Annotated in this window: 47 protein-coding genes, 1 tRNA gene, 1 other RNA gene and 1 pseudogene (2 of these 50 only partly in view); 7 read left to right on the top strand and 43 right to left on the bottom strand. The window is 63.8% G+C overall.

What is annotated here, in order from left to right:
• The 22 genes from TVD_RS06330 to purL all read right to left on the bottom strand — a co-directional run.
• Nucleotides 1–731 carry the 5' portion of a MinD/ParA family protein gene (locus TVD_RS06330; RefSeq protein WP_018937629.1) on the bottom strand. The gene continues 94 nt to the left of window position 1, outside the view, so the window shows 731 of its 825 coding nt (coding positions 1–731); the start codon lies at nt 729–731; the stop codon falls past the left edge of the window.
• Nucleotides 718–1,962, bottom strand: coding sequence for a flagellar biosynthesis GTPase FlhF (gene flhF / locus TVD_RS06325; RefSeq protein ID WP_019628219.1), 1,245 nt, complete (start codon nt 1,960–1,962; stop codon nt 718–720). The genes TVD_RS06330 and flhF overlap by 14 nt, the downstream gene beginning before the upstream one ends.
• Before the next feature lie 73 nt (nt 1,963–2,035).
• Nucleotides 2,036–4,138 carry a flagellar biosynthesis protein FlhA gene (flhA, locus tag TVD_RS06320; RefSeq protein ID WP_018951414.1) on the bottom strand — a complete coding sequence of 701 codons (2,103 nt, stop codon included), beginning with the start codon at nt 4,136–4,138 and terminating at the stop codon, nt 2,036–2,038.
• Nucleotides 4,138–5,289, bottom strand: a complete 1,152-nt coding sequence (gene flhB, locus TVD_RS06315; protein WP_047251122.1) for a flagellar biosynthesis protein FlhB — start codon at nt 5,287–5,289, stop codon at nt 4,138–4,140. The genes flhA and flhB overlap by 1 nt, the downstream gene beginning before the upstream one ends.
• Before the next feature lies 1 nt (nt 5,290).
• Nucleotides 5,291–6,064, bottom strand: a complete 774-nt coding sequence (gene fliR, locus TVD_RS06310; protein WP_047251121.1) for a flagellar biosynthetic protein FliR — start codon at nt 6,062–6,064, stop codon at nt 5,291–5,293.
• A gap of 4 nt (nt 6,065–6,068) precedes the next feature.
• A complete protein-coding gene (fliQ, locus tag TVD_RS06305) occupies nt 6,069–6,338 on the bottom strand; it encodes a flagellar biosynthesis protein FliQ (protein WP_019593099.1) in 270 nt (89 codons plus the stop codon).
• Nucleotides 6,339–6,347: 9 nt separating this feature from the next.
• Nucleotides 6,348–7,100: a flagellar type III secretion system pore protein FliP gene (gene fliP / locus TVD_RS06300; RefSeq protein WP_018145749.1), complete on the bottom strand. Its 753-nt coding sequence runs from the start codon at nt 7,098–7,100 to the stop codon at nt 6,348–6,350.
• Nucleotides 7,100–7,546, bottom strand: coding sequence for a flagellar biosynthetic protein FliO (gene fliO, locus TVD_RS06295; protein WP_018145750.1), 447 nt, complete (start codon nt 7,544–7,546; stop codon nt 7,100–7,102). The genes fliP and fliO overlap by 1 nt, the downstream gene beginning before the upstream one ends.
• 2 nt (nt 7,547–7,548) lie before the next feature.
• Nucleotides 7,549–8,157, bottom strand: coding sequence for a flagellar motor switch protein FliN (gene fliN, locus TVD_RS06290; protein WP_019562463.1), 609 nt, complete (start codon nt 8,155–8,157; stop codon nt 7,549–7,551).
• Between the two features lie 10 nt (nt 8,158–8,167).
• Nucleotides 8,168–9,142, bottom strand: a complete 975-nt coding sequence (fliM, locus tag TVD_RS06285; protein WP_018145752.1) for a flagellar motor switch protein FliM — start codon at nt 9,140–9,142, stop codon at nt 8,168–8,170.
• A gap of 10 nt (nt 9,143–9,152) precedes the next feature.
• On the bottom strand, nt 9,153–9,650 hold the full coding sequence (locus tag TVD_RS06280; protein ID WP_018937636.1) for a flagellar basal body-associated FliL family protein: 498 nt from the start codon (nt 9,648–9,650) through the stop codon (nt 9,153–9,155).
• 310 nt (nt 9,651–9,960) lie between these two features.
• Nucleotides 9,961–11,046, bottom strand: a complete 1,086-nt coding sequence (locus TVD_RS06275; protein ID WP_047251120.1) for a flagellar hook-length control protein FliK — start codon at nt 11,044–11,046, stop codon at nt 9,961–9,963.
• A gap of 65 nt (nt 11,047–11,111) precedes the next feature.
• Nucleotides 11,112–11,558 carry a flagellar export protein FliJ gene (gene fliJ / locus TVD_RS06270; protein WP_018169719.1) on the bottom strand — a complete coding sequence of 149 codons (447 nt, stop codon included), beginning with the start codon at nt 11,556–11,558 and terminating at the stop codon, nt 11,112–11,114.
• Nucleotides 11,555–12,934 (bottom strand): FliI/YscN family ATPase, encoded by a 1,380-nt coding sequence (locus tag TVD_RS06265; protein ID WP_047251119.1) that lies wholly within the window; start codon nt 12,932–12,934, stop codon nt 11,555–11,557. Before TVD_RS06265 ends, fliJ begins: the two co-directional genes overlap by 4 nt.
• A complete protein-coding gene (locus TVD_RS06260; protein ID WP_018951410.1) occupies nt 12,931–13,653 on the bottom strand; it encodes a FliH/SctL family protein in 723 nt (240 codons plus the stop codon). Before TVD_RS06260 ends, TVD_RS06265 begins: the two co-directional genes overlap by 4 nt.
• Nucleotides 13,650–14,660 carry a flagellar motor switch protein FliG gene (fliG, locus tag TVD_RS06255; protein ID WP_018145758.1) on the bottom strand — a complete coding sequence of 337 codons (1,011 nt, stop codon included), beginning with the start codon at nt 14,658–14,660 and terminating at the stop codon, nt 13,650–13,652. The genes TVD_RS06260 and fliG overlap by 4 nt, the downstream gene beginning before the upstream one ends.
• Complete coding sequence (gene fliF, locus TVD_RS06250; RefSeq protein WP_047251118.1) at nt 14,650–16,323, bottom strand: flagellar basal-body MS-ring/collar protein FliF; 1,674 nt, start codon at nt 16,321–16,323, stop codon at nt 14,650–14,652. The genes fliG and fliF overlap by 11 nt, the downstream gene beginning before the upstream one ends.
• 32 nt (nt 16,324–16,355) lie before the next feature.
• On the bottom strand, nt 16,356–16,694 hold the full coding sequence (fliE, locus tag TVD_RS06245; protein ID WP_018937642.1) for a flagellar hook-basal body complex protein FliE: 339 nt from the start codon (nt 16,692–16,694) through the stop codon (nt 16,356–16,358).
• Between the two features lie 113 nt (nt 16,695–16,807).
• The gene (locus TVD_RS06240) at nt 16,808–18,166 is read right to left on the bottom strand and encodes a sigma-54 interaction domain-containing protein (protein WP_047251117.1); all 1,359 of its coding nucleotides are present in this window, start codon (nt 18,164–18,166) and stop codon (nt 16,808–16,810) included.
• Between the two features lie 211 nt (nt 18,167–18,377).
• A complete protein-coding gene (locus TVD_RS06235; RefSeq protein ID WP_047251116.1) occupies nt 18,378–19,757 on the bottom strand; it encodes a sigma-54 interaction domain-containing protein in 1,380 nt (459 codons plus the stop codon).
• Nucleotides 19,758–19,850: 93 nt separating this feature from the next.
• Complete coding sequence (locus tag TVD_RS06230) at nt 19,851–20,387, bottom strand: PilZ domain-containing protein (RefSeq protein ID WP_047251115.1); 537 nt, start codon at nt 20,385–20,387, stop codon at nt 19,851–19,853.
• A gap of 60 nt (nt 20,388–20,447) precedes the next feature.
• Nucleotides 20,448–24,323, bottom strand: coding sequence for a phosphoribosylformylglycinamidine synthase (gene purL, locus TVD_RS06225; RefSeq protein WP_047251114.1), 3,876 nt, complete (start codon nt 24,321–24,323; stop codon nt 20,448–20,450).
• Nucleotides 24,324–24,456: 133 nt separating this feature from the next.
• Here purL and ssrA point away from each other — a divergent pair.
• Together ssrA and TVD_RS06220 are read left to right on the top strand one after the other, a co-directional pair.
• Nucleotides 24,457–24,817, top strand: a transfer-messenger RNA (tmRNA) gene (gene ssrA / locus TVD_RS14115).
• A 59-nt stretch (nt 24,818–24,876) separates the two neighbouring features.
• On the top strand, nt 24,877–25,296 hold the full coding sequence (locus TVD_RS06220; RefSeq protein ID WP_018176843.1) for a secondary thiamine-phosphate synthase enzyme YjbQ: 420 nt from the start codon (nt 24,877–24,879) through the stop codon (nt 25,294–25,296).
• Between the two features lie 8 nt (nt 25,297–25,304).
• Here the strand turns inward: TVD_RS06220 and rlmM are convergent, their stop codons facing one another.
• The 8 genes from rlmM to TVD_RS06180 all read right to left on the bottom strand — a co-directional run bounded on the left by rlmM (nt 25,305) and on the right by TVD_RS06180 (nt 33,907).
• Entirely contained in the window at nt 25,305–26,381 is a 1,077-nt protein-coding gene (rlmM, locus tag TVD_RS06215) for a 23S rRNA (cytidine(2498)-2'-O)-methyltransferase RlmM (RefSeq protein WP_047251113.1), read from the bottom strand.
• 103 nt (nt 26,382–26,484) lie between these two features.
• Nucleotides 26,485–28,218 (bottom strand): thiosulfohydrolase SoxB, encoded by a 1,734-nt coding sequence (gene soxB / locus TVD_RS06210; RefSeq protein ID WP_047251112.1) that lies wholly within the window; start codon nt 28,216–28,218, stop codon nt 26,485–26,487.
• Nucleotides 28,219–28,674: 456 nt separating this feature from the next.
• Nucleotides 28,675–29,679, bottom strand: coding sequence for a class I fructose-bisphosphate aldolase (locus tag TVD_RS06205; RefSeq protein ID WP_047251111.1), 1,005 nt, complete (start codon nt 29,677–29,679; stop codon nt 28,675–28,677).
• A gap of 139 nt (nt 29,680–29,818) precedes the next feature.
• Nucleotides 29,819–31,006, bottom strand: a complete 1,188-nt coding sequence (locus tag TVD_RS06200; RefSeq protein WP_018169682.1) for a BaiN/RdsA family NAD(P)/FAD-dependent oxidoreductase — start codon at nt 31,004–31,006, stop codon at nt 29,819–29,821.
• A gap of 49 nt (nt 31,007–31,055) precedes the next feature.
• A complete protein-coding gene (locus tag TVD_RS06195) occupies nt 31,056–31,604 on the bottom strand; it encodes an RDD family protein (protein ID WP_018145771.1) in 549 nt (182 codons plus the stop codon).
• A 49-nt stretch (nt 31,605–31,653) separates the two neighbouring features.
• On the bottom strand, nt 31,654–33,216 hold the full coding sequence (locus TVD_RS06190) for a phospholipase D family protein (protein WP_047251110.1): 1,563 nt from the start codon (nt 33,214–33,216) through the stop codon (nt 31,654–31,656).
• Between the two features lie 149 nt (nt 33,217–33,365).
• Nucleotides 33,366–33,442 (bottom strand) — tRNA-Val (locus TVD_RS06185).
• 267 nt (nt 33,443–33,709) lie between these two features.
• Complete coding sequence (locus TVD_RS06180; RefSeq protein ID WP_047251109.1) at nt 33,710–33,907, bottom strand: ribbon-helix-helix domain-containing protein; 198 nt, start codon at nt 33,905–33,907, stop codon at nt 33,710–33,712.
• Between the two features lie 145 nt (nt 33,908–34,052).
• On the opposite strand from TVD_RS06180, the gene TVD_RS06175 reads away from it, so the two are divergent.
• From TVD_RS06175 to TVD_RS06160, 4 genes are read left to right on the top strand one after another with little or no spacing between them, the layout of a single operon-like run.
• A complete protein-coding gene (locus TVD_RS06175) occupies nt 34,053–34,274 on the top strand; it encodes a hypothetical protein (protein ID WP_047251108.1) in 222 nt (73 codons plus the stop codon).
• The gene (locus tag TVD_RS06170) at nt 34,267–35,505 is read left to right on the top strand and encodes a site-specific integrase (RefSeq protein ID WP_047251107.1); all 1,239 of its coding nucleotides are present in this window, start codon (nt 34,267–34,269) and stop codon (nt 35,503–35,505) included. Before TVD_RS06175 ends, TVD_RS06170 begins: the two co-directional genes overlap by 8 nt.
• Nucleotides 35,498–35,785: a hypothetical protein gene (locus tag TVD_RS06165; protein ID WP_052772674.1), complete on the top strand. Its 288-nt coding sequence runs from the start codon at nt 35,498–35,500 to the stop codon at nt 35,783–35,785. The genes TVD_RS06170 and TVD_RS06165 overlap by 8 nt, the downstream gene beginning before the upstream one ends.
• Nucleotides 35,778–36,746 carry a metal-dependent phosphohydrolase gene (locus TVD_RS06160; protein ID WP_047251105.1) on the top strand — a complete coding sequence of 323 codons (969 nt, stop codon included), beginning with the start codon at nt 35,778–35,780 and terminating at the stop codon, nt 36,744–36,746. The genes TVD_RS06165 and TVD_RS06160 overlap by 8 nt, the downstream gene beginning before the upstream one ends.
• 218 nt (nt 36,747–36,964) lie before the next feature.
• On the opposite strand, the gene TVD_RS06155 is transcribed toward TVD_RS06160, so the two are convergent.
• The 4 genes from TVD_RS06155 to TVD_RS06140 form a co-directional block, all read right to left on the bottom strand.
• A complete protein-coding gene (locus TVD_RS06155) occupies nt 36,965–39,130 on the bottom strand; it encodes a UvrD-helicase domain-containing protein (protein WP_047251104.1) in 2,166 nt (721 codons plus the stop codon).
• A 38-nt stretch (nt 39,131–39,168) separates the two neighbouring features.
• Nucleotides 39,169–39,468: a hypothetical protein gene (locus TVD_RS06150; RefSeq protein ID WP_047251103.1), complete on the bottom strand. Its 300-nt coding sequence runs from the start codon at nt 39,466–39,468 to the stop codon at nt 39,169–39,171.
• Between the two features lie 62 nt (nt 39,469–39,530).
• Nucleotides 39,531–40,484 (bottom strand): IS1595 family transposase, encoded by a 954-nt coding sequence (locus TVD_RS06145; RefSeq protein WP_047250584.1) that lies wholly within the window; start codon nt 40,482–40,484, stop codon nt 39,531–39,533.
• A gap of 28 nt (nt 40,485–40,512) precedes the next feature.
• The gene (locus TVD_RS06140; protein WP_205622090.1) at nt 40,513–41,343 is read right to left on the bottom strand and encodes a hypothetical protein; all 831 of its coding nucleotides are present in this window, start codon (nt 41,341–41,343) and stop codon (nt 40,513–40,515) included.
• Nucleotides 41,344–41,426: 83 nt separating this feature from the next.
• Here TVD_RS06140 and TVD_RS06135 point away from each other — a divergent pair.
• A pseudogene (locus TVD_RS06135) lies at nt 41,427–42,577 on the top strand (IS3 family transposase); the annotation flags it as partial.
• 36 nt (nt 42,578–42,613) lie between these two features.
• On the opposite strand, the gene TVD_RS06130 reads toward TVD_RS06135, so the two are convergent.
• The 9 genes from TVD_RS06130 to TVD_RS06095 form a co-directional block, all read right to left on the bottom strand.
• Entirely contained in the window at nt 42,614–43,228 is a 615-nt protein-coding gene (locus TVD_RS06130) for a TFIIB-type zinc ribbon-containing protein (RefSeq protein ID WP_156167520.1), read from the bottom strand.
• The gene (locus tag TVD_RS15105; protein ID WP_082119093.1) at nt 43,173–43,613 is read right to left on the bottom strand and encodes an Ltp family lipoprotein; all 441 of its coding nucleotides are present in this window, start codon (nt 43,611–43,613) and stop codon (nt 43,173–43,175) included. The genes TVD_RS06130 and TVD_RS15105 overlap by 56 nt, the downstream gene beginning before the upstream one ends.
• 135 nt (nt 43,614–43,748) lie before the next feature.
• Nucleotides 43,749–44,312 carry a hypothetical protein gene (locus TVD_RS06125; RefSeq protein ID WP_047251100.1) on the bottom strand — a complete coding sequence of 188 codons (564 nt, stop codon included), beginning with the start codon at nt 44,310–44,312 and terminating at the stop codon, nt 43,749–43,751.
• The gene (locus TVD_RS06120) at nt 44,312–44,920 is read right to left on the bottom strand and encodes a hypothetical protein (protein ID WP_047251099.1); all 609 of its coding nucleotides are present in this window, start codon (nt 44,918–44,920) and stop codon (nt 44,312–44,314) included. The genes TVD_RS06125 and TVD_RS06120 overlap by 1 nt, the downstream gene beginning before the upstream one ends.
• Before the next feature lie 212 nt (nt 44,921–45,132).
• Nucleotides 45,133–50,760 (bottom strand): DEAD/DEAH box helicase, encoded by a 5,628-nt coding sequence (locus tag TVD_RS06115; RefSeq protein ID WP_240472301.1) that lies wholly within the window; start codon nt 50,758–50,760, stop codon nt 45,133–45,135.
• A 21-nt stretch (nt 50,761–50,781) separates the two neighbouring features.
• Complete coding sequence (locus TVD_RS06110; RefSeq protein WP_047251925.1) at nt 50,782–54,066, bottom strand: STY4851/ECs_5259 family protein; 3,285 nt, start codon at nt 54,064–54,066, stop codon at nt 50,782–50,784.
• A gap of 184 nt (nt 54,067–54,250) precedes the next feature.
• Nucleotides 54,251–56,524: a hypothetical protein gene (locus TVD_RS06105; protein ID WP_047251098.1), complete on the bottom strand. Its 2,274-nt coding sequence runs from the start codon at nt 56,522–56,524 to the stop codon at nt 54,251–54,253.
• 17 nt (nt 56,525–56,541) lie between these two features.
• The gene (locus tag TVD_RS06100; RefSeq protein ID WP_047251097.1) at nt 56,542–56,901 is read right to left on the bottom strand and encodes a hypothetical protein; all 360 of its coding nucleotides are present in this window, start codon (nt 56,899–56,901) and stop codon (nt 56,542–56,544) included.
• A 194-nt stretch (nt 56,902–57,095) separates the two neighbouring features.
• Nucleotides 57,096–57,671: the 3' portion of an HTH domain-containing protein gene (locus TVD_RS06095; protein WP_047251096.1), read on the bottom strand. It continues 213 nt past the right edge of the window; 576 of the gene's 789 nt are visible here — the last part of the coding sequence; the start codon falls outside the window, past its right edge; it ends in the stop codon at nt 57,096–57,098.

The following is a 57,671-nucleotide window of genomic DNA, read 5'->3' as shown; positions in this document are numbered from 1 at the left end:
GCAAACGCCTTGCCGGCCGGACTGCCGGGATACTGCTGAACCACCGGTGCCCTTTTCTGCACGGACTTGCGCAGATGTTCGTCCATCGGGATATAGCCGGCCAGATCCAGGACCACCTCCGGCAGGTAATTGCCACAGACGGTATTGAGTTTCTGCATCAGCCGCTCCGCACCCTCGCGTCCGCTGACCATGTTGGTGACCATGCGGAAACGCCGCAGCCCGTGGTCACGATGCAGCACCTTGATCAGGGCATAGGCATCGGTAATCGAAGCCGGCTCGTCGCAGACCACCACAAGGGTCTCCTGTACCGCCCGGCAGAACGAAGTCACCGACTCCTGCAGGCCTGCAGCAGTGTCCACGATCAGGACATCCAGCGGCTTGCGGTAGGCGCTGAAGGCATGGATCAGCCCCGCGTGCTCGGCCGGCGTAAGATTCGCCATCGCCGCGATACCGGAGGCCGACGGGACCACCTTCACCCCGTCCGGCCCCTGAACCAGGACATCGTCCAGGCTGTCCACGGCGCCGGTCACCAGGTCGTGCAGGGTGCGCTCCGGGCGCATCCCGAGCAACAGGTCCACGTTGGCCAGGCCCAGATCCGCATCGAACAGCATCACCTCGCGGCCCAACCGGGCCAGGCCGACCGCCAGATTGACCGACACGTTGGTCTTGCCCACGCCGCCCTTGCCCGAGGCGACCGCAATGACCTTCAACGGCTTGTTAGTGCGTGGCATAACGCCCCTTTCCAACCGGCTGAATCAGTTCCAGTGTGGCCGGCTCGGCCCCCTGCGCCGGGCGCAGCGGCGAGCGCGAGCGTCGCGGCGCTTCCATTTCGGCCAGCCGTTCGGCGGCCCAGGTCTCGCGGGCATTGCCACCCGCCTGCGCACCCTCGGCATCGTCGTCCAGTGCCAGGCGGGTCAGATACCCCGTATCGACCCGGTGAAAATCCTCGGCGATGCGCTGGCCATCGCTTACAAACCCAAGCCCCAGGTGCTGGTCCAGCAGGACCGACAGGACCTCGCCCAGCTGTTCTGCCTCGTCCAGTTTGGTCAGCACCAGCGCCGAGGGATCCGCCTTGCGAAACGCGTCCAGCACCCGCCGCAAGGTACTGCCCTGGGTCGTGGCCGACACAACCAACCAGCTCTCGGCACGGATATCCGGCGGCAGATGCGCGAACAGCGACTCCTCCTCCACCGCGCGCGGCGCCTGCCCGGCGGTATCCACCAGGATCAGGTGGCCATCGTCCACGCGCCGCGCCAGATCGCGCAGTTCGCGCGCATTCTGCAGCACGCGCACCGAGATCCCCGCCATCTGTGCAAAGGCTTGCAGCTGCCGTGTGGCACCGATGCGCTGGCTGTCCAGGGTCACCAGCGTAACCGAATCCGGTCCCATCCGACGGATCTGGCGCAACGCGATCCGTGCCAGCGTGGTGGTCTTGCCGACACCGGTCGGCCCCACCATCGCCAGCAGCCCGCCCTCGTCCAGGATCGCCGGGCGATGCGTGGCAATCGCACCCGAAAGCCGCGCGCGGAGACGCTCCCAAGCCTGCTCGGGGGAGCTGTCATCGAGGATGCTGCCCGCCAGGCTGCGGGCCAGCGATTCACTGAAGCCGCGGTCGATCAGGCGGACCTTGCATTCGGCCGCCAGGGGGTGACGGGCCGCCCAGCGAGCCTCGTCACTCTCCGCATACTGACGCGTCATCAAGCTGCGCAGGTCACGCAACTCCTGGCGCATCGCGGTGAGCTCGGGATCGGCCGGCCACGAAGGGGCCGCCGAATTCGGGGCGCGGTCGGCGGTTCGCGCCTCGCGGGCCGGCTTTGCGGCCTCCGGCTCGCGCACCGGCTCCGAGGACTCGCCATCCTCCAGGGCGGCGACCACCTCCAACCAGCCATCCACCCGGCGACTGGAGAGGATCACGGCATCCTCTCCCTGTTGTTCGCGCACCTGACGCATGGCGTCGCGCATGTCCCGGGCCCGATATCGTCTGACATTCATGCTTTGATCTCCTGCGCCGCTCACGCGGCGGAACCCCTATGTCTCATGCGGACTGCTTCGCCGTTTCTTCCTGACCGACCGTGGCCACTACCCGAATCCGCCGGTTGTCGGGGATCTCGGTAAACGCCAGGACGGTCAGGCTGCGAACCGCGCCGCGCAACCAGCCGGCAATCCAGGAACGGATCTCCGGTGCCACCACCAGGATCGCCGCTTGGCCGGCCGTCTCCTGGCGGCGCGCCGCGTCCGCAACCGAACGCTGCAACCGTTCCGCCAGCCCGGGCTCCAGTCCAACCGTGCCACCCGAGCTGCCCTGCAGGGACTTATGCAAGAGCTGTTCCAGCGATGGGTCCAGGGCAATCAATGGCAGCTCATCCTCCGGTCCCACAAGGTCCTGGACGATGGAACGCGACAGCGCGACGCGCACCGCTGCGGTCAAAGTGCCGGGATCCTGACTCTTCACCCCGTCGTCTGCCAGGGTTTCGGCGATCGTGCGCAGGTCGCGGATCGAGACCTGCTCGGCCAGCAGGTTCTGCAACACCTTCAGCACGATCGAAAGCGACAGGGTCTTGGGCACGAGGTTCTCCACCAGCTTCGGCGAATGCCGCGCCAGCTGATCCAGCAGGTGCTGTGCCTCCTCGTGCCCGATCAGGCGGTGGGCGTTCTCGCGGAACACCTGCGACAGATGCGTCGCAATCACCGTGGAACAGTCGACCACGGTATAGCCGGCGCCCTGGGCCTGGTCGCGATCCGACGGGTCGATCCACAGGGCATCCAGGTTGAAGGTCGGGTCCTTGGTCGGGGTGCCCGGCACGGTGCCGAAGACCTCGCCCGGATTGATCGCCAGTTCGCGGTCGGGGAACACCTCGGCTTCGGCCACGGTGACCCCCAGCAGGCTGATCCGATAGGCGTTCGGACTGAGCTCCAGGTTGTCGCGGATGTGCACAGGCTGCAGCAGGAAACCGAGCTCCTGCGACAGCTTGCGCCGCACGCCCTTGATCCGGCCCATCAACTGACCGTCCTGGGTACGGTCCACCAAGGGGATCAGGCGGTAGCCGACCTCGAGGGAGACCAGGTCCACCGGCGGGACGTCTTCCCAGGTCAGGTCGCGATCCTCCGAACGAGCCCCGCCTTCGTCTTCCTGCGGGATGCGTTCCACTTCCACCTCGGCCTCGCGGCTCCGCCGCTTGAGCAGGTAGGCCCAGCCAAAGATCAACGCCGCCAGCCCCAGGAACACGGCGTTCGGCATGCCCGGCACGACGCCCAGCGCGCCGATCACGCCACCGGCGACGTACAGGACCCGCGGGTTGGAGAACATCTGCCCGTACACCTGCTGGCCCATGTCCTGGCTGCTGGTCACGCGGGTCACGATGATCGCGGTGGCGGAGGACAGCACCAGCGACGGGATCTGGGCAACGATGCCGTCGCCGATGGTCAGCAACACGTAGTTGGTCGCGGCATCGCCGATCGACATGCCGTGCTGCACCGCACCGATGGTGAGCCCGCCGATGATGTTTACGAACAGGATCAGGATCCCCGCGATGGCATCGCCGCGGACGAACTTGGAGGCACCGTCCATGGAGCCGTAGAAGTCCGCCTCGCTGGCAATCTCCTCGCGGCGCTTGCGCGCCTCTTCCTGAGTCAGGATGCCGGCGTTCAGGTCGGCGTCGATCGCCATCTGCTTGCCGGGCATGGAATCCAGGGTAAAGCGGGCGCTGACCTCGGACACACGCCCGGCCCCCTTGGTCACCACCACGAAGTTGATGATGATCAGGATCGCGAACACCACCAGCCCCACGGTGTAGTTGCCGCCGACCACGAAGTCGCCGAAGGCCTGGATGACCTTGCCGGCGGCATCCGTGCCGGTGTGGCCTTCCAGCAGGATCACGCGGGTGGAGGCGATGTTCAGCGCCAGGCGCAGCAGCGTGGCGACCAGCAACACGGTCGGGAAGACCGCGAATTCCAGCGGCCGCGGGGTGTACACCGCAACCATGATCACCACCAGCGACAGCGCGATATTGAAGGTGAACAGCACATCCAGCGCCAGCGGCGGCAGCGGCAGCACCATCATCGAGAGCATCGCGATCAGCAGGATCGGCGCCCCCAGCCCCCACTTGCCCACGTTACCCAGACGGTCAAAGAAGGCCATTAGCGATCCCTCCGCGGGCCGCGTTGCTTGTCAGGATCGAGATAGTCCTCGGGTACTGGAAGGTCATCCGGCATCTGCGCGTCGGCATCGGCCCGCTTGAGCTGGTAGACGTACGCCAGGATGCGGGCCACGGCCACGAACAGACCGTTGGGCACTTCCTGGTTCAGATCGGTGGTGAAGTAGATGGCGCGGGCCACGCGCGGGGCCTCGACGCGGATGATCGCGTGTTCGTCCCCGACTGCACGGATCGAGGCGGCCACCTCGTCGACGCCCTTGGCCACCACCTTCGGTGCCGCCATGCGCGAGGCCTCGTAGACGATAGCCACGGCGTAGTGGGTCGGGTTGGTGATGATCACGTCGGCCTTGGGGACCTCTTCCATCATTCGCCGCTGCGCCATCTCCTGCTGCAACTGACGGATCTTTTGCTTGACCTCCGGCTTGCCGTCGGTCTCCTTGTACTCGTCCTTGACCTCCTGGCGGGTCATGCGCAGTTGCTTCTGGTGATTCCACATCTGGAACGGCGCATCAATGGCGGCGACCACGATCAGGGCCGCCGAGACCGCGATGAAGGTTCCCATAACCAGCTGGGCGGCATGGATGATGCCCTGATGAACAGGCTCGTAACCGAGCATCAGCAGCCGGTCGGAGAAGGTGGCCAGCACGGCGACCGCAACACTGCTGATCAGTACGAACTTGGCGAAGGTCTTGCCAAACTCCATCAGTCCCTGCCAGGAGAAGATCCGCTTCAGACCCTTCCCGGGATTCAGCTTGGAAGGCTTGGGTGCGGCGGCCTTCCAGGAGAAATTGGCGCCACCGATCACGATCGGCGCGAGCATCGCGGCCACGACCAGAACGCCGAACAAAGGGAACAGAGTCCGCAGGGTGCGGAAGATCTCATCGGCCAGATACGGCAATAACAGCGACGAGTCGTAAGCCATTTCGCGTTCGAAATCCAGGCGACTGCTCATCTGTTCCGCGAGTTGTGCCCCCATGCTTGACCCGTACATCAGCATGAAGGCGCCCGCCGTCATCAGCACCAGGAACGTACTCAGCTCGCGCGAGCGCGGGACCTGCCCCTTCTCCTTCGCCTCGCGCAGGCGTTTCGGGGTGGGCTCTTCGCTTTTTTCCTGTCCGCTTTCGTTCTCGGCCATTTCAGAAGCCCATCCGGGTCTGCATCAGGTTGAAGGCCTCGAACATCAGTTCGCCAAAACGTTCCGGCAGGCCCGGCAGGATCAACATCATCAGCACGAACCCGATCAGGATCATCATCGGGAACCCCACCGCGAAGATGTTGAGCTGCGGGGACGCGCGGGTGATGACCCCCATGGAGATATTCACCAACAGGAGCGACGCAACCGCCGGCAATGCCACCAGCACCGCGCCCACAAACATCGTGGAGCCGAAGGCCACCAGGGCGTAGAAGGCCTCCGCGTTCAGACCGGTCGGGGCGATCGGCATGGTCTCGAAGCTGGTCAACATCAGCTCCAGGGCAATCAGATGGCCGTTCATCGCCAGGAACAGGAGGGTCGAAAAAATCACAAAGATGGTCGAGACCACCGGGACCTGAACGCCCTGAGCCGGATCCATGATGGAGGCAAAACCCAGGCCCATGCCCAGTGCGATCACCTCGCCCGCCTGAGTCACGGCCGAGAACACCATCTGCAGAATGAAGCCCATGAACACGCCAATCGCGACCTGGTGCAGGGTGACCAGCACGCCCTCAAGACTCAACGGATCGATATCCGGCAGGACCGGGCCCTGCATGGCCACAAAGATCGCCAGCAACAGCGCCAGCCCCATGCGCACCCGCGCATTGACCGTATCCGCGCCGAAGATCGGCATGGCGACGAGCATGGCGCCAATGCGGGCGAACGGCCACAGGACCGCCCCCACCCACAGCACCAGCTGTTCCGCCGCCAGCGTCATGTGCCTACCCCACCATCCCCGGCGCACCCTCGTAGAGGCGCTCGGTGTAGTCGATCAGTAGCTGCAACATCCAGTGGCCGCTGAACAACAGGGCCGCGAACATCGCCAGCAGCTTGGGGATGAACGACAGGGTCATTTCCTGAATCTGCGTAGCCGCTTGCAGCATCCCGATCGTGAGGCCGACCGCGAGGGCTGTTAACAACGGGGGTGCAGACAGGAGGATCACTACCATGAGCGTTTCCTGCCCCACATCCACGACGAGTTCGGGTGTCATTCTCGACTCCTACACGAAAAAGCTGGTGGCGAGTGTGTTCATCATCAGCGCCCAGCCGTCCACCAGCACGAACAGCATCACCTTGAACGGCAGCGAGATAATCAGCGGGGAGAGCATCACCATCCCCATCGACATCAGGACCGAGGCCACCACCAGGTCGATGATCAGGAACGGGATCAGGATCAGGAAGCCAATCTGGAATGCGGTCTTGAGCTCGCTGGTAATGAACGCCGGCACCAGCAGGTTCAACGGGATGTCATCCGCCTCCTCGAATCCGTCGATCCCATTGATCTCGGCAAACATCGCGATATCGCTCTCGCGGGTATGCATCAGCATGAACTCGCGCAACGGCTGCACCCCCGCCTCGATCACCTCCTCCGTCCCGATCTCCTCGTTCACGTAGGGCACAAACGCGGTCTCGTAGATCTCGTCGAGCACCGGGGCCATCACGAACAGGGTCAGGAAGAAGGCCAGGCCAATCAGAATCTGGTTGGAAGGTGTCTGGGTTGTGCCCAGGCCCTGGCGCAGGATCGCCAGCACCACAATGATCCGGGTGAAGGACGTCATCATGATCAGGATCGACGGCAGCAGGGTCAGCAGCGTCATCAACAGGATGATCTGCAGGGTGACCGAGTAGGTCTCGCCCCCGTCTCCGTTGGTGGTCACAGTCAGGGCCTCGATGCCCTGCGCCACCTGAGCCCCGGCGAGGCCCGGCAGGAGCAGCAGGCCCAGTGCCAGCGCGAACCGCAGGAACAGCGCCATCACGACTGCCCCCGCTCGCTGCTACCGGGCGGAGCCCGGCGGGTCACGGCGCGCTTGAGTGCGCTGGAGAAATCCGGCGTCTCCCCGGCCGGCGCCACCACCGGCTCGCGCATCGTGTGTAGGGTGCGCATGCCGGAGGGGGCCACGCCCACCAGCACCTGTTCATCGCCCACCTGAACCAGCACCAGACGCTCGCGCGTGCCCACCGAGCGTGCCGCGACGATCTCGATCACCTGCGAGCCGCGGTTCAGTCCGCCCTGGGTCCGGCGCAGGATCCAGCCCAGCACCACAATGGCACCGATCACCAGTACCAGACCGCCGATTAGCTGGGTCAGATAGGCCGCGGCCCCGCCACTGCCACCCTCCGCAAGGGCAGTCAAAGGCCAGAGGGTCCCCGTGACGGCCGCCAGGACGAGGGCCGAACTGCGCGTATTACGTGGATTCATGGCTATTTGAGCTTGCGGATGCGCTCACTGGGGCTGATCACATCGGTCAGCCGGATCCCGAACTTCTCGTTGACAACCACGACCTCGCCATGCGCGATCAGCGTGCCATTCACCAGCACGTCCAGCGGCTCCCCCGCCAGACGGTCCAGTTCCACCACCGAGCCCTGGTTCAGCTGCAGCAGGTTGCGGATCGGGATGCGCGTGCGGCCGATCTCCATGGCGATCGTCACTGGAACGTCCAGCACCATCTCCAGATTCATCTCCTCGCCGTCGCCCTGCACCACCCCCGATAGTTGTTCGGGCTGCAGGGCCTCCGCGGACGAATCGGGCTGGTGCTTGCGCTCCTTTTTCTCGGACTTCGGCGTCGGCTTCGCGGCGGTCGCGTCATCACCTCCCCCCGCAGCAGCCCCGCCTTGCGCGGCGTTCAGCAACTCATCGGGATCAGCCGCGTCTTCGCCGTCGTCATCCTTCTGCTCGGCCAGGGCTGCCGCCCACTCATCCGCCAGCGCCTGGTCATCGCTGCCGCCTTCGGTGTCGGCCATGGTTTCAGCGCCCGCGGTATCTTCATCCACGGCCGGGGTGTCCTGTTTGGGATCGTCGGTGTCAGCCATGCTGCGCCCTCTATCGTTTGATAATGCGTTCCGAAACCTGGATCGCATTCATGCCATTGGATACGCCGAACTTCCCGCGGAACATCGGGATGTCTTCGACCTGCAAGGTGATCTTCTCGGGGAGGTCCACCGGGATGATGTCGCCCGGCTGGATATCCAGCAGCTCGCGCACGGTGACCTCGGTCTCCGCCAGCATGGAGCTGATCTCGACCTCAGCGGTCTGGATCTCCTCCTGCAGCGCGTGCATCCAGCGCTGGTCCACATCGGAGCGATCCGACTGGATGCCGGTATCCAGCTGTTCGCGGATCGGCTCGATCATCGAGTACGGCAGGGTCACGTGCAGATTGCCGCCGCCCCCGTCGAGCTCGATGTGGAACTCGCTGATAACCACGATTTCGGTCGGCGAGACGATGTTCGCGAACTGTGGGTTGACCTCGGAGTTCAGGAACTCGAACTTGAGCTCCATCACCGGCTGCCAGGCCTTCTGCATATCCTCGAAGGCCCCCTCCAGCACGCCGTGGACGACCTTCATCTCCATCGGGGTGAAGTCTCGTCCCTCGATGCGGGTGTAGTAGCGTCCGTCGCCACCGAAAAAGTTGTCGACCAGGATGAACACCAGCTTGGGATCGAACACGAACAAGCCGGTGCCATGCAGCGGATGCGCCCGCACCAGATTGAGGCTGGTGGGGACAAACAGCGAGTGCATGTACTCGGAGAACTTGGTGATACGGGTGCCGACCACCGAGATCTCGGCCGAGCGGCGCAGTACATTGAACAGACGGACCCGGAGCTGACGCGCAAAGCGCTCGTTGATCATCTCCAGCGTGGGCATGCGCCCACGGACGATGCGATCCTGCGTGGCAAAGTTGAATTCCCGCGCCTCACCGTCACTCGGATACGGGTCTTCGGTCTCGACGTCGCCCTCGTCCACACCATGCAGGAGGGCATCGATCTCGTCCTGGCTGAGGATATCCGTCTGCGCCATAACGGGGCTCCTACTGCATCACCAGTTCGTTGAACAACACGGCCTCGACCGCGTCCGGCGCATCCCGCGAGCGCAGAATCTCGCGGATTGCTTCCTTCAGCTCCTCCGCCAGCGATTCCTTGCCATCACGCGTATTCAGATCCTCGTAACGCTGTTCCGCCAGGATGCCCAGGATGTCGTTGCGGATCGCCGGCATATGCCGCTCGAACGCCTCGATCACCGGCGCCTCGTGGGTCACCAGGCTCACCTCGGCACGCAGATACCGGATGCGGCCCGGCGCTTCGATGTTGACAGTCATCGGCTCCAGGCTGGTGTAGAAGCGCTCGGGCGGGCCTTCCTCGACCTGTTCGGCGTCATCGTCGCCCGCAACCAGGAAGAACCAGGCCGCAGCGGCACCACCACCCACCAGCAGGATCACGATCAGCAACAGCAGAATCAGCTTGCCCATGCCGCCCTTCTTGGGGGCGCCGCCTTCGTCGTCGTCCAGATTGACTTCTTTATCCGCCATGTCGCACTCGCTGTCCGGTAAACCGAGGATTTGCTCTCGGCAAAGACCTTAGCAAGGCGGATGCCAGCATTGGCTTTCTATCGCATTATCCGATAGTTAGAAGCCAATACTGGAGGGGGCGGAAGGACACTTCGGGGAAAGGCACGGCCGATAACGTCAAGAATCGGCCGCCCTCCGCGTAGGAAAGACGGATTCTTGGCGGCACTCATGGAAGATCGCTACGACAGAGAAAGGGGCCCGATGGGGCAGGTCACGGATACCGCCGGCCGCCCATCGGATAGCGCAAGACCAAGCCCGCGCCGGGCTCGACTCAGGCAAACAGATCCAGGCGCCGGTTCAGCATCGAGAGCGTGCTGCCCCCATTCTCGTGGTCTTCGGTCTCGTCCAGCTCCGAAGCAGTCCCGGCGGCGGCCTGGCGCTCATCCTGCTCGGCCTGCTCCTCGGCCGCCTGGTCGGAGACGGTCGCGTCCTCGAGCATCAGCCCGCTCTCGGCGAGGCTGTCGCGCAAGCGCGGCATGGCCGCCTCCAGCACCTCGCGGGTCACCGGATTGGCACTGATGAACTGGATGCTTGTGCGGTCACCCTCGACCAGCACCCGAATATCCAGACTGCCCAGCTGTGGGGGATGCAGCTTGAGCTCGGTTCGTCCACCCTGTGCCTGGGCGAGCATGCGCACCTGATCGGCCAGCTCGCGGGCCCCGTTGGGCTGCTGCAGGAGCCGGGTCAGGTCCAGTCGCGGCAACGCGCGTGCAGCGTCCGCCCCCTCGACCTGGCCACCGGCGAGAGCCGGCAAGACGCCCCCCAGGGGATCGGTACGCCCCCGACGCGACTCGTCCCCGCCCTGGGTCATCCACTGGGCGAGGACATCGAGCACACCGTCCCGCGACAGCCCGCCCTGCGCGCCCAGCAGTTCGGGCTTCAATGCGGCCAGGCCATCGCGCCCGCCCGCCGCCTGGCTGGCCTCGACAAACAGGCGCATGACGGCTGCAGGCAGGGGCTTGACCGGCAACGCCTGGCCCTCGGCACCCCCGCGGCCAGAGACGCCCGCCTCCCCACGGGCGGCGTCCATGCGCCCCGGTTCGTGCACTCCCGCCATCAGGCTGGCGACCGGCAAGCCCTTGCCACCCGCCTCGTCGCCCGCGGCGAAACCCTGCCCGTCGAGTAGATCCTGCAGCCGCGCCAGCATGGCTTCCAGATCGAGCCCTTCCAGCTCGTCCCCGGGCACGCCCAGGTTCGCCAGCAAGGCCTCCATCTGCGGCTCCAGAACCGCGAGGAACCCCTCGCCGTCCTTCCCTTTCAGCCCCTTCAGGCCGTCCAGGTCCTGCAGCGCTGCCTCGCCGCCCAGCAACTGCAGCAGCGGCAGCATGCCCTGACCGGTGTTCTGTGTCGCGATCATCTCCGAATCCTCGGTGTGCCGGGCGAATCCCCGGGCCCTTGCCCTAATCGATAGTCACGGTCCATTCAAGAACCTTGCCAACGCGACGCTTCCTCGCGCGCATGAGCCTGCCGCGTGGCCCACATATCCTGTTCGGTTTGCTGGCGCCGGGCGCCGTGTTGCGCCGTCTCGGCCTTCCGGCGTTGCAGCAGCTTTTCCAGCGACAGGCTGTTGCGGTGGCGCTCCAGCCACTCCTGGCGCGCGGTCTCCACCTGCGACTCCGCCGCCTGAATGCGCAGGTCCTGTTGCTCCAGCGCCGAGCGCAACTGGTCGCGCATGCCCGCCAACCACTTGAGGGCGTTGGCGTCATCCGGCAGGGTCGCCTGCAGATACTCGCGCTGATAGGTTTCCAGGCGCTCGCGCTGACCGGCAATGCCATCCAGTTGCTGCAGACGTTCACCCAGCTGGCGGGTGGCCTCGCTCTCCTCGATCCGGCGCAGGCGCAACAGTCGTTCCAGGCGCTTCGGGTTCATGCCGCCCCGCCAACCAGCGCCAGCAGGTCATCCCGCGCCCGGTCAAAGCCGACGGCCTCGTCGCGACCCTGCGCCAAATACGCCTCGAGGCGCTCGTGCATCGCCACTGCCTCGTCCAGATGCGGATCGGCACCCTTGCGATAGGCCCCGACCGCGATCAGATCGCGGTTTTGCATATAGGTGGCGGAGAGGCCGCGGAAGCGTCGCGCCGCCCGCTCGTGTTCCGGCGAGATCAGCGACGACATCACGCGCGAGACCGATGCACCGACGTCGATCGCCGGGTAGCGCCCGGTCTCTGCCACCTCGCGCGACAGCACGACATGGCCGTCCAGGATCGCGCGCGCGGCGTCCACGATCGGATCGTTCTGGTCATCGCCCTCGGCGAGCACGGTATAGAAGGCGGTAATCGAGCCACCCCCTACGTCGCCGTTGCCAGCGCGCTCCACCAGTTGCGGCAGGCGCGCAAATACCGATGCCGCATATCCCTTGGAGGCCGGCGGCTCGCCGATCGCCATCGCGATCTCGCGGGCGCCCTGGGCAAAGCGGGTCAGGGAGTCCATCAGCAACAGCACGTGCAGCCCCTGGTCGCGGAAATGCTCCGCCACCGCAGTGGCCACCCAGGCCCCGTGCTGACGCAGCAGCGGCGACTGGTCGGCCGGCACCGCGACCACTACCGTGCGCGTGCGCGATTCCTCGTCGAGAATCTCGTGGATGAACTCGTTCACTTCCCGACCGCGCTCGCCGATCAGTCCGACCACGATCACGTCCGCCGTCGTGTTGCGCGTCATCATCCCCAGCAGCACACTCTTGCCGACCCCGGATCCGGCGAACAGACCGAGGCGCTGGCCACGACCCACCGACAGCAGACCATTGATTGCCCGGATCCCCACATCCAGCGGCTCACGGACCGGTGCGCGTTGCAGGGGGTTGATCGGCCGCCCGGCCAACAGCCCAAAATCATGGGTACGGATCGGGCCTTTTCCGTCCAGCGGCTGCCCGTTGGCATCGATCACGCGGCCCAGCAACCCCTCACCGACCGGAATCTGACGCTGGTTGTCCAGCGGTTCGATGCGCGCGCCGGGGGTCAGGCCCGCCGCGATCTCCTCGGGCATCAGGAACGTGCGTTCATTCTGGAAACCGACGACCTCGGCCGGCACCGTGTCTCCGTTCTCGCCGTGGATCAGCGCGCGCCCCCCAATCGGCAAGCGCAGGCCTTCCGCCTCCAGCGTCAGGCCGGTCAGGCGCGACAGGTGACCCTCCGACTGCGGCGGGTTGACCCGCTCTACCCGCCCGCGCGACTGCTGCAGACGATCCAGCAAGCCGCTATTCAGCCGTTCCCGGCCCTTGCGGCGCACCTCGTCAATCGGGGTACTCATGAATCCTCCGGGGCCGCGCTGTCCACGGAAGTGGCGGACTGGTGATCTTCCTCGTCGGGTGCGCTGTCCATCTCCGGATACTCGCCATCCCAGAGGGCTTCCACCGCGTGCTGCAGACGCCGCTCGAGACTTGCGTCGACGCTCGCCGCGCCCGATTCGAGGCGACAACCGCCGCGCGCCAGGCCCGCGTCCGGGACCCAGGTGATGCGCGCATCCGCCCGCTCACCATAGGCCTCCACCAGCGCCTGGTCCTCCGGGTTCAAGTGCACCCGAACCTCCTGGTTGCGCCCGGGAAGCTGGGCCAATGCCCCCTCCAGGACCGTCCGGATCTGCTCCGGTCGCGTCTCCAACTCGCTCTGGACGACCTTGCGTGCAAGCGCCGTCACCAGCGCCAGCAACTCCGGCTCCAGGGCATCCGCGGCATCCGCCAGGGGATCAGCAAGGCCGCCGGCCACGGATTCCAGCATGGCGACCGTCTCGCGCAGTTTCTTGTCCTCGCGCGCCCGGGTGGCCTTCTCGGCCTCTTTCTTGCCAAGCTCATGCCCCTCGGCATAACCGCCCTCGAACCCGTTCTTGCGGGCTTCGTCCTCGATCTCCTCGATCTCGGCGGCCGTCGGCAGGCGACGCGGGGGATGGACCCCATTGTCACCAATCTCCGGCGGCTCCCAGAGCGATGCCGCCGCGTCGGTGTAAAGCCTGGCCGCCGGGCCATCGGTCACAACATCGCCTCGCTACCACCGCCACCCAGGACGATATCGCCGTTCTCCGCGAGCCGGCGGGCCACGGACAGGATCTCCTTCTGCGCACCCTCGACCTCGCTGACCCGGACCGGGCCCTTGGCCTCGAGGTCCTCGCGCAGCATCTCGGCCGCGCGCTTGGACATGTTGCGGAAGATCTTGTCCTTCATGTCGTCGTCGGCACCCTTCATCGCAAGCACCAGCGATTCCGTCTGGATCTCGCGCATCAGCGTCTGGATACCGCGGTCGTCGATCTCCACCAGGTTCTCGAACACGAACATCTCTTCCTCGATCCGCGAACCCAGATCGGAATCGGACTCCTTGATCGTATCCATGATCTCCGCCTCCCGTGAGCCCTCCATCAAGTTCATGATGTTGGCCGCCGAACGCACGCCACCCAGCATCGACGTCTTGCTCGCGGCATTGCCGGAAAGCTGACGGTCGAGGATCTCGTCCAGCTCCTGCAGGGCCTGGGGCTGGACGCCATCCATGGTCGCAATGCGCATCACGATGTCGGACTGCACCCGCGCGGGCAGGTACTGCAGGGTGTCCGACGCCTGGTCGGAGTCGAGGTGGGAAAGCACAATCGCCACGATCTGCGGGTGCTCGTTGCGCAGCATGTCGGCGATCGCCCGCGGGTCCAGCCACTTGAGGGCCTCGATCCCCTTGGAATTGCGTCCGAGCAGGATGCGGTCGATCAGGCCCGAGGCCTTGTCACCCAGCGCGCTCTCCATGACGCTGCGCACGTACTCGTCGGCACCCACCCCCAGCGCCGTCTGTTCCTGCACGTGAGTGGAGAACTCGTGCAGCGCCGCGTTCACGTCACTGCGCGAAATGCGGTCCATGGAGGCCATCGCGGTGCCAATCTTCTGCACCTCCTTGGGCCCCATGTGGCGCATGACCTCGGCCGCCGCGTCCTCGCCGAGGCTCATCATGAACACGGCGGCGCGCTCGGCACCTTCCTGTTTGGCGTTCTTGTCAGCGGCCATCGTCACCCAACCACGTCTTCATCACCTGTGCCACGCGCTTGGGGTCCTCGCGGACCATCTCGCGCACCGCCTCCAGATCCATCTCCTGCTGGTCCGGCCCCTTTGGGCCAGTCAGCGCAGCCACGGCCGAACCCTCGCCCTGGCCCATCGCCATGCCCGTCTCGCTGCCGGCTGACTCGTCGGTCAGCGCCTCGCGATCTTCCTCGCGCCGCGGCGGCGGAGCCGGCCGCTTCATCAGATGTTTCATCGCCGGACGCACCACCGTCAACAGGATAATCAGAGCCAGCAGCAATGCCGCCACGATCTTGACCACCTCGAGGAACCAGGGTTGTTCCCAGAACGCGATTTCGTCCGCCGCCACCGCCTCGATGGGCGCCTCGAACGGGGCGGTCACTACATTGATCGTATCCCCCCGTTCGGCATTGAATCCTACCGCCTCGCGCACCAGCGCCTCGATGCGTTGCAGTTCCTCCGCATCCCTCGCCACCTGCACGGTCTCGCCGTCCTCGTTGACCTCCTGGCGGAAGTCCACCACCACGGCCGTGGACACGCGCTGCACGCCGCCCGGCATCTCGCGGATATGGTTGATGCGGCGATCCACCTCGTAGTTGCGGGTGATATTGGTGCTGCGGCTGCCCGGGAGCGCCGCGGGCGGGCCCTCACCCTCCTCGCCTTCCTCGCCGACCACCCCACCGGCGGGGGGCTGGTTGGTCAGCGCCCCGGGGACACCCCCGATACCGCCCTCGGGTCCGGTGCGCTCGTCCTCGCGGGTCTGCTCGGACCGCAAGGCAATCGTCTCGGGATCGTACAATTCCTCGGTGCGCTCGACGCTCGAGAAGTCGATGTCCGCGTTCACCTGCACCCGTACCTTGTCGCGCCCGACGATCGGAATCAGCAGGTCACGGATACGGTCGGTATAGCGGGTCTCCACGTCGCGGGTGAAACTCAGGCGGTCACCACTGCGACCCATGCCCGACTCGCCGCCATCCTGGGTCAGGAGCGTCCCGCTTTGGTCCACCACGGTGACCCGTTCAGGCTCCAGATCAGAGGTGCTGGACGCGACCAGGTGCACGATCGCACCGACCTGCGACTCGCTCAGGGACCGCCCACCGCGCAGGTGCACGACCACCGACGCGCTGGCCGGGCGCCGATCACGCACGAACACCGACTGCTCACCCTCGGCAATGTGCACACGCGCCCGGTCCACCGCATTCAGCGATGCCACGGTACGCGCCAGTTCGCCCTCCATCGCCCGATGGTGGCGCGCGCCCTCGATCATCCGGCTGGTACCCAGGCCGGTATCCTCCTGCAGCAGCTCGAAGCCCATATCGCCGGAACGTGGCAGGCCTTCACCGGCCAGCTGCAGCCGCGCGCCCGCCACCTCGCCCTGGGGTACCTTCACCTGCCCCGTCGTGGAATCGACCTGATACTGGATACCGGCCTGCGAAAGGACTTGCACGACCTCCGCCGCATCCTCCGCATCCATGCGCGGAAACAGCGGTACGTAGGTCGGGCGCAGCGCCCAGTACAGCAGCGCCACAATCACCACAATGGCACCCGCCAGCATGCCGATCAGGGCCAGCTGGCGGCCCGCAGGCATCCCGTTAAACTCCTTGATCCCGCCGGTCACCACCGCGGGAAGGGATTGTGCATTTTCGGCCATCGTCCGTTCTCTCCCTCAGCCCGATCGGCCGATCAGACCTGCATCCGCATGATTTCCTGATACGCCGTCAACAGACGGTTGCGCACCTGGTTGGTCGCCTCGAAGGCGATGCTCGACTTGCTCATCGCGGTCATCACCTGCGGCAGGCTCACGTTGTCGTCGCCCAGCTCGAAGCGCGTCTGCAGATCGGTCGCCTGCTGCTGCACCTGATTGACGCCCCGCAGCGACTCCGTCAGCACGTTCTGAAAGTCCGCGCCGCCGACGCGCTGGGGTTCGCGCGTCTGCTGGGCCGCATTCGTGTTCTCCACGCCGTTGGCTTGCGTCAGTTGACGCATTTGCTGCAGGACGTTCTGGATCTGCATCTCGCTCATGCTCACTACCCCCGGGGCGTCTTGTTACGCCGGCCGACCGACCACGAAGGGTCCGCCGTATTTTCGTGTTCGACAGAAACTCTCAAGCAATCCATATGCCAGGCGACTGCACACTAGCCCGACGCGGGCACCGCAAAGCCGTGCTCCCGCAGACGCGCAATCTTGTAACGCAATGTTCTGGGGCTGATTCCCAGCCGGTCGGCGGCCTCCTTGCGCCGCCCGCCAGACTCGCGCAGGACGTTCATAATCACCCGGCTCTCCTGCGTCTGCAGGGTCTGCTCCAGCATCGGTGTCGGGTTCTCGTCATCCGGTATCGATTGCGCCCCGGGGGTCACCTCGCCGGCCCCGGTACTCCAGGGGTTCACCATGTCCGCATCCAGCCAAACCGACTCTGCACTCACCTGCGGATCCGCGTTGTCATGCAATGTGACCGCGCGTTCCATCACGTTCGCCAGTTCGCGCACGTTGCCCGGCCAGTCGTGTTCGCGCAGCCGTCGTCGTGCGCCGTCATCCAGGGTCTGGAGCTGGCCGCCACTCAGGCGTCGGAGCAACGCCTCGGCCAAGGGCACAATATCTTCTGCACGCTCGCGCAGTGGCGGGATGCACAGGGGAAATACGTTCAGTCGGTAGTACAGGTCTTCGCGCAAATGCCCTTCGGCCACGGCCGCGCGCAAATCGCGATTGGAGGTTGCGATCACGCGCACGTCCACGCGCTGCGGCCGCCGCCCGCCCAGGGGCTCGACCTCGCGCTCCTGCAGCGCACGCAGCAGCTTTGCCTGCAAATGCACCGGGATCTCCGTCACTTCGTCCAGCAGCAATGTGCCGCCGTCGGCCCGCACAAACTTGCCCGGTCGCGCCTCGACCGCGCCGGTAAAGGCGCCCTTGGCATGCCCGAAGAGCATCGCCTCGAGCATCGCCTCGGGCAGTGCGGCGCAGTTGATCGCTTCGAATGGTCCCCGTCGCCGCGGCGAGCGCGCGTGCAGCTGCCGCGCCAGGACCTCCTTGCCCACCCCCGACTCACCGGTAACGAAGACGGTTGCCGTGCTGCCGGCAATGCGCGTAACGAAGCGATCGATGCCACGCATAACGGGACTGCGTGTCACCAATGCAGGGACCTCGAGCGACGGCTCCGGCCGCACCCGCGGACGCAGCCACCCGGCCAGCTCGTCCGCCATCCGCGGGAGCGCGAAGTGCGCCTCAAGCCCATGTCGCATCGCAGCCAGTTCCTGATCCTGGCTTGCGTCGCGGCTGACTGCCGCCAGTGCTGCCGTGGCTTGGCTCAGGGCATCCCGGGACACGTCCGCAGGATGCGCCAGCAGGATGACCGCCGGGGCGGACACCTCCAGGCATTGCACCAGCGCGTCGGCAGTACACGTCTGCAGACGCACCCGCGGGATCGTGGCCAGCACCTGGACCACGGCCTCTCGTAGTTCGGGTTCGGCATCCACCAGCAGGATCGTGGCTCGCGACATGAAGTTCTTCCCGTATCGATTCGGGGAAGATCTAGCAAACATCGCGCCACCAATGCAGGCGATTGGTTTATAGAGGGTTTTTCTGGATCGAACCGGGATTCGTCAAGCCTATGACGCTGGGATCGTCCACGTAGGCTCCTGCGAGTGACGGGATTCCGTCCACTTGAGCACACCGATTTCCGGGCGCGTTCACGCCCGCATTCGCGTCTTCTCAGGCCTTGCCGAGCCCGAACTTGCGCATGCGCTCAACCAGGGTGGTCCGCCGCATGCCCAGACGCCGCGCGGCGCGCGCCACCACGTGTCCCGTCTCGTCCAGGGCACGGGTGATCATGTCGCGTTCCAGGTCGTTGAGGAAGCTGCGCAGATCGACGCCCTCCGGTGGCAAACCACCGGCCAGCAGGTTGGCGCCCGCCGCGGAACCGCCTTCGAAACCATTCGGCGTAGTCGGCGGCAGGGTCAGATCCTCGATTCCGTCCGGACGCACCCGCGGTGGCAGCTGCGCCAGGTCCACCGGTAGATCCGGATAGATGATCGCAAGCTGCTCCAGGAGGTTCGCCAGCTCGCGGATATTACCCGGCCACGCCAGTTGACCCAGGTGGGCAACCACCGCAGGGGTCAGGTGGGCTGGGGCCATGCCCTGCTCGCGCAGCCGGTCTTCCAGAGCGGCGATCAGCAGCGGCATGTCGCTGGTGCGTTCGCGCAGGGGTGGCAGCTCGATCGGGAATACACTCAGGCGGAAAAACAGATCCTGACGGAAGCCACCATCGGCCACCGCGTCATCCAGATTCCGGTGGGTAGCCGCGATGATTCGCGCGCGGGCCGAGATCGATTTGTTGGAACCCACCCGCTCGAACACCCGCTCCTGCAGTACGCGCAGCAGTTTCACCTGCATCGGCAACGGCATGTCGCCGATCTCGTCGAGAAACAGCGTGCCATCCTCGGCCAGTTCAAACCGGCCGGCGCGCGCGGTGAAGGCGCCGGTAAACGCGCCCTTCTCGTGGCCGAACAGCTCGCTCTCCAGCAGGTCCGCCGGGATGGCGCCGCAGTTGACTGCCACGAAGGGTTTATCCGCGCGGTCGGAGGCGTTGTGGATCGCGCGGGCCACCACCTCCTTGCCGGAACCGGTCTCGCCCAGAATCAGCGCCGTGGCATCGGTTCGCGCCACTTGCCCGACCAGACGCTTGACCGCCTGCATGGTCGGATGCGACCCGACCAGCCCGGGGATATCGTCGTACCCTGGCTCGCGACCGAAGCGCAGCCACTGGAGGACTTGAGAAACCCGGCCAATCGAGAGCGGATGCTCGACGATGCAATCCACCCCGTCGGCCTGCACCTTGCCACCGTCAGTCGGTTGCACGACAACCGGCGCCAAATCCCCGCGCGGCTCCTGCAGGCGTGCGGACAGCTCGGCGGCAGGCCCGCAAAGCCACACGGCTGCGGCGGGTGTGCCATCCATCAGGTCAGTGGGGTTGGTGTGGGTCTCGGCCACGCAGCCGAGGCAGTTCAGGATGGCCTGTGTTGCGTCCGTGGCTCCTGCATCGCCGCTAAGTGCAATGCGCATCGCCTGTTGCTGTTCCCCCGAATCCCGCATACCGCTGTGCCCCGACTGCCGCGATCGGATGCGCCCACCCGGGAAAAGCCCCGGCCGGCATCCAATGGTGTGATCGAGTTCGAGGTATCGAGCCTATTTGTGATTGCCGTCAACTTTCTGGCGTTTCCCGGCGACTTCGCGGCGATGCAAGCGAAAGATCCAGCGACCGATCGCCTCTTCCAGGGGACCTTCAACCCCCGTCCAGCGTGTCATCTGCAGGCCTCCGCGTGTCGTCGGACTTTCGACGCCTAGCACGCACGGCTGGGGCAACAGACGGCTGAGGTAGACCTCCACGCGCTCACAACCCTCCGGCAACGTGCCCGCGGGCAGCACAACCCCGTGGCCACTGAGCGTCGCCTCCACCGGATCGGGACGCTCGGGGTGGAGTGACTCTGCGACCAGGTGCAACAACAGATCCAGCTTGTGTTCCAGGCGCTGCACCTCGGGCGAAGTCTCGTCCTCGTGCGGCATCGCGCCGCGTGGGTGGGCGGCGTCGAACAGGTCCAGGTTTTCGATGAGGCGCTGCGCCAGCACCGGATCGGTGGCGGGCCGGACCGACGGACCAATCATCAGCGCGGTCGTCACACGCAGGTCATCTCCGAGAAACTCGTCCTGACTGGCGTCATCCATGTGCGCTCCCGCCTCCCTCGTCGCCGGAACAAATGTTTCCGTTATAGACCATGGTGGGCCTTAGCCGACAAATACCCGGGCATTGCGGAACAGCCGCAACCACGGGCCCTCCTCGCCCCAGTCCGCCGGGTGCCAGCTATGCTGCACACTGCGGAACACCCGTTCTGGATGCGGCATCATGATCAGCGCACGCCCATCCTCGCTGGCGAAGCCGGTGGCCCCGCCGGCAGAACCATTCGGGTTGGCCGGATAAACCGTCGCCGGGGTGTCATCGGCCTCCACGTAGCGCAGGGTGGCCTGATCGTGGACCGGCACACCGTCAGCGTAGCGGGTGCGTCCCTCGCCATGCGAGACCACGACCGGCAACACCGAGCCGGCCATTCCGTCGAGCAGCACGGCCGGGCCCGGCTCGATGCGCACCTGCGACAGGCGCGCCTCGAACTGCTCGGACCGGTTGCGCACAAAGCGCGGCCAGTGATCCGCTCCCGGGATCAGCGGCGCGAGATGCGAAAGCATCTGACAGCCGTTGCAGACCCCCAGCGTGAAGGTCTCGGGACGCTCGAAGAACCCCTGGAAGGCATCCCGCAGAGCCGGATGATTCAGGATGGTCTGCGCCCAGCCGCCGCCGGCACCCAGCACGTCGCCGTAGGAAAACCCGCCGCAGACGGCCATCCCCTGCATCGAGCCCAGATCCTGGCGCCCATCCAGCAGGTCAGTCATGTGCACGTCCACCGGGGCAAACCCGGCGCGCTCGAACGCCGCCGCCATCTCCAGCTGCCCGTTGACCCCCTGCTCGCGCAGGATCGCAATGCGCGGACGTTCGCCGCGCGCGATCATCGGGGCGGCCACATCCTCGGCCGGATCGAAATTCACCCGTGGCTGCAGACCGCCATCGGCATCCACCCGCGCGAGCTCCTCGTCGGCACACTCCGGATCATCGCGCAGCCGCTGCATGCGCGCCGAGGTCTCCTGCCACTGACGCTGCAGACCGGCACGGTCACCGGTGTACAGATCCCGCCCGTCCTGGCGGATGACGATCTGTTCGTCTTCGCGCAGGCGCGCCACCGGGTGCAGGTGCGCCTCCAGCCCCGCCTCGGCGAAGGCGTCGCGCAGCGCGGACTCGGCACCCGCGGCCATCTGGACCACCGCACCCAGTTCCTCGTTGAACAGCCAGGCCGCTACTGGCTGGCCGCCAGGGATCTCCACATCGAGCCCACAGCGCCCGGCGAAGGCCATTTCCAGCAGGGTCGTGATCAGTCCGCCATCGGAGCGGTCATGGTAGGCGCGCAACAGGCCGTTGCGGCGCAGGGTGCCGATGGCGCCGAAGAAGGCGCGCAGACGACCGGCGTCCACCACGTCCGGAGCGGTCTCGCCGACGTGCCCGTAACCCTGGGCCAGCGCCGAGCCGCCCATGCGCGCGTGACCCTCGCCCAGATCGATCAGCCACAGCCGGTCATCCGCCGCCGGGTCAGGCTGGGGCGTCAGGGTCCGGCGGGCATCCGCGACCCGGGCAAAGCCCGAGACGATCAACGAGACCGGGGCGTGCATGTGCCGCGCTTGCTCGTCCTCGGTCTCCCATACCGTGCGCATGGACAGCGAGTCCTTGCCCACCGGGATCGAAACCCCCAGCGCCGGACACAGGTCCTCGGCAATGGCGCGCACGGTGTCGAACAGGTTGGCGTCCTCGCCCGGCACCCCGGCGGCGGCCATCCAGTTGGCCGAAAGGCGAATCGCATCCGTGCCGTCGATATCGGCCCCGGCCAGGTTGGTCACCACCTCGCCGATCGCCATGCGCCCGGAGGCCGGCGCCGACAGGATCGCGAGCGGCGTGCGCTCGCCCATGGCCATCGCCTCGCCGGTATACCCATCGAAATCCGTCAGCGTGACGGCGCAGTCCGCCACCGGCACCTGCCAGGGACCGACCATCTGATCGCGCGCGACCAGCCCTCCCACGCTGCGATCCCCGATCGTGATCAGGAAGTGCTTGGCCGCGACCGAAGGCATGTGCAGCACGCGCTCCAGCGCCTCCGCCAACGGACAGGCCTCGGGGTCGAAGTCCGTCACCGGCGGCGCCCGGCGTTGGTCCTCGCGGGTCATCAACGGCATCTTGCCCAGCAACATGCCCATGGGCATATCCACCGGCGGCTCGTGGAACAGGTCGTCCTCGACCTTCAGGTGTCCCTCGTCCGTGGCCTCGCCCACCACCGCGAACGGGGCGCGCTCACGCGCCGCCAGGGTACGGAAGGTCTCCAGATGTTCGCGGGCAATCGCCAGCACGTAGCGTTCCTGCGCCTCGTTGCACCACAGCTCCATCGGCGACAGACCCGGCTCGGCCGTCGGCAGGTCGCGCAGCTGGATCACCCCGCCGCGCCCGGCGTCGTCCAGGATCTCCGGAATCGCGTTGGACAACCCGCCCGCACCCACATCGTGGATCGACAGGATGGGGTTGCCGGCCCCCAGGGCCGTACAACGGTCGATCACTTCCTGGCAGCGCCGCTCCATCTCGGGGTTGCCGCGCTGCACCGAGGCAAAGTCCAGCTGCTCCGAACTCGCCCCGCTCGCCATCGAGGAGGCCGCCCCGCCGCCCAGGCCGATCAGCATCGCGGGACCGCCCAGGACGACGATCGGGGTACCGGCCGGCACATCCTGCTTGTGCACGTGCTCGCCCCGGATCGACCCGACCCCACCGGCCAGCATGATCGGCTTGTGATAGCCGTACAGGGTCTCGCCGCCCGCGGCATCCGGCAGCGCCATCTCCAGCGTGCGGAAGTAGCCAGCCAGCGCCGGCCGCCCGAACTCGTTATTGAACGCCGCCGCGCCGATCGGGCCGTCCAGCATAATCTGGCGCGCGCTCTCGATTCGGCCAGGGCGGCCAAAATCCCGCTCCCAGGGCTGTTCGAAGCCGGGAATGCGCAGGTTGGACACGGAGAACCCGGTCAGCCCCGCCTTGGGCTTGGACCCCTGTCCCGTCGCGCCCTCGTCGCGGATCTCGCCACCGGAGCCGGTGGCAGCCCCGGGAAACGGGGAGATCGCGGTCGGATGGTTATGCGTCTCGACCTTCATCAGGATCGCAAGATCCAGCGCCTCGCGACGATACTCGCCGGTAATTGCATCCGGCATCAGGCGCGTCCCTTCATGCCCGGCGATGACCGATGCGTTATCACTATAGGCGGACAGCACGCCCTCGGGATGGCGCGCATGGGTCTGGCGAATCATCCCGAACAGCGTGCGCTCGTCGGCCTCGCCGTCCAGCACCCAGGCGGCATTGAAGATCTTGTGCCGGCAGTGTTCCGAGTTGGCCTGCGCGAACATCATCAGTTCGGCATCGGTCGGCGCGCGCCCCAGCGCGGAGAACCCATCGGCCAGGTAATCGATCTCGTCCGGGGACAGCGCCAGGCCCAGTTCGCCATTGGCGCGCTCCAGCGCCGCGCGGGCATCCTCGCCGAGCTCCACACGCCCCAGCGACCGTGGCGTCTCGTGGTGAAAGAGTTGGGCCGCGGCCGCCGGGTCCTCGATCACCGCGTCGGTCATGCGATCATGGAGCAGGTCGGCCAGCGCCTCCAAATCGGCCCTCGCCGCTGCTTCGCCCCCGATCTGCCAGTGGATGCCGCGCTCGATCCGCTCGACCGCGTCCTCCAGCCCGGCATGGTGGGCAATCTCGGTGGCCTTGGACGACCACGGGCTGATCGTGCCAAAGCGCGGGATCACCACCAGTTCGCGTTGCACCGCAAACTCGGGGGCCTCCCAGGCATCGCCCTCGCGCAACAGGCGCGCCAGCACCGCCTCCTCGTCCGGACTCAGCCGACGGCGAGTCGCCACGAAATAGATGAACCGTGCCGCCAGCGGGCCGGCACCCGGTACGCTTGCCCGCAGCCCTGCCTCCAGAGCCCGCAGTCGAAACGGCGAGACCGCCGCGCCCCCATCCACAACCCGCATTACGCTTCCTCGAAACCGGACGTACCGAAAGCCGCGCATTGTACCGGAGGCGCCTGCCGCGCGGGACCGGTACGTGACCGCAATTGCGCTGGTTGGGGAACTCCCGATGCGTTACCCTGTCCATGTAGTACTTGGGGGCGACATGGCTTCGACGCGGGTCGCGAAACCTGAGGTGCATGCCGAGGCTGTAGTGGACCTCGTTAAAACCGCTGCAAAAAAATAGTTGCCAACGACGACAACTACGCACTCGCCGCTTAAAAACCGGTAGATGCCGTCCGACTGGAGCCGTGCTTATGCGTCCAGTATCGGGCGTCGACTCTCATAAGATCGTGGTGAAGCGCGCCCGGCGTGGATCCATTAAAACTCAACCGGGATCGCCAGCTACATTCCCTGCCTGTCGGGTAGTCGCTGGTTAAATTAAAAGACAGAATAAGCATGTAGAGCCGAAGGCGGAGGTCCTGCGGACGCGGGTTCGATTCCCGCCGCCTCCACCAATTTAGATCGACCAATCAAGCGCCTACGGGCGCTTTTTTGTTTGCATTCGAGGAATCGCATGGCCGTCTACCAGGACACCCTGACGCAGCAGACCCGAGGCCGCGGAACCCACCACATCACCACCGCCGTGGAGCACATCGTACGCGCCTCCGGCATTACCACCGGCACCTGTCACGTCTTCCAGCATCACACCAGCGCCTCCCTGCTGGTCACCGAGAACGCCGATCCCGACGTCCGCCACGACCTGGAGACCTTGATCGCACGCATGGCCCCGGACGGCGACCCCGCCTACCGCCACGACATGGAAGGCGACGACGACATGGCCGCCCATGCCCGCGCCATGCTCACGCACAACGACCTGACCGTGCCGGTCGGCCAAGGCCGACTGATCCTCGGCACCTGGCAGGGCCTCTTCCTCTGGGAGCACCGCTACGCCGCCCAAACCCGCAAGCTCACGATCACGGTGCAGGGCGAGTAGAACCCGACTCAGCCCCGCTCTACATGCACGGTGATCTCCTCGCGGTCGTGATAGAGCTGGCGCGCCCGCATCCGGTGGGTGATTCGGGCATCCAGCAGGCGTTCCTCGATGTGGTCGAGGCAGTCGTATACGGTCTGCCAGCGCTGTTTCATTGGCAGCTTGAGATTGAAGATGGCCTCGCGGCACCAGCCGGCCTCCAGCCAGTCCGCCATGCGTGCGGCCACCCGCGAGGGCTTGTCCACGATGTCGCAGACCAGCCAGGTGACCGATTTCGGTGGCACCCAGGAGAAGGCGTCCTCGCGGTGGTGCTCCACCTGGGTGGTTGCCATCAACGGGGCATCCATCGGGCCGTTGTCTACTGCGTGCACGTACATGCCGCGCCGCACCAGCTGCCAGGTCCAGCCGCCCGGGGCTGCCCCCAGATCCACGGCCTGCATGCCCTGAGCCAGGCGCGTGTCCCAGGCCTCCCGCGGGATGAAGGTGTGCCAGGCCTCCTCCAACTTCAGGGTCGACCGGCTGGGTGCCTCGCGCGGCGAGCGCAGGTGCAGGATGCCGCCCGGCCACTCGCTGCGCTCGCCGGGCCGGCTAAGGCCCAGTTGCACGCAGTCGCCGGAGTGCCAGAAGACATGCAGGCGCACCCCGCCTGCCTGCGAACGCAGGACCCCACGCTTGCGCAGGACGGAGGCCAGCGGGCGTTCCACGGCCTTGATCAACCGGCGCAGGCCCTTGCCCTCGTTGGTATCGGGCATCTCGTGCCAGATGGAATCCACCGGGCATCCGGCTGCAAACGCCTGTTCGATGATGGGCGTCAGCCGATCCGCGCGATCCAGGCCCTCGAGTGCGGGCAACGCCGGAAAGACCTGCCGCGCAAAGATCAATTCCTCGAAGGGCAAGGCGCGCGCCAGCCCCTCCACCGTGCAGCCGGCCGGCTCGAAATGGACGTACCCGCGGCCTGGCTGCACCCGCGCAAAGCCACCCAGCCCCGCGCGCGCTGCGCGGTCGGTCAGCTCGGCCGTCAGGTCCGCCTCGAAGCCCGCGCGACAATACAGCAGCAGGCCGGAAAAGCCTGATCCGCTCGCTTCCATCCCAGAACCCCTCTCCCACACAAAAAAGCCGCCGCACACCCGAATGGTGCACGGCGGCTGCGAGACTACCCGGCCCGCGTGCGCGGGCCAAGCCAAACGGCGATCAGCGGGCCAGGCCGGGATTGCCTTCGACATTCTTCAGCTTCGGCAGGTAGGGCTTGCCGGGGCTGATGGTGTCGCGGTCGCGCAGATACCCGGCGACCACCTCCCAGACCGGATCGGTGTCCAGCGGCTCGTGGACATTGGCCCAGCCGGCCACCACGTAGTTCTTGTCCGGGTCCAGCGGCTCGCCATTGATGTGCATATCGCTGATGCGGCTGCCCATCGATTCGTGCGGATCGATGGTGTATTCGATGCCGGAGGTCCGCACCATGTCCCCGCCACGGTGATGGTAGGGATTGGCATTGAAGATCGAGTTGGCCACGTCCTCCAGGGCATTTTTCAGCTGCGCACCGGTCATCTCGTTGCGCTGCGTCTCCGAATAGGTGGTCGCGGTCTGCGTCATCAACTCCTCGAAGGTGATGGGCGAACCCGGCAGGACGCTAATACCCCAGCGGAAGCCGGGCGACAGGGCCACCTCGGCATCCATCTCCTTGATCATCGCATCCATGATGACCTCGTCGAAGGTACCGTTGAAGTTGCCGCGGCGGTAAAGAACACCGTCGGTTACGGCCAGTTCTTCATTCAGTTTGTCCTCATAGGGCTCGCGCACCGAGCGGATGTGCTCCTCCATCTCGGCATCTGCCTCGATCAGGTTGGAGAACACCGGCAGCAGGGTGAACTTGTAGTCGCGGATGCCGCTATCGGTCACATCCAGATCCATCACACCAAGGAACTTGCCATTGGAGCCGGCATTGGTGACCAGCGTGGTCTCGCCGCCGGCATTCTCGATCTCCATCGCGCCCGGCACCGCGTCATGCGTGTGCCCGCCCATGATGATGTCCACATCGCGCAGGCGACGGGCCATCTCCATGTCGGTGACCATCCCGTTGTGCGACAGGATCGCCACCACCTTGGCGCCCTTCTCGCGGCACTCGTCGATCATGCGCTGCATGTTCTCGTCGCGGATGCCGAAGCTCCAGTCCGGGAACATGTAGTCAGGGTTGGCCACGGATGTATAGGGAAACGCCTGGCCGATCACGGCGACCGGCACGCCATTCATCTCGCGGATGGTATAGGGCTCGAAGACCGGGTCGCCCCAGTCGCGATCCTCGATGTTCTGCGCCAGGAACTCGATGTTATTGGGTTTGAAGTCGTTCTCGATGATCTCCATCACCCGGTCGTCGCCGAAGGTGAACTCCCAGTGGCCGACCATGATGTCCACGCCCAGCAGTTTCTGCGCATCGACCATGTCCTGCCCGTTCGTCCACAGCGAGGTGGCGGAGCCCTGCCAGGTATCCCCACCATCCAGCAACAGGGAATTCGGGCGATCCGCGCGCAGCTTCTGGACCAGCGTGGACAGATGGGAGAACCCACCCAGACGACCGTACTTCTCGGCCGCATACTTGAAGTCCATATGGGTGACAGCATGCGCCAGCGGCGTGCCCGGCTGGATATCGAAATATTCCAGCATTTCCTTGCCGGCCAGCACTGGCGGCTTGCCCTGCATATCGCCCACGCCGATGTTCACGTCCGGCTCGCGGAAGTGCACCGGTTTCAGCTGCGCATGGCAGTCGGTGTAGTGCAGCAGCGACACGTTGCCGAATTTCGGCAGGTCGTACATGTTTGCATCGGCCGGCTTCCAGGACCCCTTCTCGCCTGCCCAGGCATTCATCGAGAAGCCGGCGGCACTGGCCGCGACCATGGCTTCGAGAAACTCTCTGCGCGTAAGACTCATATGGATCTCCTTGGTGGCTTGGTTTTATCCGGGACGCCAATCGCACCCCTTACCAAGCTCCCGACGCACGGCCACCGCGAATGTTCCCCGGACCGGACGGGGGAATGCGCACAACAACAGCGTATTTTGGCGCTGTTTGATGGAGATCGGGAGAAAAACACGCCATTTCCTGAGTGTTGGCGAATTTCCATCTTTTTGCCAGGCCCGTCACATTTCGCACCGGTGCAGACACAAAAAAGCCTGCTATCCGGAGATAGCAGGCCAAGACGCGACATACACCGTCGGAAGCAATCGGCCCGCAGCGCACGCTGGGGGATCGTGCATCCCTTGCTGGGCCGAGGATCGGATCCGACGATCTCAGGCTAGTCAGCCTTCCGACGGTCTTTCTTGATCCAGATCAATATATACGCCGATCCGTTTGCCGCGCTTGCGAACCGCGGTTGGCAGGCGGCGACCTCAGGCCCCGTACTTTCCCTGGGCCGCCAGCCCGTTGTCCCGGGCGCGCTCGAACACCGTCTGCTGGGCCTTCTCGAAATTGGCGGCGGGATCCTTGCCCCAAAGCTCCATCGCGGCCTGCTGCATGCCACGGCCATAGGAGAAGGACAGCGGCCACGGTGTCCCACCGATCTGGTTCATGGCGTCCAGGTGATTGGTGGCATCGGCGTCGCTCTGCCCCCCCGAGAGGAACACCACCCCGGGCAGGATCGCCGGCACGGCGGATTCCAGGCAGCGCAGGGTCGCATGGGCGACGTCCTCGACACTGGCCTGCTCGGGGCAGTCCTTGCCCGGCAACACCATGCTGGCCTTGAGGATGGTGCCCTCGAGCAGCACGTGATGCTCGTACAGCGCCCGGAACACGGCCCGCTGGGTCGCCTCGGTCACGCCGTAACAGGTCTCGATGTCATGGTCGCCATCCATCAGGACCTCGGGCTCCACGATCGGCACGATCCCGTGCTCCTGGCACAGTGCGGCATACCGTGCCAGGGCATGCGCATTCGACTCGATGCAGGTATCCGTGGGCATGGCCTCGCCAATGGTGATGACCGCGCGCCATTTGGCGAACCGGGCCCCCATCCGCGCGTACTCCTCGAGCCGCTCGCGCAGCCCGTCCAGGCCCTCGGTCACCTTCTCCCCGGGGAAGCCGGCCAGATCCTTCGCGCCGGTATCGACCTTGATGCCGGGCAGGATGCCGGCCTCGTTCATCACGTCCACGAACGGCTTGCCGTCACGGGTGGACTGGCGAAGCGTCTCGTCATACAGGATCGCGCCCGAGATGTACTCCTTCAGCTTCGGCGTCGTCAGCAACAGCTCGCGGTACGTGCGGCGGTTCTCCTCGGTATTCTCGACACCGACCGCGCCCAGGCGCTTGGCAATCGTCCCGGTGGATTCATCAATGGCGATGATGCCCTTGCCGGGGGCCACCATCGCTTCGGCCGTCTCTACCAACTGATCGATCTTCATGCCTGCTCCTTGCATTTCTGCGTGGGACTGCCCTCGAAGAGTAGTCACCCTCCGCGGGTTCTTCCAACCCGACAGGGAAAACCCCACCACAGTTTCCGGAACAGCACGAAAGGCCGTGTGCTCGGCGCACGAAAACCGCTCAGGCGTACTCGCCCGCGGCGTGGCCGGAGGCCCAAGCCCACTGGAAGTTGTGGCCACCCAGGTGCCCGGTCACATCCACCACCTCGCCAATGAAGTAAAGTCCCGGGATCGTCCGGCACTCCATCGTCTTGGATGACAGCGCAGCGGTGTCCACCCCGCCCAGGGTGACCTCCGCCGTACGATAACCCTCGGTCCCTGCGGGCCACACCGTCCATGGCTGACAAGCGGCCACTACCTGCTCGATATCCGCGTTGCTCAAGTGCTCCAGCGCCCGGTTCTCCACCCACAACTCGCACCAGCGCTGCGCAACCCGGCGCGTCAGCTGCTCGCCCAGCACACTCTTGAGCTCCAGCTTCGGACGCTGCTCGCGCAGTTCGCGCAGATGCGCCGCCAGATCGATGCCCGGGAACAGGTCGATCGCCACCGCCTGCCCCTCCTCCCAATAGGACGACGCCTGCAACACCGCCGGCCCGCTCAATCCCCGATGCGTGAACAGCAGATTTTCGCGAAACCCCATGCCCCCGGCCGTCGTCACCGTATCCAGCGCCACACCCGAAAGCCCCTCCAGCTCCTCCAGGGGCCGCCCGCTCAGGGTGAACGGCACCAGGGCCGGACGGGTTGGCTGCACCGGCAGCCCCAGCGAGCGCGCGAGGTCCAGCCCGAATCCGGTGGCCCCCATGCGCGGGATGGAATAGCCGCCCGTGGCAATCACCAGCGACTCGCAGGCAATGGCCTCCGCACCGGCCTGCAGGCGGTGCGGCGTGCCCGTTTCTACATCCGTCACCGGCGTGTCGGTGCGCACCGCGACACCGGCCGCCGCGCACTCGTCCAGCAGCATCCGCACGATGTCCTTCGACGAATGGTCGCAGAACAGCTGGCCCAGCTTCTTCTCGTGGTAGGGAATGCCGTGCTTGTCCACCAGGGCGATGAAGTCCCACTGGCTGTAGCGGCTGAGCGCGGACTTCACGAAATGCGGGTTCGCGGAGATGAAGTTCTCCGGCTCGCAGTACATGTTGGTGAAGTTGCAGCGGCCGCCGCCCGACATCAGGATCTTCTTCCCGACCCGGTTGGCGTGGTCCAGCACCAGCACCCGGCGCCCGCGGTCGCCCGCCGTCAGGGCACACATCAGCCCGGCCGCCCCGCCCCCGATCACGACCACATCGAAATGCTTCGCCGCCTCACTCATGGCGCGCGCTGCGGCTCGAACCGGGAGTCGGGCGTCGTCCCTGGCACAATCAGCGCACCCACTCCTTGCGTACCACCAAAGTCTGCGCGATCAGGTCATGCAAGGCCTGCCGACGCTTGGTAAAGGCCACCATGATGTAGCCGATCATCAGGATCAGCCCGGACAGGATGGTCGCGAAATGCCGCCCGGTCGCACGCAGGAACGAGATCCGCTCGCCCTGGAAGTCCACCACCCGCAGCCCGAACACCATCTTGCCCAGCGTCGCCTGGTACTGGGAGCTGTGCATGCCGGCCCAGTACAGCCAGGCCACCACGACATTCACCAGAAACCAGGCCGCCTCCCCCGGCGGCACGGGATCATCCGGCCCGCGCGCAGCCAGGGTCTCCGGGCTGATCAGCGCCTGCGCCACGATCTGCGGCACACCGATAATCACCGCATCCAGCAGATAGGCCCCCACGCGCACCCAGAAGCCACCGTAGGCCGCGCGCGCCTCGGGCGGGCCGTCGTCACTACCGACTCCGGCCGCCAGTGGCGCACCACACTGAATACAAAACCGCGCCTCTGGCGGGTTCTGCTTGCCACACTGTCCACAATCCATGATGTCTCGCTCTCCCTTTATGTTGTGCGCTCTCGCCGAGACGGTCCGCCTACAATAACGGCTCGACGGGAAGGATCCGGGTCATCCCGGACACAAACCGACGCCACAGACCCGCCTTGGGCTCCTGACGGTAGGCATTTCCGGAACCGTCCCGCCATACCAGACCACCGGATGCATCCCGCTCCACCCGGTAGGCCACCTGCGGTCGAATCCCCCGTTGATGCAGCGCGGCCAGCTGCTCCACCAAAACCGGCTCGGACAGGAACACACCGGACTCGCTGTTGGTATGCGCCGAGCGCGGGTCCAGGTTGAACGAGCCGACAAAGGCCTCGTCGCGGTCAAAAACCAGCAGCTTGGAATGCAGACTGGCCTGGGAGGCCTCGATGCCGCGATCGCGCTCCAGGCGCGCCCAGCGCGGCGGCCCGGTCGGACGCAGCTCGAACAGCTCGACCCGTGCATCCAGCAACGCATGTCGCCGTCGCGCATAGCCGGCATGGGTAAAGGCCACATCGTTGGCCGCCAGCGAGTTCGTCAGCACCTGTACACGCACCCCGGACTCGCTCATCCGCGACAGCTGGGCCGTCCCGTCGCGCCCCGGCACAAAGTACGGCGAGACGATCAGCAGTTCCTTCTCCACCCCCAGCAGCCGCTCACCCAGGGCGTCCGCAACGCGCGAGCCATCGCCTCGTGCACGCGCCTTGGCCTCGTCATCGACCACGAACTCGGCTTGCGTCGTCCACACATATGCCGCCGGATCGGCAATCGGCTGCGGCACCGGTTGCCCATTCAGGGGTTCCATCTGCATCAGGGGATGGGTGTGATTCTGCGCCAGCCAGGCCCGCAAGGCCCCCTGCTGCATTGCCAGGCGCTCCGGAGAACCGGCCTCTAGCGCAACGCGCTCGACCCCGATCGCGCCCGGACTGTTCCAGAATTCCACGAACGACCGGTCGATCTCGCGCACCAGCGGCCCCACCACCACCAGATCCAGATCCGCAAAATTGTAATCGGGGCTCGCCTCGAAGTACTCGTCCCCGACATTGCGCCCGCCCGTAATCGCCAGGCGCCCGTCCACCACCCAGGCCTTGTTGTGCATCCGGTGGTTCAGGTCGCTACCGCGAAAAAAGAACTCGGCACTGGCCCGCAGCAGGCCCTCGCGCGTACGGAAGGGATTGAAGATGCGAACGTCGATCTTGGGGTGCTGGGCAATCGCGGCCAGCGTCGCGTCCCGCCCACGCGCGTCGACGTCATCCAGGAGCAACGAGACCCGAACGCCACGATCGGCCGCCCCGAGCAATTCGCCCATCAACACCCGTCCGGCAGCATCGTCGCGCCAGATATAGGCCTGCACCTGGATTCGTTCGCGCGCCATGCGCACGCTCATCACCCGCCAGCGGAAGGCTTCGGCCCCCTCGTCCAGCAGCCGGAATCCCGTCTTGCCCTGATCGCGGGCCGGCGCGAATCCTTCCAGCCACTCCGCCAGCGGTCCTTCTGAGGCGGGGAGCTCCAGCGCTTGCCATCCGCGTTCCGGCGCCGGCTGCAACGGCGCACAACCCGCCGCGAGTGCCAGAAACAGCACTGCCAGAAGCCAGGAAAACCGATACGAATCACGCATGAACAAGCAATCGCCCGACGCGATGCCCCCTTATATCGAATAGCACGCCCGGTGCCAGCCTGACGCCGCGTACGCGCCCTGTCGATACCGACCGCCCAGGCATAAAAAAAGCGAGCCGGGCGGACCCTGACTCGCTTTTTTCAACAAATTGGTAGGCGCGATTGGACTCGAACCAACGACCCCTACCATGTCAAGGTAGTGCTCTAACCAGCTGAGCTACGCGCCTGTCGTCTTCGAGTGGCGTATTCTACCGACTCCCCGCCCGCTGTCAAAGCCTCCGTTAACGCGCTGTTTTCTAGGCATCCTTTCAATCCGGACCACCAATAGAACGGGTCGGACAACGGTAAGGCTCCCACCGGCATTCCACCTCCCCGTCAGTGGCTGGGACACTTCTGGGACACAAGTGAGACAGATCTGGGGCAACCGCCTTGTCGGCCCAACGAATCTAAGCCTCCGACTTTGAGCACTACCCCACCATCGGGCTGGTCGGAACTTAGCTCGTCGGACCGCGCCCCGTCCCAACACCTCGCTTCTCAAGGAATTCCTCAATGGCCATCCGCACCACGTCCGAGCGAGTCGGAATATTCGCGAATTGATCGCGGAGCTCGGTACGGCAGGTATCAAGCCGCTCGAGCGTTTCGTCGTCCAGACGGATATTCACCTGCTTCTGCTGCGTTCGAGAGAGCTTCATCCGATATCCAATCTTTCTGGTTAAGAGCGAATTATAGGGCCCCCCCCGTATAGCCGTATAGCTCGCTTCCAAAGATCTTGACACCGGCGTATAGCCGCTATACAGTTAAGTCATGCCGTATAGCGGCTATACAGACGGAGGAATCATGACTTATCTGACTTCAGTAGAACTCGCCAACAAACTCCACATGAATCCGCGCTACGTGAACAACGTACTCAGGAGGGAAGCCCTATCCGAAGGCCGACACTACCTTCGACCCTTCGGTCGACGGAAGGTCCTCTACATCTGGGAGAACATCGAGGAGGACATGTACACCGATGCCATGCCGGCAATCCCGATGGCCAACGGGGGTGCCTGCCATGGGTAATATCCGGGCCAGAAAAGAGAATGGCCGCCTGTACTTGGATTTTTCTTACCGAAAAACCCGCTGTCGGGAGTACACCGCGCTCGACGACACCCCGTCAAACCGGAAACGACTCCAAAAGATGCTCGAACGAATCGAAGCAGAGATCCTTGTGGGGACCTTCGATTACGCCAAAACGTTTCCGAACAGCCCTCGCGCGGAACGATTCTCTCAACCCACGTCTGTGCTACAGGCCGCCGAAGGCCCGGACGCAGGCCCTACGTTCCGGGAATTTGGGGAGACCTGGTTTGCCGAGAACGAGCCTACCTGGAAGCCGTCTTACCGGACGAAGCTGCGGGACATCTTCGATAAGCAACTGGCTCCGCAGTTCGGGGAGAAGAAAGTCAGCGACATCCAGAAATCCGAGATCCTCCAGTACCGCGCCGAACTCGCCAAAGTATGCCGCGACACTGGAAAAACGCTGTCTGCGTCCCGGATCAATCAAATCATGAATGTGCTCCGGCAGATCCTGGTGGAAGCCGCTGACCGATTCGACTTTATCACGCCCTATCAGGGCATCAAGCCGCTGCGTGTCCCCCGCACGCAGGTCGACCCCTTCTCCCTCGAGGAGGTCCAGAAATTTCTCGATACCGTCGATCCCCAGTGGCGGCCGTACTTCATCGTCAGGTTCTTCACCGGGATGCGGACCTCCGAGGTTGATGGGCTGAAGTGGAAGTACGTGGACTTCGACCGTCGCGAGATCCTCGTCCACTCGGCCCGCGTCAATGGCGAGGACACCACCACCAAGACCGATGGATCCATGCGAACCATCCAGATGTCGGCGCTCGTCTACCAAGTCCTCATCGAAGTCCGTGAGGCGATGAACAAGCGCCCGGCCAACTGCCGCAGCGACTACGTCTTCTCCAGCCGCTTCGGCTACCCGCTCTCCTATCACAACGTGAACTACCGGATCTGGTATCCCACGCTTAAGAAGGCGGGCCTGAAGCGCCGCAACCCCTATCAAACGCGTCATACGGCCGCGACGCTCTGGCTGGCCTCAGGCGAAAGCCCGGAGTGGATTGCCCGACAAATGGGGCATTCCAACACCAAGATGCTGTTCACGGTGTACTCCCGCTACGTGCCCAACCTGACCCGGCAGGATGGTTCGGCCATTGACCGTCTCCTGACGTCGCGCATCCAGATGCCCGGCGAACCGACTGTGGACTCCGCGCAGGAGGTCCCCAATCATGAGTGAGATCCAACGAAATGATGCCCTGGTGGGCCACCTCGCCTCGACCGATGCGCCTTTCCAGATGGCGATCGCACTGGTGCGGGCCTATCCATTGGAACAGCAGCAACAACTCTTGAACGCGTTGCACGAGTTCGGTGGGGGTCCCCTCATCGAAACCGTCAACGTATGGATCCGGAAGGAGCTGATGAGCGCCGACTTGGATCTCGACACTCGCGTTATGACATGGCTTTCCACACGGCTGGAACAGATCCTTGAGGATCAGGAGACTGCCGGCGATGTGTAAGACCATTCGCGACGTAAAAACCCACCTGGCCAATCCCGAGTTCGAGATCGATGAGCCGCTGATCGGCACCTACGGTGCGGAGGTCGAGGAACCGAAATTCGGGCACAACGGCGTCCGCTACTACCCCGTTCACCTGTGGGATTACACCGGCACCATCAAGGCCTACGCGCCAGAAGCTGGATGGCCCGACATTGTGGATGGCGCCGCCTCCAAGCTTCATTGCGGCATCCTGCTGAAGCCAGACCGCTGGGGCAGCTCGCAAGCGGTGATCCATCCCCTCCCTGACCTTGGCCCTGAACGGTCCCCCATGGAGCTACTGCCGGCCCATGTCGCCCCCGAGATCGAAAATCTGGAGCGGCTTGTGGACCTGTTCGAATGCCTCAAGACGCCGGCCTACCGCCGCTTCCTGGAACAGGTCTTCCGGGACGACGTATTCACCCGGACCTTCGTGACCGCGCCCGCATCGGGATATTGCCACCATGTCGAAACCGGTGGGCTGCTCGCGCACAGCCTGGAAGTAGCCGAGGCCGTCAAGGCAGCGGTGCGTGGGATAGAGGGCATACCCTCAATGTTCAAGGAGGCTGCCATCATCACCGGGTTGCTCCACGATGCGGGTAAGGCATCTCTCATGGGGCCGGACGCCAAGCACTATCCGCGGCTCAGGCACCAGCATGAAGACCTTCTCGAGTTCGCCCTCTGCGGCCCTCTGGATAGCCTCAAGGCCGACAATCTCGATGCCGCCAGTGCTCTCTGGGGCACGATCAAGGCGTACCTGACGGGCAACACCTACAACATGCCCCTAGCCTCCCTGATCCGCGGTGCCGACGGGGCAAGCGCCCAGGGCAGCGCCATCCGCATCCATGGCCATGCCATCAAGGGGGCTTACTGGAGCAAACTGGGTGGTCGTCGGCCCGTCTGGATCCCACCGCAAAGCGTGGAGCCCGGGATTCTCCAGCGCTAGAACCACTGTGCAGCCGGCACGGCGCTCAAAGCCCAAGTTTTTTCGTCTTGCACTCATTAAAGACTGACGGAATCTTGGGCTTCTATCGTTCGTCGCTATCAAGACGCCTGAACATTCCTCCGCCGCTCCCAACGCCAGACGCAACTTCGAGTCCACTTGCCATTCCCGGCCGGCCACCAGACGGCAAGCTTACCAATAGGTCCGCCAAGGAAAGTTCCTTACGCAATAGCGGTAAGGAACGGGCTCGGGCTGGAAGTGTGGGTCACGTAGAGACCATTGATGGCCCGAGTGGCGGCCACGTGCAGTAGGGCGCGTTCGCTGTCGCGCGTGGCGCGGCGTTCGGTTTCGTCCTCGCTGGACTCGACCGCGTAACGCAGCGGGATCACCCCGTCGTTCACGTCGACGATGAACACGTGGCGGAACTCCAGGCCCTTCACCCGATGCATGGTCGCCAGGCGCACGCCCTCCTGGTCGCGCCGGTCTGCCTGCTTACGTGACACCGGGCGCACGGTCACCCCCTTTGCCTCGAGCGCTTTCTGGTACCGCGTCACGCGGTCGTTGGTGCGGGCGACCAAGCAGATGTCCGCATCGGCGATCTCCTGTTTCTGTAGCTCCCGGATACGCTGCGCGACCCAGGCGAGTTCCTCGTCGAAGCTGTCGAAGCCGACCACCTCCGGCGGCGTGCCGTGCATCAGCGAGCGGTAGCCCTTGCTGTCGTCGTCGCCGCCATCCAGATCATCTACCGCAGTCCCTTCCAGGAGGGCCACGGCGAAGCGGCGGGTCTCCTCGGTCGTGCGGTAATTGATACGTAGTTTCCGGCTACGTCCTCGGACCTCGATTCCGCAGTGGCTCAATGCATAGCGCCGCCGGTAGATCCGCTGGTGGCCGTCGCCCACGATGAACAGGTCGTTCTTCCCACGAGGGACAATTTGGCGAAGGAGCCTCATCCCCTGCGGTCCCATGTCCTGGGCCTCATCCACCACGATCGCGTAATAGGGAAGGTAGCCTCCCCGCCCTTGCTCGATCAGTTCTGCAGCGTCCTGGGTGGCATCCTCGATTGTGCGCAGCCCACGCTGGTGCATCGCGATGCGAAGCTCTTCGAACACCGGCCAAATCGCAGCGCGCTGCATGCGCGAAAGTGCCACGCCGCGCCCCGTTCGGCGCGCACGGAAGTAGCCTGTCCTGTCCTCGATGCGTTGGGGCAGGATCACCCGCTCCCATTCCTCGCGGTAGAACGAATCCGGCAAGCCCACCTCGGCCGGGCGCTGGTCCAGGGCCAGGTCCCAGCACTTGCCGAAGTCAGAATCGTTGTCGTATACGATCCGACCGGGGTACTCGTTCCTTCGCAAGAATCGACTCACCCACTGGTCGACGTGGGTCACCTCGATCCGCTCCAGTTCCTCTGAGGTACAGATCTTTTTCAGGTTTTCCCGGATATCGGTCGCGAGGTTAGCGGTAAACGTAGTGAACAGGATCTTCCTGGAGGCCCCTGCGCCTTCCTGTAGATGGTTTACCAACCAACGTGCCCGGTGCATCGCCACCACCGTCTTACCGGTACCCGCCCCGCCCAACACGCGCACGGGGCCGTTGGTGTCCCACTGCACCAGCCGCCGTTGCGACGGGTGCAGGAAGACGCGCCATTTCTCCAGCGGGGCCTCCAGGATGGCCTGCAATGCGGCATCATCCTCGACCACCACAAAACGTCGTAGCGAATGCGGCTGTTGCAACGCCGCGGCGAAGTCCTCGGTGTCCACTTCGGCAGTCTGGGAGGCGGCAAAGTCCTGCTCCACCTGCTGCAGGCTTTCCCCGGCAGCGAGCATGTACAGGGCCTCGAACGATTCCCGCGGCAGCTCTGTTTCCAGCGCCTCCAGCCCGTCCTCGTCATGGACCGTGCGCACCAATTCCAGACGATCGTTCGGCACCCCGAGACGCAACAGTTCACGATCGCGCAGGTCCGCGAACAAGGGGTCACCCTTGCTTGTCGCTGAGACGCCCGCGTCGTCTTCGGCCTTCGCGGGATCGGTGTCACCCGCTTCGACGCGAGTTTGCAGAAGCTGCAGGCTCCCGGTCTGCGGATGGATGTCGCAGCGATGCCGGCGCGCCCAGTCATACGCATCATCGTGCTTGTCCACCCATAGAAGGACGTAGACGTTGCCGGTATCGGGCTTCAGGACGATCGCGCGGTAGTCCTGATCAATGCGAACCGAACGGAAATTCGGGTCGCGCGCCTGGTGGAACTTCTCGTAATTGATCCCGGCGCTGAACGGATCCGCGCGGAATTTGCCCACGAACTCCTGGACCTTCTTTTGCTGGGCGCGCGGTATAGCCGCGAAGGCGCCCATGAAGTCCTGGGAAATCGCGACCGTTGGTTGGTCATCGCTCATAGAATCCAGTTCCTTGTCTCAAATTCATCCCGAGAACGTTAGTCCTTCAACGCCGAATGGCTTGCGAGCGCCTCGACCACATCATTCCCCAACCCAACGTACAGGGCCCAGTCCTGCACCGCTTCCGAATCACCTACCTCGTCGGCATCCTCCGCGAAGTCTGGGTGGATCACTCCCACCGGGGCGTCGACCCAGGCCAGCTCCAACTCGATGACCACTTCCCCGTCTTCCCTTTGCAATTCGTGTCCCGCCCGCGGCGGCCGGATATCCCGCTCCCGCAGGACACGGACTTTATCCCCGAACAGGGAGTATGCCGCCAGTTGTTTCCAGTCGCCCACCTCCGAGCGCCCTCACTCAAACGGCTCGGACTCAGCCACCGAAGCCTCTTCCCTCGTCCTGATTAGCAACGAGAGTCAGCCAGTCGCAGAACCCGCTCGGGCACGGGCCGGCAGTGCACGGCGGCGACCAGCAGTCGCGCCGGCAACGTCGCCAGATCAAAGCGTCGGTTGAAGCGGTAGGCGAATGCCGCGAGGTAACGGGCCGCGTACTTGGCGAACGCAAATGCATGGTAGCTCCCGCTGAGGCTGGTCTTGAGGTTGCCGAGCACGGTGTTGATCCATTGGAATTCGGGAAGATCCTGGGGTTTGCGCCCGGCCACGACCGTCGGCTGGTGCCGGCAGTCGGCCCTTGCGACGGCGCGGAAGCACGCCAGGCCATCGGAGTGAACCGTGCTTCCCGGAGCCAGATAGGCCCGCGCCCATTCGGTAACGGCGTGGAAGCTGAAGCCCGTGACTGGGGTCAACTTAACCCGCAGGGGATGCCCCGCGTCGCTGAGCGACACGGCCGCGACGAACGGAACCTTGTTCTCCGACCCGCGGCCGGCCTTGCCGCCGGTGCGCTCGCCACCCAGGTAGGCATCGTCCAGTTGCACGGTGCCACTGAGGCCATAGCGCGCTTCCCGCTCGGTCATCGCCTGCATCAGCTTGTGTTGCAGGGCCCAGGCCGTGCGGTAGCTGACGCCCAGCTGGCGTTTGAGCGCCAGCGCCGAGAGCCCCGTCTTGGCCTGGCTGAGCAGATGGATGGCCAGAAACCAGGTGGTCAGGGGCAGCTTCGTTCCCTGCATTACGGTGCCGGCGATCAGCGAGGCCTGATGCCGACAGGCGTTGCACTGAAACATCTTGCGCGGGCTGCCGTGCAGGACGCAGTGGGCTTGGCACCCGCAACGCGGGCAGCGGAAGCCGGCCGGCCATCGGGCCCGCTCCAGCGCCGCCTCGCACTGGGCCTCGGTGCCGTACTGGGCGATGAATGCCGGCAACGACATCCCCGGCTGAAACTGAATCCGATTCTGCGCCATGAGGCCACTCCCCGCTCACTGTGTAGCCTCAGCGTACGCCCGGGGGTGGCTCACCCAGTGAGCCTGGCTGACTCTCGTCGCTAATCAGGTCCCTCGTTGGGGCGTCCTTTTGATCATGGGCGTCACCCGGCGCGTAGCGTTCGGCAGCCACGCCCTGAGCGGACATCATCTGGAAGCCCGGCAAGAACTGCAGAAGGTTCGTCGCCCCCCAGAAGGCCTGCCAGTCCGCCTCGAAATCGGGCCCGGTATCCGCCTTGCCATCATCGAGGGCGAAGACCGCCCGGATGCCTCCGGTCAACGAGGCCGAACTCAGCAGGGCATCCCGCGGAATCACCAATGCGAAACCGACCCGGTATGCCGTTCCCGAAAGGGCCTGTAGCGACCCGCCCACTACCGGCGGATTGGCATCCGAGCCGCGCAGGCGACGCCGCATCCAACCCGGCACCATTGCGTCCAGCTCTGTCAGGGCGGCTTCTCGGAGCTCGGGGTCCTTCAACGTCGCCATGTCCATGACCCCGAATGCTCGGGAACGCGCCGCCATCTCCAGCGTCACGCGGGCCTCTTCCGGGTCCGTCAGGTAACGCTGCAACCAGTACAGTGGGCCGCGCCGAACGGTCTCCTGATATTCGGCGTGACGTCCCCACGCCATCCGCACAGCGAGCTTGCCGAAGCGCTCTTTCTCCGACTCCCGCTGGAGCCCATCCAGGAATATCGCGGCGCGGTCGGAAACCTCGCGCCCAACCTCCGGCAGGTCGCGCCAGCCCAGCGACCAGAACCGAAACCGACCACTATCCAGAATGGCCTGACGCTTGGCCGTATCGTCGTCTACCTGGTCATGATGGGCCGCAAATCCGTCCATGAACACCACGACGGGCAGAACGGGTTCTACCCTGTTAACGCGGACACTCACGAGAAGACCCATACTGGGCCGAAGGAGTGGTCATGTCGAAACGTAAACGTTACACCCCGAATACAAACGGGCAGCGGTGGAGTTGATTCGTCGATCGGGCACAAGCTGCCGGCAGATTGCCCTGGAGCTGGGTATCAGTCCGAACCTACTGACCCGCTGGGCTCGGGAGGCGGAGGCCGGGGCCAGCAAGGCCTTCTCCGGTACGGGGGGCGCCAAGGGATGAGGAGGTCGCGCGTCTGAGGCGCGATCTGGCCCGGGTGACCAAGAAACGGGAGTTTTTAAGAGACGCGGCCGCGTACTTTGCCAAGGGATCATCACCCGGTACGAGATGATTCAGCGTTGCCGCAACGAGTACCCGGTTCGCATGATGTGTCGGTGTCTGAAGGTTTCGCCGAGTGGTTTTTATGCTTGGGACGGTCGGGCGCCGAGTACGCGTGACCAGGATAACCGACGGGTGCTCGGCCGGATCCGGGCGATTCATGCCGACAGTAGCGGTTCCCTCGGCGCACCCCGGATCCATGAAGATCTGGTGGCCGAAGGCGAGACCGCCAGTCTGAAGCGCGTGGCGCGACTGATGGCAGCGGATGCGATCCAAGGCTGGCCCCGGAGAAAGCGTCGAGGCTTTCGACGCCCCAACGAGCGCCCTGCCGGGGTTCCCAATCGTCTCGAACGGGACTTCTCGGCCTCGGAGCCTGAAACCAAATGGGTGACGGACATCACCGAGATCGCCACACAGGAGGGCAAGCTTTTTCTCTGCGTCGTGCTCGACCTGTTCAGCAAGGTGGTGATGGGGTGGTCGATGCATCACCGTCAGGATCGCCAGATGGTCATCCGTGCGGTCGAGATGGCGGTCTGGCAGCGCGAGGGCGACGGGGCGGTGATCCTGCATTCAGATCGCGGGTGCCAATTTACGAGCGGTGACTACCAGCGCTTCCTGAGGCGCAATACGCTGTTGTGCAGCATGAGCAGCGTTGGCCATTGCGGCGACAATGCCGCCTGCGAGGGCTTCTTCGGCGTTCTCAAGCGCGAACGCGTACACCATCGGCGCTACCGGACGCGAGACGAAGCGCGGGCCGATCTGTTTGGCTACATTAAGCGGTTCCACAATCCTAGGATGCGGCGCCGCATCGCCGTTCAGGATCTGAAGTTTTCAGCCCTTTTCAAACCGTCCGCAGAAATGGGGTACAACCCTTCCGGGCTCCATCGCATCACGGTGTCCTCACCCGTACCTGTCTTTGAGCCATCGCTCGGTCACAAACCCGCCAAAGATTGCCAGAATCGCGCCCAGTAGCATCACGGCCCACCCCCATTCCATGGAGGCCGATTCCGAGATCGACATCGCGAGTCCAGCGAACGGATTTCCATCAAGCTCTCTCGCCAAATCAGCCTTACCTTCACTCAACCGACTTGAAAGCGTAAACATCCCGAACACGACAAGTGCCAAGCTGGCGATCCCTGCATACCCGACAATCCTTCGCTTCTTGGCAATCGCGCCGAGAAATATAATCGCGGCAGCTAACACTACGAAGACACCATCACCGTCACCTCCCTTAAAATAGGTGACGCTAATGGCTCCCAAACTAAAGGCTGGCAAAAACGCCCCCAGCGCGAGCAGCGCTGCCCCGGCCATCGCCAGCCCTAGATTGAGCATTGTAAATGGCGCCAGTCGATGAGGAGCATTCGCTCTTGCCGTCCTTTGTGAGCGGCCCATGGACGGATTCGTCAACTTCGCATAGATCACCCCACAGCTCGGACATTCCGTCGCCGGCGTGATCTGGTCATCCTCGGAGGTGCGTTCGTATCCACACTTCGGGCAGCGCTTTCCTTCGCTCATAGTCTACTCCATCAGGCATGTGACATATCATCCCCAAAAGAATGTTTTTAAACCAAAGGTTACCCCTTGCCTCTTGGCAAGCGTTAGTCTGCTGTGCCCCATGGGTTACCTGTCGCTCGGTATATGCATCTCCGTAACTCGATGAAAGTTGATCAATAAGGCCTTTGCACGAAAACCCCTGCATACGCAGGTACTCCCTGGCAGATCGTTCCGCCTGCTTATTCCAATTAATATTGAGACTATCCACCGCTGTGGTCGCATCGCGGACGCTATGGCCATCCCCATAATCGGATGACAGTTGCTGAATTAGCCCGGTCCGTGAGAAGCCCGACAGGTTAAGAGACTGATTTGCAGATCTAACCGCATTTTCTTGAGGCCCCGTCAGACTTTGTGACTATGCTGGTGCAGCAAAAAAAACAGCAATCAATGATGTATTCAACATTTTCATAACGATTCCTCCCTGTACGATAAATACAAGCCTACCTCTGATCCGCCATCGGAAGCTGTTCAGGCAGGCCTCTCAGAATGCCTCTTCGTCTCGATAATGGATCGGGTCTTGTGGAGCCTGGCGCTCTAGGTAGGGATCCGTAATCCAGATCCGGCCGAACTCGCCGAAATCCTCCATCTGAAGCCGGCTGACCGCCAGCAAGCCACCACGGCGTTCCGGAAAGAGGCTCTGCCCATTCAGGTCCTGCACGTGCTGCGGGAAGGTCCGGAGTAAATACATCGGATTCTCGTCCGGGAACGCAGCGCCCAACCGCTGGATTTCCTCGGCTGGGACGATCACACGATCCTCGCCGAAACTCGACAGTAGCAGCCGAGTGCGCCCCCCGTCCTGGGCATCGAGGCGGTCCGCCACATGCAGCAGCAGCCGGAACATCTCGATATTGGATTCCACCCCCGACAGCTCGGAAATATCCAGCGTTATCTCCTCCCCAGGTTGCCCTTGCAACGTGAACTGGAGATCGCCGTTGCGCTCATCGCCTGCGCGCACAGCCTCTTCTAGGTCAGTTAACCGTGGTTCTGCCGAACAGGCCACTGACGACAGCAGCCCAAGAAGCAGGAACGCTCGCAGCCACCACATCAGAACGCCCCCCGGTCCAGTTGATCACCGACGCTCTGGCATTCCGCCCAGTTATCAAACTGCCACTCAAGAACCATCCGCGTGTCGTTTGACCGAGCGGCTCTGGCTATCAACGACAGCGCCTTCACCCGCTTTTGCGGATCGACCGGGTCCGGCTCCCACTGGTAGAAGTAGAAACGTTCGTTGCTCTGAAGCGCCCGCGACCAATATTCAGCGCCGTCCCAGAGTGCTCCGGGCAACAGACGGTCCACCTCTTCGCCAGGGGATCCGTAACTGTCGGAGAGTTGCCCCCGAACTCTCTCCATTCGAGCCCGTACCGTAGAACCGTACCGATCATCGCGGTGAATAGGCCCACGCGCCTGGCCCCAGCACGCTCCTTCTTCCGGGTGGAACTGGATCGCGTAGGTCTCAAACAAAGAATGCGGCAGAGGCGGCTTCTCACCCATCAAGGCCACGAGGCCCGGCTCGGTAGGTTCAATCTCCCGAAATGCCTCGAACTGCGGATGGTCGTAGCGATCCCCAGCATTGATTCCAAAAGGTCCCTGAGCCCCTGCGGCGAGGAACGGAAACGCCCACAAGACACCTGCCACCATGAAGATCCGTCGCATCACACCACCTCCGTTTCGCTGCGCACCCATGGACGGGCCTGCCTCAGACCGCTGTATGACGGGCCATCCAGACCGGTACTCAACTATGCACACAGGAGGCGACTGTTCCTGACGCCTCCATTTGCGCTCCTGAATTCCATTAATCAGTACAGTGTCGCGTCATGCGGCATGTCGTTTCACCGCCCCCCATGACACACTAATTCGGAATGCGCCTAAACGAAGCCTGCAACCCTGCGCAGCTCGTCCACAAGCAGTTCCGGTGCCTCATGGATTTCGGGCAGAGTGAACAGGTGCCAGCCCACCAGGGTTTCGGGTATCGGATTGGCGCGGCCGTTCTGGGCCCAGACACCGATCTTGTAATTCGGCCAAGCAACTTCGAACTCACCGACCACCTCACCGAGACCATTTTGCACCTCGTGGCCGACCATCGGTTCCGGCAGGTCCTGGTCAACGACGGATTCCACGATGCCCATGGCCTGCTCGCTCAGGTCCTGCGCCCAGTCTGGCACGGTCGTAGGCATAACGCCGGCTTCGGAGTCGACGTGCTCGCCCGGCGAAGGCTGGCCGCCCTTATGCGAGTGGACCTCGCCAGACACCTCCGCCGCGGCGGACGGCCTGGTGTCCACACTGCTTCGCTGCTCGGATCGACTCGCCCCTTCCACCAACTCTGGGGCCGCATCGCCCAGCCACTCGCGGGCAAGAGTACGGTTCATGCGGTGGTGGTCAATGCGAGTCTGGGTGTCGAGCAGGCATTGGGAACAGCCGGTCTCGCAATGGTCGCAATTAAGCTTTTCCGCCATCCGGCGCATGACAGGCATCACCAGCTTGCCAGCGGCGGAAGAAAAGCCGGCGCCACCACTGACCGTGTCGAACAACTGGAGCACCAGCGCTGCCCCCTCTTCGCCAAGCCGCTTCGGACGGGTGGCATAGCCGATTTCGGAAGGTGAAACGCCCAGGGTGTCCGCCAGTGCAAAGCGCAACGCGATGGCGAGCGTCAGAGCCACCGTTCGCCCTTCGGAAGTATCGTCGATATAGGTACCTTGCAGCGGATGGCGCAAGAGGAGCTCGAATACGTCGGTCGGTGTGACCACGCCCAGCCGCACTTGCTGCTGCAGACTCCCCGAGCCAGGACAAGCCACCCGTTGGCCATCCCGACGATCTTCTCTGGTCGGCTGGGGCGCGTAGTGCGTGTCGTCAGGGGAAAGGCCCCTCGGGAACACACCGACATTCAGCATGGATTCGGCCCGGCCGCAGGTCATGCACAAGGCGTAACCGTGTCCATACAAGCCGGCGCTGTGATGGAAGACCTTGCCGTTCGCATCGACCGCTATGGAGCCCAACGCCGGGTTCGGCAGCGGGGTCTCTTCTGCCTTAAGGAACACCCATGGGGACGCGGCCGGCACGAACTTCTGGGACTGGACATTGTTCGTCGGATCAACCCGAGAATCGGCCACGAACCCGGCGGGCTGCAACACACTCACGATATTCTGGGACCTGATCGGGGCCCCGCAGGTTGAGTTCTCACACACCAAGCTGCCCCAATCAACGACGCCCTCGCGGTGCCCAACAGAACCGCACACGTCGCAGCGCCATACGCTCTCCAGCCGTTGCGACTCGTTTGCCCCACCCTCCAAACGATGCCAGTGCAGGGAGACACCGGCCGAGGTGAACACCCGCCCATCAAGCACCACCTCGGCTCCCGGCGCGTATTCACGAATTGCGATCGAAAGGTTCCGCGATGGGAGGCCTCGGTAACTGCTGTGGTTGTCCTCTTTGCCTCTGCTGCTACCTGCCTGAGTCCTTCGCTGCCGACTGTAGTCGTGGAGCGTGAAGTTATTGAAATTGACCACGTCGGTGGGGAAGCCATACCCGGGAAGGAACGTCCGGCCCGCCAGTTCCCGCAGCAGGTATTCGTTGCATAGCCGATCCAGTTCCCGTTCGAGGCGCGCTCGGTAGACACTTTCCGGTACGGCCCGATCCCACTCTCCCTTCAGCCAGGAATGGTTGTTACACCAGTCCTCTTGCAGCTTCTGAATGCTCGCACGGGCGTCCTTCCGCAACTGCTTAGGCGGGAGGTGCTCGAGCACCGTACCCCGCGTCACATACCGAATCCCGGCATCCACCTCATGTCCAGGACCATTCAGTGATTCGATGAAGTCGGTACATGGGGCGGAGCCTGACTCCTCGAGATAAAACCACTCCGCGGTGAGCTTGGTCCGTTCGACGCCTCCGGTCCCCACTGTTCGGGTCAGGAAATCCCCAAGGAGCAATGCCTGCACCTGCCGCTGCACCAGGCGGGCGGAGCTGAAGGCCACGGCCGGCACCGGCATCGCCGTACGGAACGGCCAGCTCGGGTTGGTGAACACCTGAAGGTCGTGCGGATTGTGCTTGCACACCGTGTACGCGATCGCGCGTGCCTCGCGACTGCGCCCGGCGCGCCCCGCCCGTTGCAGATAGTTGGCCGGGTGAGGCGGCACGTTGTTCATCACAACGGCCGTGATTCCGCCGATGTCCACCCCCATTTCCATCGTGGTCGAACAGTTCAGTACGTTCACCCGCCCGTCCTTGAACTTGCCGACGTACTCCTCCAGCCGCTCGGAGGACTGCTGGGCCGAGTGTTCGGCCGTGCGGTAGTAATAGCCTCCCTCCACCGCCCGATCGTTTAGATCCAGCCACAGGCTGCGCGGTCGCAACTCGCGGATCGCGGGATCATCGGCAATCTGCTCGCGGATCTTGGCAAGACCGACTTCATGGTCGAGTTGAGCCCGATCAAAGGAGGACAGGTCCGGATACGCAACTGGTTCCACTCGATGGCGTCGACGTTCCGCTTCATCGAACCGTAGCCCCTCGATGTTGCGTGGGAGGTACGGCGTCCAACCGCGGAAACTGGTGTCGAGCAATTTGTTGGTGATCGGACAGACAAAGGCCCGATTCTGCAGCCGAAACTCGAAGCTGTCGAGGGGCAGTGAGAAACGATTATGATCGGACTTCAAAGGCCCGCCCGGCCCAGTCAGGATGCGCCACGCCTTGCGCAGCCAATCGTTGATGAGATCCACGTCCGCCCGATCTCCCGGATTCATCCCGGCCCCGAGGATCAGAAGCTTGACCAGTCGGTGCGAGGTGTTGCCGCCGCGGATTTGCGGCCACTTCAGCAAGCCGGGCTCCGAGGCTTCCTCGGAATCCGGGGGACGGAATTGCTTGGGCTTGAAGGACAGCCCTGCCCAGCGAAACCAGTCGCCACTCGCGTTGATGCCGCTGGAAGCTCGCACGTAAAAGTCCAGCGCGACCTTCAGAAAATCACGCCAGTCCTGGAGCTCCAGCCCCTTCTCTGCCCATCCCTCCGGCATCGTCTCGACCCGATCGAGACCCTTGTACTCGACAACGGCGAGCCCGAGGGTTTCGGCGCTGTTCTGCCGTTTCGGGCGTCGCATGAACTCGCGGAACAGCAGCATTTCCGCCAGTTTCTCTGGGCCGTCGGCAGCGCCAAACAGGTCGGGGTTGTACTGCTTGTTGAAATTCCGAATCGGCCCGGCGATATCCGACTTGCCCGCCAACGCCCGCACCATCTCGCGCCAAGGTACGCGCACTAAACTCCCGGCTTGATCTGCCCCCTGCCCCTGGAGAGCGGCCTCTTGCCGCTCGATCTGCTCCTGCATCTGTGCGGCGGCCTGTTCCATGCCGGCCGCCAGCAGACCCTGATGAGCCGTCCGCAGGGCCTCGACACTCTCGGGTGTCACCGGGTCCCGAGGCTGCGCAGCGTGATCGCGTTGCGCCGCGCCCAGGACATCCACCACCAGTCCGCGAAGCTTGTTGCGCTCGGCCTCCTGCTGCATGCGCACCGCCATCCTGGCCGCGCCCTGACGACTATCAGTGAAGGTGATCAGCCGTCGCCCCCGACCCGGAAGGGTCTGAGGCCCGGCCGCCGAGGCGCCGCCCTCGGGCTGAAAATCCTGGGTGTATTCCAGGACAGTGGGAACCGCCTGCGTGACGTGGAATGGCCCTCCGGTCAATGCCCGGTTGAAAGGCGAGCGCCCGGAATAGCCAGGGAACTCGCATTGCGGACGACTGCAGCGGGCCTCTGAATCGTTCACGCCCAGCCGGATCGCTCCGTCACCCGAAACAAAGCTCCGAGCCTCCGGATCAATCTCCACCGCGAAGTACGTCTCCCCGATGTGATCCGGGCGACAGAAGACCGAAGGCTCATTACGCGCCGGTTCCGTATCTACGTCCGGCTCATCACCCTCCAACTCGTCGGTGGAATCGGTCTGCAGCGAAAATTCGTCCTCGACCCGGGTTTCCCAGTGCTTCAGGTGTTCGCCGCGCGTATCCGCCAACAGATGGGGCTCATTACAGTTGTCACAGAAGGCCAGCTCCAGCACCGGCGCTCCGCAACCGCAGCTCGAACGCTGATCCGAATAAACGTTGCCGAACGGCCAGTCCGCGGCCAATGGCGTCCCTGCCTTCTCCGGGCAGTCCGGATCGATACAGGCCCAGAGCCCGTGCAAGGTCTTCTGGAAAAAATGCGCGCGCAGGTTGAGAAAAGCCGGCTCCAATGCCACAGGCCGGGTTCCCGTACACAGGTCGAGCCAGCGCAACGCATCCCGCTCGCTCAGGGAACGCCCGAGCGACTCCGAAACGCGGCTGCGAATCTCATCCAGACCAACCGGCGAGGGATAGCCGACGACGAAATCCCGGATCGCCCGCGCCACCGGGGAATGGGTCAGGGCCTCGAAGCGCGCCCTCGAAACGTCCCCGCTTCCCGACTCGGACGGCATAGCCTCGAGGGCGTCGAGTGTCACCGACTGCCCGGCGCTCACCGGAAGAGGCGGCACTACGCGGCGCCCACCCAGCACTTCCACCTGTCCGACCGGCACGCCCGAAAGGTCGGACAGGAAACGGCGCAGATTCTCCTCCGCTTCCGGACCGGCGATGGTCGCCGAGGTTGCCACGAACCGAACATCCTCCGGCTTCACCCCGAAGGCGATCATCACCCGCCGCAGTTGCAGTGCCAACTCGGCGGCCTGCGAACCCATGTAGGAATGCGCCTCGTCCAGCACGATCCATCGCAACGACTGCTTGGTTCGTGACGCACGCAGGATGGGCTCATCCACCTGCCGAATCATCATGTATTCCAGCATCGTCCCGTTGGTCACCAGGATCGGCGCCGGAGACTCGCGCATCCGCTCGCGGGAAAGCACTTCGTTCGGGCGCCGGGCTTGTTCCGCGCGCACGATGCTCGCGCGGTCCGGGGTACGGCCGTTGTACAAGCAATAACGCATGCCCTCGCCGAACGGACGCGTCCAGGCATCCAGACGATCACGCTGCGAATCGATCAGGGCATTCAGTGGGTACAGGAACAACGCCCGCACACCTTCCAGCCTGGAGGCACCCTCGGCCTCGAGTTCACGATGAAGATCCTCGATCACCGGGACCATGAAGCACTCAGTTTTGCCTGAACCGGTGCCGCTAGTGACGACTATCGATTTCCTTTCCTTCAACAGGGCCTGCCAGCTATGAAGCTGGTGGGAAAACGGTGCCCAATCGGCGCTGAAGCGATAGCGCCCATTGTCTCGGTGATCGAGTGCATCGATTACCGAGGGGCTCAATAGCGGATCCGACCCCGCCCCCAAGTCGCGCAATCGACAGTCTGCTGGCTCCCATTCGAAGGTCGGCTCAAACTGCGGCGCGGCCAGAAAACTGCCTCCCTTCCCGCTCTCACCAGCCAGTATGCCTGCCAGGTGCTCGCGCAACCCAGGGTGGGTAATACCCAGCAACCCCAATGTAGATTCCGTCGCTCGCGATCGGGCCTGATCAACCAGTGAAGTGAAAAAGCGCTGCATCAGAGATCCTTGATCGAAGGGTTATAGCCGAGCAAACAGGGCTGCATTGAACGCGATGCGGAACCAGTTGGCGTCAAAGTCACGGATCCGTCGAAACTGGAACAGGGCCTCATCGGGATGATCAAATAGCTTGTCCACTCGGGCTTCGCCCAACGCGACCGCTGCGACGAATCCCGGCAAGTACGCCACAGCCTTGCGATGCCTGACCTCGGGGTTGAGACCGCCCGCTGGATGATCCGGCTGTCCATCGATCCAGTTCGCCAGCGTCTGTGCCCCGTAATCGGGCCAGTGCACGTCAACCCGCTCGCGGATCACGTTCTCGAACAACGTCGGCAGGACCATCCGCGCCTGTCGCGCGTGTGGGCTCGAATGCCCCGTTCTGAGCCATTGCTGCAGTTCTGCCCCATAGGCCACCGTGGGCTCTTCCAGGTGTTCAAGCGTCCGCTGCAGCACAGCATCTGTCGTCTCCTCCGGAATGCCCTGCTCCAGTAGGAAGCCGTCAAAACGCTCGGTTGCCGTACGGAACTCCCGCACCGGAAGCATCTCAAAAAACAGCGGAAAGTCGCGTTCCAGCCGGCCGACGAACGTTTCGTCCATCTCGAACTTGAACATCGCCATGCAAAGGGCGCGCGGGTGCTGTACCAATGCCTTCCAGACCTCGAAGGTCGTCAGGGGCAGGTACCCATAATTCCGGTACAGCGCCTTGAGAAACTCCCAACCGCCGTGCCGCGGGTTCTCGCTCATCGCATCCAGTACACCCTCAAACGAGGAAGCCCCCGAGTCTGGACGGAAGGCAAGAACCGCCTTTTGCAAGCTCTCTACACGTTCCAGATCTACCGCCGAATCAGGCTTTCCCGGTACCAACAGTGGCCGAAACGAAGCGGCCGAATCATTGCCCGGGACAACCAACCAGGGACCGTCCCGCTCCACTTCACTTGGTAGTCTGAATCGACCGGTAGGCACCCCTTCGCTGCGCACCGCTTCTAGCGGAATCGATGGGACGGATGGTGCATGCAACAGCATCAGACGTGGCTCAAGAGCCTCAGCAATTCCCCCTGCCCCACCCCAAGCAGCAACACGAATCACATCTTCATTCTCTTGCCTCAACTGCACCCCGAACAGGCGCACCCTGCGCCGCAATGGCTCCGAACCGCCATCAACCTCCAGACGGACCTCGCAATCAATACTCGTATCGATTGAAAGCAATTCAACGATCTTTTCACGCAGTCCGTGCAAGCTGATCTCCAGCGGTTGCGGGCCCACGCGATATACCCAGCGGTCATACAGTTGACCACCACCGTGTCCGGTCAGCGATAGCGTGACAGAAAATCCCGACTGCCCCACCGTCCCATAGAGCATCAGACGCGCGCCCAGGAGATCATCCACGGACACGTTTGCGGCCAGTGGGTGTCCGTGTCGATCGAGCGCCAGGCAACCCACGTAAGGGAAAGGAACTCTAATCTCGATCGGATCGGCAACAAGGGAGGGTGTCACCCGAACAGCCACATTCGCGGGCATTTCACCGATGGCGCGCAGCTGCAGCGCCGTTGAATCCCCTTCGCGACTCCTCTTCACTTCAAGCCGCTCATCGTCCACGTCCACCAGACAGCGCTGCGTCGAAGTAATACGGATCAAGCCTTCTCCAGGTTCGTCGCCGCCCGTCAGTTGGATGTCAAAGTCTGCGGGAAGAATCCCGACCTTACGGCGCAACAGCGTCTCACCAGTGCCATTGCGCACAGACACGAAACGGACACCACTGATTTCATGGGCCGGAAGTGACTCAATGCGATCTCCCGCCACATAGACTCCGAGTCCGGCCGCATCGCCTACACCATCAGCTGCCGCCTCCAGGACTCTCGGCATCCCCCGCACGCACAGTGGCGGGCTAGTTGGCCACTCGATCATATCGCCACCAAGCTCGACACCCGCAGTGCCGCCGCCAGCTTCACCCGTACGCACGGTGTAGCGATCATCCCCGGTCAGGCTCAACGTCGCCCGTCCGGATACGCGGTAGCCGTCCAGCCCAAATGGGGTCGGTTCCACCCGAATGTCTGCGTCATCTGGATCAACGGATGCTAGTGACACACCCGGTGGGAGCGCCACCATCACATCGCGATCTTCGGTGCGGAACGAGGCTTGCCCACAGACATGCCATGCTCCCTCTCGCCAGGCAAAGCCAACCGGAACCTCTCCTAAAGCTACCGCTCCACCCGGGATCTCGATCTTGCCCGCCTGCAAACCACCCGCCGAGATGGCAAGAAACAGGGACCGATTCGGCAGAACGCGCTTGACCACCCTCTCGCCACTGCGTGGACGGAGCTTTGCACTACCTGCGTGATTAAGGTCTGCAAACGCGGCGCCTAACCGCAGGCGTGGCTCCGTCCCTTCAATAATCTCCATCTCGAGGCGCGAGCTCGCAGGTTCATGTTCGAGCGGAATCCGCAGTTCGCCAGGAATCACGACCACCGTCTCCAGGCCACCGATTGGCACGTCCTTCCATGTGTGCGAGCAAGCCAGCGAGCCCACACGACGGCGCCGACGGCCTTCGTCCGTCGCCGTCTTCAGGAGGCTGTTCAGGAACTCCGACCCTGTCTCCTGATCCAGTGCAATGGGGAAGCGTTCGCGCCACCGCGGGTCCTGTTCATCCAGAAACCCGACCGGCTCCTCCTGCGTTTCCAGTGCATGATTCCGCACAAGCGACCGAAGCTGTTCCAGCATCTTGGCAATCAGGCTTACCGGACCGACCGCCGAAAATACCTGTGGTAGCGTTGATCGCTGGATCTCTCTCCGAACAAACGTTTCGATGTCGGCTCCCAGGGACTCGGCCTGTTCGACTCGGCGCAACAAACGAACAAACAGCCCATGCAGTGGATTTCCCGACGCACGCAGGACCTGAAGTGGCAGTCCACCCTCGCTCAGTAGCGAACCCAGAAAATCCCGATGCCCGGCATCGAAGCGATGCACTTGACGCCCCCAAAAGCTCTCAAGCCCGCGGGTGATCACTTCACCTCGCGGACCGGGATCCAGGTAGAAGTCGAAGGCCTCGTAAATCGGATCCCACTCCCATTGGTGATGGAGCTGCCGTTCCCGCCTTGACCACTCGGCGATACCCAGGACCAGCGCCCCGCAGACCCACCTGTCATCCTTCATTTCCACGAAATCAGGGATGAGACGGAGCACTCGGTGGAGCTCGTAGTACTCCTCATCCGTGCACCGATACCGGTAAAGTTCCCGCTGGTCCGGCTGTTCCAAGTCCCGCCGGTCCAGGAATGCCCGCAACCATTTGATTGTTTCCCTATGAAACATCCGCCCTCCCCTCAGGCTCATTTTTCGAGGCTCCCGGTCGCGACGATGCGAGCTCCCCGCCTTATTCTCGAGGTTCATCGCGACAACTTCTGTCGCTAGACACTCCTCCTCTGTCACGAATGCGGCTAACCCAGGGTCTACCATCGGACCGATCATTCGCAGAACGGCTTCTGACCCCCTCCGCCTACAACAAGACACCCTCGATGAATTCCCTCAGCCGCCCGTCCTCCAATTCACGATAGATCTCTTCGAAGGTGCCGGGTAGCAGCATTTCCTCATGTGCTGCCTTGTTTCGCACCTTTCGGAACCTTTGCAGGAAGTCCAGGAGATCGTCGTCCCGCAACCCCGGGGGCAAGCCATCCCTTATCTGCTCAAGCACCTGGGCCTTCAAACGGCCCTTGCCCTCCAGCACGGAGAGCCGCTCAGCCACACTCCCAGATACGCCAAACGCCCGGCCTGGATCTCTGCCCAGCTCCGCGGTCACCACCGAGTCGTAGACCCGCACAAAACGCGACTCGAGGAACTTGAACCATTGAGTGAGGAGCATTCCCGGCACAGGCGACCCCGCCACCAAATGCCCTTCGTCCCGGGCACGCACCGTCTCTTTAACCAATCCATGTAATTCCGTCACATCCTTCCGGTCCATCCAGCGGACGTTTGCCGGGCCCACATACTCCTCGAGGAATCGCGTTGCCCGAGCGTCTTCGTCCTCTCGGAGTTCCAGAAGCGACCGCTTGAGTTCGTCCTTGTCGATCGAGATTCGATTACGCGCCCCGGACAAAAACCGCGACAGGTTCATCCGATGTACAGACCGCGACTCCGCCCCGTCCGCAAGTCCGTCCAATATGTCAACCGTTGCCTCTACACTCGCCTGCACATGTCCTTCATGATCCCAATGCTGCGCGCGGTCGAGCGCTTCCGCCAACCAGGACCAGTCGAAGGCGGCATTTCCTTCGTAAGCCAGCACCTGGGTTGGAAGGTAAAACGCTGTCAATGCACAGCTCAGACTCACAAACCCTTCATCAAACGCACTGTCGATCGCTAGGCGAAAAGTGGATGACCGTTTAACCGCAAGGCGCCGGTATTCCGGTACCCACTCCGAAAGCTCCGGACTCCCAATAGAACTTTCATCAGCGAACCCGAACGTTTTGTCCTGACCCAGCAAGAGAATGAAACTGGCTCCCGAGAAATCAACGTCAACATTCTCCATCGCATTGGAAAGCGCGAGACCTACATACCCGCAATCCCCATACCCGACGCGGGCGACGGAACGGTACGGGTCCAGCCGCCCGAGCTTTCGAGCGATCCTCCGAAGAGAGCGCGCAAGATCCTCTTCGTCAAAAAGCGCTCCACTCGGAAGATGCCGTACATAAGCCACAAGATCGGGCACGACGTATTCGTCAAGCCCAGAAGACAACATGGCGTTAAAAGCCCAGAACCTGTGGTGCCCCCATGACATCCGTGGAGCCAGATCGATCCTAGCGAGCGCATCAAAATGGTGCTCAACGGAAGCAGGGATGCTTTCCCACGTGAGAGTCTCCCCATCACTGACGGGAAGAACAGAAACCAGCTCGAAAGTCTCGATGATTGCGCGAGCAGCTCTCTCTTCTTCTCCGGGCTGATCTGGATCGAGTGGAAATTCCAGATCGCCGCGCAAGGGGTCACAAGACGTCACCTCCAAGACGCGGTCGAACATCGCCTGCGGGAGATGAATCAAAGTGCCTGCCACGATCTCTGGCTCGAACCGGCCTCCCCAGGTCTCCGGGTCAAAAAAGTCAAAATGAATATCGAAAAGGGATGGAATCAAAGGCACGAATGTTTCAATGCGAGACAGAGCAGCCGCCGAATAACGGGAGTTCCCGACTCTTTCCCGTGCAATAGCCCATGGCAGCAATGTCTCGGCGACATGCGCTCCTAACCACGGCTGTTCTGCCGCCACCGCCCGCTCGGGACTGACGGCATCCTCCGGGTACAGGCTATCGATGAACGCCCCAATAACCTTTGCGGGTTCGCTAATGGCCGGAAACCACGGAGCATCGGGCCGCCGGAGGAAGGGGAGCACGCCCGGAAAACGGCCATAGACGGGATTCTGGACGTGCAAACTTTCGAGCTCGGACTCCAGGGCCAGGGATGCCTCCGCCGCCATCTTCCCCAACTCCTCCAGTCGCGCGCGCTTCTCTTCGGGCAAAGTCTCCGAGGGATCTTCCTCAAAACGCGGAGGCATAGCCAGTAAGCTGAACCGGTGGGTTGCGACCCAGTTCAACACCTCGGTGAGCGGCTCATCCGATATCACCGAGTCAGCGAGTCCCTCCCAGGTTGTAAGGGCGGCTTCATCCACCGTCGTGACGGTAGCGATCACATCTAATGCGGAGAGAAAGGTCCCAAGTTGCCGGTCCTCCTCAAACTGGCGGAGGCGTTGGTAATAGGAATCCGGAACCAAGTTTATGACGTTACCCATGGGACCGCTCCCTTCGATTACCGTGGGCCGTAGGTGCCGTCCGGATGCACCTGGAACCCTCGACCGGTTTCCGGACCGTAGCTCCCATCCGGGTACATCTGAGAACCCCGCCCGGTGTTCGGTCCGTACGTACCATCGGGGTGCATCTGCGAGCCTTGCCCAAAGCTGGAGCTGTAACTGCCATCGGGATGCATCTGCGAGCCATGGCCGGTATTTGGCCCGTAGCTGCCATCCGGATGCATCTGCGAACCTTGCCCATAGTTTGGCCCGTAGCTGCCATCGGGGAACATTTGCGAACCCTGCGCAAGGATCGCTGAAGGCATCGCCAGCATTATGATGGATGCCTGGAATATGGCCCTATTGCTGTCATCCTTCATCGTCACGTCCTCCTGTGTGGCCAGTGCGACAACGCACCTACTCTGTCTGGGTCGAATCGCCGATGAGTACGCGGAAGGACAAACCTAACGGGATAGACACAGGCAAGAGCCTTGGACCCGCACGTGCACTGGAAGCCGGCATCGCGTAATTCAGCAAATGCTATTGAGACCGCCGGGCAACGCATCGAAAATTGCTAAAACTTATTGGCGAGCTTAGCCAGTACCGCCTGCGCTTTGCGCTTCTCTACCTCAGGATCTTCCTTCTGGAGATATTCGACGGCTGAGAGATCATCGCCACGCTTGCGATTCTGGCGGGGCTCCAAGGCTTCAATCAGTATGGCCTCCAACGCAGGGATGATTTTTCCGGCTCCGTATGCCTCAGGCTGGTCCTGCAAGGCCCCCTTGTCTGAAACCGGCAGAACGCCGAACCAGGAGAATCGATCCCAGCGGGTCGAAAGACGGTCGAGCGTGTGCTCATAAAGGCGTCGACCAAGTGGCCGATCAACCGAGCGTCCTACATAGACCACTTCGCGACCGTCGTAGAGCAGATAAATACCGAACTGCCCACAGAAGTCGACCGGTTCGGACCCAATCTGCTGGATACCCAGAATCTTGGGAGTCCCGCTCCAGACGACGAAGTCGCGACGCCAGAACATCCCGAAAGAGGAAACGACATCATATTGCTCTTCGCTTTCCTCGTCGGCTTCTTTGACATTGGGCTTGGCTCCCGCCTTCGGTGCCGCGGCAGAACCACTATCCTTGAGCATGTA

The sequence above is a fragment of the Thioalkalivibrio versutus genome (assembly GCF_001020955.1).
Classification (GTDB): Bacteria; Pseudomonadota; Gammaproteobacteria; order Ectothiorhodospirales; family Ectothiorhodospiraceae; genus Thioalkalivibrio; species Thioalkalivibrio versutus.
Note: the sequence above shows the minus strand (reverse complement) of the source record. Positions and strands in the feature narration are given on the sequence as shown.

Excerpts from the sequence above, each read along its gene's own strand:
- TVD_RS06265 (WP_047251119.1), bottom strand. The coding sequence starts at position 12,934 with ATGAGTACCCCGATTGACGAGGTGCGCCGCAAGGGCCGGGAACGGCTG.
- flhA (WP_018951414.1), bottom strand. The coding sequence starts at position 4,138 with ATGGCCTTCTTTGACCGTCTGGGTAACGTGGGCAAGTGGGGGCTGGGG.
- fliQ (WP_019593099.1), bottom strand. The coding sequence starts at position 6,338 with ATGACACCCGAACTCGTCGTGGATGTGGGGCAGGAAACGCTCATGGTA.
- TVD_RS06235 (WP_047251116.1), bottom strand. The coding sequence starts at position 19,757 with ATGCGGGATTCGGGGGAACAGCAACAGGCGATGCGCATTGCACTTAGC.
- TVD_RS06230 (WP_047251115.1), bottom strand. The coding sequence starts at position 20,387 with ATGGATGACGCCAGTCAGGACGAGTTTCTCGGAGATGACCTGCGTGTG.
- TVD_RS06220 (WP_018176843.1), top strand. The coding sequence starts at position 24,877 with ATGGCCGTCTACCAGGACACCCTGACGCAGCAGACCCGAGGCCGCGGA.
- TVD_RS06165 (WP_052772674.1), top strand. The coding sequence starts at position 35,498 with ATGAGTGAGATCCAACGAAATGATGCCCTGGTGGGCCACCTCGCCTCG.
- TVD_RS06155 (WP_047251104.1), bottom strand. The coding sequence starts at position 39,130 with ATGAGCGATGACCAACCAACGGTCGCGATTTCCCAGGACTTCATGGGC.
- TVD_RS06140 (WP_205622090.1), bottom strand. The coding sequence starts at position 41,343 with ATGGACGGATTTGCGGCCCATCATGACCAGGTAGACGACGATACGGCC.
- TVD_RS06170 (WP_047251107.1), top strand. The coding sequence starts at position 34,267 with ATGGGTAATATCCGGGCCAGAAAAGAGAATGGCCGCCTGTACTTGGAT.
- TVD_RS06160 (WP_047251105.1), top strand. The coding sequence starts at position 35,778 with ATGTGTAAGACCATTCGCGACGTAAAAACCCACCTGGCCAATCCCGAG.
- TVD_RS06145 (WP_047250584.1), bottom strand. The coding sequence starts at position 40,484 with ATGGCGCAGAATCGGATTCAGTTTCAGCCGGGGATGTCGTTGCCGGCA.
- TVD_RS06120 (WP_047251099.1), bottom strand. The coding sequence starts at position 44,920 with ATGCGACGGATCTTCATGGTGGCAGGTGTCTTGTGGGCGTTTCCGTTC.
- purL (WP_047251114.1), bottom strand. The coding sequence starts at position 24,323 with ATGCGGGTTGTGGATGGGGGCGCGGCGGTCTCGCCGTTTCGACTGCGG.
- fliN (WP_019562463.1), bottom strand. The coding sequence starts at position 8,157 with ATGGCTGACACCGACGATCCCAAACAGGACACCCCGGCCGTGGATGAA.
- fliP (WP_018145749.1), bottom strand. The coding sequence starts at position 7,100 with ATGGCGCTGTTCCTGCGGTTCGCGCTGGCACTGGGCCTGCTGCTCCTG.
- flhB (WP_047251122.1), bottom strand. The coding sequence starts at position 5,289 with ATGGCCGAGAACGAAAGCGGACAGGAAAAAAGCGAAGAGCCCACCCCG.
- rlmM (WP_047251113.1), bottom strand. The coding sequence starts at position 26,381 with ATGGAAGCGAGCGGATCAGGCTTTTCCGGCCTGCTGCTGTATTGTCGC.
- fliJ (WP_018169719.1), bottom strand. The coding sequence starts at position 11,558 with ATGAACCCGAAGCGCCTGGAACGACTGTTGCGCCTGCGCCGGATCGAG.
- TVD_RS06195 (WP_018145771.1), bottom strand. The coding sequence starts at position 31,604 with ATGGATTGTGGACAGTGTGGCAAGCAGAACCCGCCAGAGGCGCGGTTT.
- TVD_RS06180 (WP_047251109.1), bottom strand. The coding sequence starts at position 33,907 with ATGAAGCTCTCTCGAACGCAGCAGAAGCAGGTGAATATCCGTCTGGAC.
- TVD_RS06100 (WP_047251097.1), bottom strand. The coding sequence starts at position 56,901 with ATGAAGGATGACAGCAATAGGGCCATATTCCAGGCATCCATCATAATG.
- TVD_RS06200 (WP_018169682.1), bottom strand. The coding sequence starts at position 31,006 with ATGAGTGAGGCGGCGAAGCATTTCGATGTGGTCGTGATCGGGGGCGGG.
- TVD_RS06205 (WP_047251111.1), bottom strand. The coding sequence starts at position 29,679 with ATGAAGATCGATCAGTTGGTAGAGACGGCCGAAGCGATGGTGGCCCCC.
- TVD_RS06280 (WP_018937636.1), bottom strand. The coding sequence starts at position 9,650 with ATGGCGGATAAAGAAGTCAATCTGGACGACGACGAAGGCGGCGCCCCC.
- fliO (WP_018145750.1), bottom strand. The coding sequence starts at position 7,546 with ATGAATCCACGTAATACGCGCAGTTCGGCCCTCGTCCTGGCGGCCGTC.
- flhF (WP_019628219.1), bottom strand. The coding sequence starts at position 1,962 with ATGCGCGACGCCATGCGTCAGGTGCGCGAACAACAGGGAGAGGATGCC.
- TVD_RS06275 (WP_047251120.1), bottom strand. The coding sequence starts at position 11,046 with ATGATCGCGACACAGAACACCGGTCAGGGCATGCTGCCGCTGCTGCAG.
- TVD_RS06110 (WP_047251925.1), bottom strand. The coding sequence starts at position 54,066 with ATGTTTCATAGGGAAACAATCAAATGGTTGCGGGCATTCCTGGACCGG.
- TVD_RS06240 (WP_047251117.1), bottom strand. The coding sequence starts at position 18,166 with ATGTCGCGAGCCACGATCCTGCTGGTGGATGCCGAACCCGAACTACGA.
- fliF (WP_047251118.1), bottom strand. The coding sequence starts at position 16,323 with ATGGCCGAAAATGCACAATCCCTTCCCGCGGTGGTGACCGGCGGGATC.
- fliR (WP_047251121.1), bottom strand. The coding sequence starts at position 6,064 with ATGACGCTGGCGGCGGAACAGCTGGTGCTGTGGGTGGGGGCGGTCCTG.
- TVD_RS06130 (WP_156167520.1), bottom strand. The coding sequence starts at position 43,228 with ATGAGCGAAGGAAAGCGCTGCCCGAAGTGTGGATACGAACGCACCTCC.
- TVD_RS06125 (WP_047251100.1), bottom strand. The coding sequence starts at position 44,312 with ATGTGGTGGCTGCGAGCGTTCCTGCTTCTTGGGCTGCTGTCGTCAGTG.
- fliM (WP_018145752.1), bottom strand. The coding sequence starts at position 9,142 with ATGGCGCAGACGGATATCCTCAGCCAGGACGAGATCGATGCCCTCCTG.
- fliG (WP_018145758.1), bottom strand. The coding sequence starts at position 14,660 with ATGGCCGCTGACAAGAACGCCAAACAGGAAGGTGCCGAGCGCGCCGCC.
- fliE (WP_018937642.1), bottom strand. The coding sequence starts at position 16,694 with ATGAGCGAGATGCAGATCCAGAACGTCCTGCAGCAAATGCGTCAACTG.
- TVD_RS06115 (WP_240472301.1), bottom strand. The coding sequence starts at position 50,760 with ATGCAGCGCTTTTTCACTTCACTGGTTGATCAGGCCCGATCGCGAGCG.
- soxB (WP_047251112.1), bottom strand. The coding sequence starts at position 28,218 with ATGAGTCTTACGCGCAGAGAGTTTCTCGAAGCCATGGTCGCGGCCAGT.
- TVD_RS06105 (WP_047251098.1), bottom strand. The coding sequence starts at position 56,524 with ATGGGTAACGTCATAAACTTGGTTCCGGATTCCTATTACCAACGCCTC.
- TVD_RS06190 (WP_047251110.1), bottom strand. The coding sequence starts at position 33,216 with ATGCGTGATTCGTATCGGTTTTCCTGGCTTCTGGCAGTGCTGTTTCTG.
- TVD_RS06175 (WP_047251108.1), top strand. The coding sequence starts at position 34,053 with ATGACTTATCTGACTTCAGTAGAACTCGCCAACAAACTCCACATGAAT.